Genomic DNA, 57,671 nt, shown 5'->3' with positions numbered 1-57,671 from the left:
TTGTTGGATCTATTGTAATTTCAGCTGGTTTTGTTTCAGCCTGAATTTTTGTAGCTGCAGCCTGTAAGTTTGACGTTGCATCTGCTTGAGCCGCAGTCGCGTGAGCTGCTTTGGATGAAGTATTCACTGGCGCAGTGTTTACATTGCCAGCTTGCTGTGAACTATGACTTGTCGCTGCTACCGCAGTTTCAGTATTAAGTTTTGTTGGGCTTGTGACTTGAGCTGCAATACTCGATGTCGGCTCATGGGTCACAGCAGCTAACGCTGTTTTAGGGATAGAGCTGGCTGATAATGCAGGAGGTGCTGTGTTTTGTAAGGCTAACGGTTTTTCTGCCACAAACGGGGTGGTTGGTTTGGATTGTGCATTGGTATAACGCGTACTCACCGGTAAGTTCAGGGCAATATCTTTTTCACTCACGACTACGACAGGCGCGAGGGGCTGTTCAGTCTGTTTCAGGCTGGCCTGTAACAAATCAGTTTTAGGTCTTAATGCAGTACGGATATGCTGTAGGCGTGCTGCATTGCCTTCTTTGATTTTAACAATGATATTTAATTCACGATCAGTAACCGGGCGCGAGGAGGTAATGGTAATAACCCCAGTTCCATTACTGTTGCGACGGGTGAAAAAATTCAAATGACCCGGTGGCTGATGCGATGCGCCCATAGAAATCAGGTCTTCTGGCGAGGCTAAACTTACTTCAATGGGCAAGTTAATATCTGATTGATGGAAATTCATTTCCGCATAAAGCAATTCCCCAGGTGCAGACTGGATTTGTACCGAATCTACATTAATCGCATAGATATTTTGTGAAGCAACAATGGCTAAAATGGCAAGCTTTAATTTGTTATATACAGTCATCTGTGAGCTCAGTCATTATCGCATAGCGAAAATTATAGATTAACGGGATGTTTGTTTTTTGTAAAATACTTACGCAATAGTTACACAAAAAAGCCGATCAATAAAGATCGGCTTCATGCTTTATTTCCTGACGGAAACTTAAGAGTTTTTATAGTCAATCAAGATGCGCAGCATACGACGTAAAGGTTCTGCAGCACCCCAAAGTAACTGGTCACCTACTGTGAATGCACCTAGGTATTCTTTACCCATGTTCAGTTTACGCAGACGACCAACAGGTACAGTTAATGTGCCAGTCACTGCAACAGGAGTCAGATCAGTCATTGATGCTTCACGAGTGTTTGGCACAACTTTAGACCAGTCATTTGCATTTGCAATGATATCTTCGATCTCATCCAGTGGAACGTCTTTGCGAAGTTTCAGGGTTAATGCCTGAGAGTGACAACGCATTGCGCCGATACGTACACAATGGCCATCAATCGGTACGATCTGCTGGTTACCTAGAATCTTGTTGGTTTCAGCCTGACCTTTCCATTCTTCTTTAGACTGGCCGCTTTCCAGCTGCTTGTCGATGTATGGAATCAGAGAACCTGCTAAAGGTACACCGAAGTTTGCAGATGGGAAGCCTTCACCACGTTGCAATTCAGCAATTTTAGAATCAATGTCCAGAATTGGAGAACGTGGATCATCCAGCAAGTCTTTGGTATTGTTATATAAATAACCCATACCAGTAATCAGCTCACGCATGTTTTGCGCGCCAGCACCAGAAGCTGCCTGATAAGTCATTGAAGTTGCCCATTCCACCAGATTGTTCTGGAACAGACCACCTAAGCCCATCAACATCAGGGAAACAGTACAGTTACCGCCCACGAAAGTTTTGGTGCCTTTGACCAGACCGTCTTTGATCACATGCATGTTCACCGGATCAAGTACGATGATTGCTTCATCATCCATACGCAGGGTAGATGCTGCATCAATCCAGTAGCCATCCCAGCCTTCAGCTTTGATTTTTGGGAAAACTTCAGTGGTGTAATCGCCACCTTGACAGGTAATAATGACATCCATTTGCTTCAGACTGTTAATGTCTGTTGCATCCATAAGTGCTGGGGCAGTCTTACCACCAAATGCCGGAGCTTCACCACCCGCATTACTGGTAGAAAAATAGAATGGCTCAAAATGAGCAAAATCATTCTCTTCAACCATACGTTGCATAAGGACGGAACCCACCATCCCGCGCCAACCGACCAGACCTACTTTCATGTCACTTTGCCTCGGTGCGTTAAAAAATCAAAAGGGATTCGAGTGTATCAAAAAGGGACGTGACTGCAAGAGCTACACAATCAAAACATCAATATTCTTGAGCGAAATATCTGCTTTATGATACATACAAAATTGATAAAGCAATTTTTCTTTTAGAAAAAATAATAACTTAGTAAAGAGTGTATCTTATGGTAGGGTTTATCCAGATCACGGCAATCGTGGTCATCTGGTTAAGTTTCTGGTCGCTGATTCCCCGAGATGAATGGTGGATTCGTGGTGCAGATTTTCCACGTTTGCAGATTCTGGTTTTGGGCTTCATTGCCTTTGTTCTTTTTCTCCTCGTCGATCACCCGTGGACGGCCTTCAATCAGCTGCTTTTTGTTGGTCTGATCGCAGCTTTGGCGTATCAGCTGAAAATGGTCTTGCCCTATACCTTTGTCTGGAAAAAACAGGTCAAGCAGGTCAAGCAGGATCAGCTGGATCCAGATCGTCAGATTTCCCTGATTGTCTCTAATGTCCTCACCACCAATACCAAATATCATTTACTGATTGAACAGATTCAGATCCATCAGCCAGACTTGGTCTTAACGCTGGAAACCGATCAGGCATGGCAGGATGCATTGGCTGTCATTGAGCCAGATTATCCCTATCGGGTACCTGTACCTTTGGATAATCTGTATGGCATGCATCTGTACAGCAAACTTGAGCTGAGTGAAACCGAGGTTAAATTTATTCTGAGTGATGAAATTCCCTCGATTCATACCAAGGTCTTGTTACGTTCCGGACAGCCGGTACAGCTCTATTGTCTGCATCCGAAACCACCAAGCCCAACTGAAGCCAAAGATTCAACCTTACGTGATGCGGAATTGCTGATTGTAGGGGACCAGATTAAGGATCTGGATGAAAGCTGCATTGTGATGGGAGATCTGAATGATGTGGCCTGGTCACGCACGACACGTTTATTTCAGCGTATTAGTGGTTTGCTGGATCCGCGTGTTGGCCGACGTTATGTGAATACCTTTCATGCCGATTATCCCTTATTGCGCTGGTCGCTTGACCATGTGTTTCACAGCACCGATTTCGCTCTGGTGCATATGGAGCGCTTAAAACATGTCGGATCAGATCATTTTCCGGTTTATCTGGTATTACAAACTGGGCGGGTATTTGAGCATCATCAGGAAGAGCTGGAAAAAACGGATCAGGATGATCAGGAAGCTAAAGAAGCAATTCAGGAAGGAATTGAAAAGGCAGAGAAAGAAGAGAAAAAAGTCACTGATAAGATTGCGATGGCTTATAAGAATGAGGAGAAATTCTTATAGTTTTAGCTGAAAAGTGTACGATATTGCTTACAGCAGTTTCCGCTTCTTGCGAATGGGCAGTACAGAGGAATCCACGTATTCTAAGCTTATCAGCACAGGGAGTCGAGAAAGGATATTCTCATAAGGAAGACGAAGCTGAATGAAAACATCATGGAAATGATGCTGAAAGGGAAATCACAACAACGAAGAAGCAATTATAACATATGAAAGCACAACCTCATTAACCCGGGTTTTACAGGATGTAGAACCCGGGTTAAATTATTTTTGGCTCATTTTTTTATTATAATTAATTGATTATTAAAATAAAATTTAAATTAAAAAATGGATATTACTTGAATGGAAGTTATGATTTCCGATCATGATTCAGTCAATGAATCTGAAGTGCTACAGCTCTATCTTGTCAATCAATGGTCAGCTGCAGAAAAACTTCAATTGCTTTTACAGGCTTTGCAACATTCTCATAGTCTGGTGACCGCACGTATCAACGGTCGGCTGGTTGGCTTGGGAGATGCGATTTCAGACGGTTATCTGGTGGTGTATTTCTCATATTTATTGGTTCACCCAGAGGTACAGCGACAGGGCATTGGTCGTCTGATCATGCAAGAAATGCTGCAACGTTATTCAGGATTTCATCAGAAAATTCTGGTGGCTGATCAGCATGCCACTGAATTTTATAAAGCTCTAGGCTTTGAGCGTGCAGGGCATACAGAAGCAATGTGGATTTATCAGGGAACCGATCATTGATTTTTCTTGCCAATAATAGCGTTCATATTAATTCTAGTTCTTAATAGATTTTATCGTAGCCTTCAGGACGGGTCTTAAAGCGACGGTGGAACCACATATATTGCGTCGGTGCAATGCGCAACTGGCGTTCAATAATCAGATTTACCCGGGTTGCATCATCGACTTCATCCGCACTTGGCAGGTTCTCTACCGCAGGCTCGATCAACACACAGTAGCATGGATCTTTAATATCACCAGTTCGATAAAAATAGAGTGGAATGGCAGCGGCTTTGGTCATTTTTAATAAGCGACGATGTGCAGTGACTGTGGCTGCAGGTACTCCAAAAAAGGGCGCCATTACACCCTGTTTTAAACCAAAATCCTGATCCGGACTGTACCAGATGGCATGGCCATTTTTCAGGTTACGCACCAGACCACGCATATCATCATGGTCAATCTGGTTGGCATAAATGGTGGCACGGCAACGGTAAATCAGCATATCAAGCAGGGGATTATTTTGTGGTCGATACACCACATCTGGCTCAAAATACTGTGCACATAAATAACCGCCGGCATCTAGCAAAGTCGAGTGGGTGCCGAGCAATAAAGCCCCTTTACCTTCTGCCTGAGCCTGCTGGATATGTTCCAGCCCTTCAATTTGTACCCGGCCTTTAAACCATTTTGGACAGTACCAGGCATTCAAGGTCTCAAATACACCGAGCATCTGGTCAATAAAGACCATACGAGCATTGTCCTGAACTTCTTGAGCTGACCATTCAGGGAAACAAACTTCCAGATTGCGAAGCGTGGTTTCACGGCGAGATTTCAAATATTTAAATGCCATCTGGCCGAGTAGACGTGCCAGACGATGCTGAGTCGCCCAAGGTAAGATAGCCAGAATCATCAGAAATACAATACCCACCCAGATGCCCCAGTATTGCGGCAACAGGAATGACCATTGAAATTCACCGGGTTTGTATTCTGGCGTTCGACTCATAAATTCAATATTTGAAATCAAAGATGTCAGCAGTGTAGCAGAAGAGCTTTTTGAAATAAAAAACTGTAAAATAAAAAAGCACCTGTACGAATACAGATGCTTAGTGACTAGGCGATTTAAAGATTAGCCTTTGGTCATATTTTCCAGTTCGTCCCAACGTTCCATTTTTTCTAGCAAAATCTCATCAATTTCGCCTAAACGTTCAGAAGCCTTGGTCGCTGCTGCTGCATCTGTGACAAACCACGAGCCATCCGCCAGTTTATCGGAAAGTTCAGCTTGTTCTTTTTCCAGTGCTTCAATTTCAGCCGGTAACATTTCCAGTTCACGCTGATCTTTATAGCTGAGTTTTTTCTTCGGAGCCGATGCTGCAGGTGTAACCGCTGCTTCGGCTTTGGCCTGAGCTTTTTTGACTGCCATTTTCTGGTCAACCACAGTTTGATCTGGACGTTGTTCCAGATAATCCTGATAGCCACCGACATATTCATCAATATTGCCTTTGCCATCAAAGACCCAGGTTGATGTGACGACATTGTCCATAAAAGCACGGTCATGCGAGATCAGTAGCAGGGTGCCTTTGTATTCCGCCAGCATTTCTTCCAGCAGTTCTAGCGTCACCATATCCAGATCGTTGGTCGGTTCGTCCATCACGATCAGGTTGGATGGTTTCAGTAATAGTTTGGCGAGCAGAATACGGTTGCGTTCACCACCTGAAAGGGCTTTAACTGGCGTACGGGCACGTTCTGGGGAGAACAGGAAGTCTTGTAAATAGCTATAGATATGACGACGTTGGCCATTCACATCGACATGATCTGAACCTTCCGAAACGTTATCTTTAACTGATTTTTCCAGATCCAGCACATTACGTAGCTGGTCAAAATAAGCAATTTCCAACTGGGTACCGGTTTTGACTGTACCGCCATGCTCGATTTCTCCCAGAATGGCTTTGATTAGTGTAGTTTTACCGACACCATTATCACCCACCAGACCAATACGGTCACCACGCATTACCAGCGCCGAGAAGTCATTGATGATCGGTGCATTGTCACTAAACTTCACGCTCAGATGTTCAATCTCGAACACCACTTTACCTGAACGCTGTGCTTCCTGAGTCGACATGTTGACTTTGCCTTGCTGGAAGCGGCGTGCTTTAGACTCTTCACGCAATTCTTTCAGAGCACGAACACGACCTTCGTTACGGGTACGGCGCGCTTTAATACCTTGACGAATCCAGGCTTCTTCTTCAGCCAGTTTTTTCTCGAACAGGGCATTCTGTTTTTCTTCTGCTTCCAGCTGCTGAGCTTTCAGGTCGAGGTAACGTGAATAGTTGCCTTCATAGCTACGCAAAATACCACGGTCCAGCTCGACAATACGGGTCGCAATACTGTCCACAAAGGCACGGTCATGCGAAATAAACAGTAAGGTCAGGTTGTTCTGCTCGAGCAGGAATTTTTCCAGCCATTCGATACTTTCGACATCCAGATGGTTGGTTGGTTCGTCGAGTAACAGCACATCAGGTTGGGTGAGCAGGGCACGTGCCAACAGAACACGGCGTTTACGACCACCAGATAAATCAGCAAGATCTGCTTCCGGATCTAGTCCCATCTTACTTAGGATTGAGTTGACTTTGGTTTCTAACGCCCAGCCATCCAGCTGATCCATCTGATGCTGCAAATGTCCCATGCGGTCACAGGCTTCCATATCGCCCAGCACGCAAGCTTCACTGGCTTCATGGTAGGCACGTAATACTTCTGAAGCTTCACCAGCACCGTCGGCGACAATATCTGCAACTTTGCCGGAATCCATCGGCACGTCTTGGGCTAGCATGGAAATGGTAATGCCATTTTGTAACGAAACTTCACCACTATCCGGGAGTAAACTTCCTTCAATCAGTTTAAGTAAGGTAGACTTACCCTCACCATTACGGCCAATCAAACATACTCGTTCACCGCGTTCCAAATTAAAGTTGGCGCCGTCGAGCAAGGCAGGTCCGCCAAATGCCAGTTGGACATCCCTTAAAGTAATATAGGCCATAATGTTAATGTTTCCTGAAATCCCAAATGAGGACTTAAAATGACTAAACAACAAAATCTAAATGATCAGGCGTCATTTTCCGCACCCATTGAAGATTTGCAAGTGCGAATTGCATTTTTAGATGATTTAGTTGAACAGCTGAATCAGCAGGTCACTCGCCAGAATCTGGAAATTGCCGATTTAAAAAAACAAATGCAGTTGTTATATCAACGTGTTGAGTCTGCAGATTTGTCCGAAGGGATTGATGCTTTTGATCCGGTCACCAACCGTCCACCGCATTATTAATTTACAAATAATTTTTAAAAAGAAAACAAAAAGAAAGCCCTCCAGTCGTGAGGGTTTTCTTTTAAGTAGGTGAAGCTCGATAAACCTAAACCAAGTCGCCACTTTTACTTCGTCCAAGATGATCTTTAAAATCTAAATATCGTCATGGAAGGAGGAAACTATTTGACCTTTCACACACTTCCTACTCTAATAGTATTTTTCTAGCTCAGTTTTTAATCTTGCCTTATGCGCCAAAAAGTTGTCCTTCTTGATCTCGAAAATAACTTTCCTACAGCCAAACTGTTACGTGACATTGTTGAACATTATCCGACCTTGTATTTGTTTAACTGTGCCGGAAAATTCGAGTTTGCTCTAGAAGAACTGACTGAGTTGGCGAGCTGGATCAGCAGTGGACAAATTATCATTCTGGATGTCCCGGAAGCAGAGCATAAGGAATATGAATATGCCGTGATTGTGGGCCAGTTGATGGCTTTGCTGGAAGCAGATACTCAGGTCGAGCTGATCTCTGCGATGGATAGCAGTGAAATGCTAATGCAGATGCTACAGGCTTCAGATATTGATTGCAGCCTGATTCAGGTGTTGCCAGAGGATGCATCAACAGAGACTCAAGATAAACCCAAAATCCAGTTGCCAAGTATTGAAGCCATTAAAGCTAAACCGGCTTTGCAGCTGGTGAAAAAATATTGTGATGCGCTCGGCAAGATGAGTGGTAAACCGACCACGCTCGAAACCTTAAAAAATTCTGTCACCAATATTCTGCAAGTTTTACCAGGCAAAGCCCAGCATGTAGTTGGCATGCTGATTAATCTGAAAATAGTCAAACGTTATGACGAGCAAATCAGTTTCCGTAAAAAAGTGCTGAAACAGTGGGTGCAGCTGGATCTCAATGAACATGTACCCATTGAAAAACCAGCTTTGAATCAGGTGATCTCGAAGCTTAATCCTGAAGAGCCTGTTGTTGAACCTGCTCAATCTCTAATCCAGTCTGCCCAGCAAGGCCTGTTCAAAAACTTTAATAAAATTGATCCGGTACAGCTCGAAGTTGCACGCAAGCTGCGCGAATTACAGGGAAATAAGCCTAAAGATATTTATGAATTACGTGATTTGCTCGAGCAGTTATTTCCAAAATCCGATGTCCGTCTTTTACTTAAAGAGTTGATTGAAAAAGGATATATTTATTGGAATGGTCACGAAGTGTTATATAGTCATGAGATGTTTCTAAATTAGAATAATCTCATGAGGGCATATGAAAAAAATACTGTTATTGGATATTGAAAACTTACCTAAAACTGAAACAGAGCTCCTTCAATATCTTGCCCAATATCAATATGTTTATCTGGTCTATGCCAAAACGCCCATGGAGTTTAGTCTGGATGGTGTCGTCAGGCTTGCACCTGCAATCAGTGCAGGAAAACTAAAAGTCCTGAAGATGCCTAAAATAGGTAAAGACGCTGCTGATTTTGGCCTATGTTTTATTGCTGGACAGCTTTCTACCCAATATAAAAGCTCTGAAGTTTGCTTCGAGATTATGTCGAATGACTTTTCTATGGAATATGTGGCGGACTTACTTAAAATTGCCAAATTTCAGGCTAAAGTTATTTCAGCTAAACCATTAGTCAATCCAAATACTGCTCAGCAAATAAAAGCAGAAATAGACATTCAAAAACTGATTTTTCAATACTGCTCCAATTTAGTGAGAAGTAACTTTTCTAAGCCTGCAAAAGTAGAAACTTTAATCAACTCGCTTAAAGCCAATTTAAAAGTGGAAGAAAAATATGCTCAGCTTTTAGTAGATGAATTAATTAGAATAAAAATTATTAAAAATCAGTCTGGTAAGCTTCAATATCAGACTGCAGCAATTGAAAAATTTTATAAACAGCATTTAGCTACCGTCGAAACCGTCGAAACCGTCGAAACCGTCGAAACCGTCGAAACCGTCGAAACCGTCGAAACCGTCGAAACCGTCGAAACCGTCGAAACTCAAGATGAAGTGACTGAAAGAAAATTAAGTCATTTACTTCTGCGCCTGATGCCTTATCTCAATGTTTTTGCAGAACGTCGGCCTAAATTTATTGCCAGTTTCGAGGTGTTACTAGAGCGATGCGTGCCTAAGGAAGAGGTACGAGAATCACTCGATTTACTCATCAAACATCAGCTAATACAGTTAAATAAACGGGAAATTATTTATAGTCCGCAGCTGCTGGGAAATTAAATTTATCCAGCGGTGCTTGCCTTTTATAGCGGGCTTATGCAAATCTAATATAAGAACATAAAGGTTGAACTATGGAAAATACCGGAATCTGGGTGGCAGTTGTCATCATCGTTTTCGTACTGGGGTCTATTTTTGGTCTGCGTGTGAGTCCTAGAGAAAAGGCATTAGGACTTATGCGTGATAAAGCCCGCAAGATAGGCTTACATCCACGTCTGGTGGTTGCACCGGACTGGACCAACATTCCCAAGGCGACTGAAAGTCGTGCCAGTATGGTGGCCTATTATAGTGTGCTGCTTCCAGATGCCCGTTTACCGCTGATGCGTGCCCGCGTGGTTGATAACAAACTTGAACTGGTGCATGGGGATGACAAATTTAAAGATTTTCCCATTGCATTAAAGGGCATTTATGCTATTGATATGCAGGCAAACTGTGTAGGACTCTATTGGGATGAAGAATCTGATCTTAGAGCCACACAACTTGATGACATCAAGGCACTATTACATTCTTTGGCTGAACTTTAATTTTAGAAATAAACAGGATTAAACGGTTAATATGGCGAACGCTCCTCGGTCCACATCAAAAAGCAGCACGGCGAAGTCTTCCGACGCTGGAAGTAAACGTGCCTTGGTGATTGTGGAGTCGCCTGCAAAAGCGAAAACAATCAACAAGTATCTCGGTTCAAACTACATCGTGAAATCCTCGGTGGGTCATGTGCGTGACTTGCCAACGGGCGGCTCTGCGAAAACTGCAGAGAAAAAACCGGTGACCCGAACCAAGCTGACTGAAGCAGAAAAAGCGGAAAAATCACAGCAGGCGTTGATTAACCGGATGGGTGTCGATCCAGAACATGACTGGAAAGCCAAATATGAAGTCCTTCCGGGCAAGGAAGGCGTAGTCGCTGAACTGAAAAAACTGGCATCGCAAGTCGATGAAGTGTATCTCGCAACGGATTTGGACCGTGAAGGGGAAGCGATTGCCTGGCATTTAAAAGAAGTGATCGGCGGCGATGATTCACGCTATCAACGTGTGGTCTTTAACGAAATTACCAAAAATGCCATTCAGGAAGCGTTTAAACAGCCCTCACGTCTAGATACCAATAAGGTCAATGCCCAGCAGGCACGCCGTTTCCTGGATCGTGTCGTCGGCTTCATGATTTCGCCACTGCTATGGGAAAAAATTGCCCGTGGTCTGTCTGCGGGGCGTGTACAGTCTGTCGCTGTAAAGCTGGTCGTGGAACGCGAACGTGAAATTCGTAAGTTCATTCCTGAAGAATACTGGCAGGTTTTTGCAGATACCAAATCCAAGAAAGATGATATTCGTCTGGAAGCGGTCAAGCAAAATGGCAAGACTTTAAAGCTGCATAATAAAGCTGAAACAGATGCTTTACTGAATCTGATTAAAGACGCTGAATATAAAGTTATTAGCCGTGAAGATAAGCCGACCAAGGTGAATCCAAGTGCGCCGTATATCACGTCTACCTTGCAACAGGCCGCAAGTACCCGTCTAGGTTTCTCGGTAAAGAAAACCATGATGCTGGCACAGCGCCTATATGAAGCTGGTTTCATTACCTATATGCGTACTGACTCCACCTTCCTGAGTGATGATGCAGTCAATATGGTGCGTGGTCATATCGAGTCTGAATATGGCGAGAAATATCTGCCAGCCAAGCCGAACCGTTATGGTAATAAAGCTGGTGCGCAGGAAGCCCATGAGGCCATTCGTCCATCCAATGTGGCATTGAAAGGCGATAGTCTGGCTGGAGTGGAACGTGATGCACAGCGTCTGTATGACCTGATCTGGCGTCAATTTGTAGCTTGTCAGATGACACCAGCAGAATATTTATCATCGACTATTTTAGTGGATGCGAATGGTGTTGAACTGAAAGCCAAAGGTCGTACTCTGGTATTTGATGGTTTCACCAAAGTTCGTGGCCAGAACAAATCTGATGATGATGTACTGTTGCCTGCTGTGAAAGTTGGTGAAGTGCTGAAGCTGGAAAAACTAGATCCATCTCAACATTTTACCAAACCACCGGCACGTTTTACTGAAGCATCATTGGTAAAAGAGCTTGAGAAAAAAGGTATTGGTCGTCCTTCGACTTATGCTGCCATTATCTCGACCATTCAGGATCGTGGTTACGTAAAACTGGAGAACCGTCGTCTCTTTGCTGAGAAGATGGGTGAGATCGTCACCGATCGTCTGGATGAAAGCTTCAATAACCTGATGAACTATGACTTTACTGCAGACCTTGAAGGTCAGCTGGATAAAGTGGCAGATGGTGAGCGTAACTGGAAAGATCTGTTAGATAGCTTCTATGGTGACTTCAAAAAACGTCTGACCAATGCTCAGGGTGAAAACGGCATGCGCCGCAATCAGCCTGTAGAAGTTGAAGCAGTCCATTGTAAAGAATGTGACCGTCCGATGCAGATCCGTACCGGTACAACAGGCGTATTCCTGGGCTGTTCGGGTTATAACTTGCCACCGAAAGAACGTTGTAAAGGTACATTGAACCTGACTCCGGTTGAATCTCTGGCTGCACTGTCTGATGATGATACAGCAGAAACTGCTGACCTGATGTCGAAAAAACGTTGTCCAGTCTGTGGCACTGCAATGGACAGCTATGTGATTGATGGCGGCCGTAAACTGCATATCTGTGGTAATAACCCGGACTGTACAGGTTATGAGCTGGAAGAAGGCGAATTCAAGATTAAGGGTTATGATGGCCCAACCATTCCATGTGATAAATGTGATGGTGAAATGCAGCTGAAAACTGGCCGTTTTGGTCCATATTTTGCCTGTACCAGCTGTGAGAATACCCGTAAAGTCTTGAAGAATGGTCAACCTGCGCCTCCGCGTGTTGATCCGATCAAGATGGAACACTTACGTTCAACCAAGCATGATGATTTCTTTGTTCTGCGTGATGGTGCCGCCGGTCTGTTCCTGGCCGCGAGCAAGTTCCCGAAAGTCCGTGAAACTCGCGCACCGAAGGTTGCAGAACTGCGTACTGTAGCGGATCAGCTAGATCCAAAATATCAGTTTATTTTGCAGGCACCAGATGTGGATCCTGAAGGAAATCCAACCTTGGTGAAATTCAGCCGTAAGAACCAGTCTCAATATATTGGTTCGGAAACCCCTGAAGGCAAGCAAACCAAATGGTCGCTGGTCTATCAGGATGGCAAATGGGTTGAGGCCTAAGCTATAAGACATCAAGAAAATGCTGACGAAAGTCGGCATTTTTTTATGACTAAGTATTTTTGATCAACACAGTTCTAGGATATTCTAGGCGTTAAATAATAAAAGATTAAAGTAGGAATCATGCATGACTTGGCTAGATAAATTCCTGTTCTTAAGTATTGGATTAGGATCTATCCTCTATTTCATGCTTGGAAAGATTAATGAAATGGGTATTCCTATGGATCGGGGAATGCTGATGATTCTGGTGATTATTATGTCACTGGTTAGTTTGAGCTGTGTTTTATATCTGCGCTCTGAAGATCAAAAAACGAAACAAAAATAACATTTAAATTAACTCTCTATTGGCATGTTCATATGTGGAAAAAAATCCGAATCCTGATTTTATTGATGATTTTGTTTGTGGTGGCAGTAAATGCTTATCGAGATCAGAATCAGGACTGGAACAAACCAATCTTTGTTCTGTTGCATCCGATCAATGCAGATGGATTGGCGACCACACAGCAATATATCCAGCAATTGTCTGCTCAGGATCTAAAAGGAACACAAGAATATCTGGAAAAAGCGGCCCAGCAGTACCGTGGACAGCCCACTTATTTTTATTTTAATCTGGGGCGTGAACTTAAAGAATTGCCGCCTAAAGTGCCGGAGCAGGCCTCCTTACTTGGCAATATTTTATGGAGTCTGAAATTCCGTTTCTATGCCTGGCAACAGCAGCAAGGTTCAGATCCTTCATCGAATGTTACTCTCTTTTTAAATTATTATGATCCTGCACACACCCAGCAATTAAAACATTCAACGGCTCTGCAAAAAGGCCGAATCGGTTCAGTCAATCTATTTGCTTCAAGCAGACAGTCTGACCAGAATAAGATTGTCCTAGTGCATGAATTACTGCATGCCTTTGGCGCTTCAGATAAATATGATCTCGCCACAGGCCAGCCGATATACCCAGTGGGTTATGCCAATCCCAATCAGCAGCCTTTATTTCCCCAAACCAAAGCTGAGCTGATGGCAGGGCACATTCCGGTATCGCAAAGTACCAGTAAAATGCCGGAATCTTTAAATCAGACCCTGATTAATGAAATCACGGCGATTGAACTTGGCTGGAAAAAATAATTAACAAAGTGCTGAATAAACCGGCATAACTTACTATTTTTATAGATAAACTCAGTAAATTTCTAACAAATTTCTCCATGATTTAAGAGCATAATCAAAGTCATAGCTAATAATTTGAGAAGAATATGAAGACTGTTGGAAATGATCTGGTTCGGCATCAATTGCATGAAAACCGTAAATGGTATTTAGGCCTAGGTACCTTATTAGTGTTATTTGGAATCGTACTGTTAACGTCGCTGCCTTTTGCCACCTTATCCATCGTATTCCTGTTTGGGGTCCTGATGATGATAGGTGGGGTGGTTCATCTGATCGCCGGGATTAAAATCTTCGATGGGGCATTTCGCTGGCTCTGGCTGCTATTTGGTATTATCTATGTTATTGCGGGCTATTATGCCTTTAGCACGCCAGCGAAAACTGCGATTGTACTGACCAATCTGCTTGCGATTGCTTTGCTTGCGGCGGGAATAATTCGCATCTTCAATGCTTTTATCTTTAAAGCATTCCGTGGCTGGGGCTGGACTTTATTTTCCGGGATTTTAACTTTAGCTACAGGTATCCTGATTCTATTGTCACCGAATGCACCGTTCTGGGTTCTGGGCGCTTTTCTGGCAATCGATCTTTTGTTCCAAGGGATTAACTATTTGACTTTGGCTTCCTATATCAAACATCGTGTGCCAAAAAGCTCCGCAGATCTTTAAGTAAGATCAGTATAAAAAAGAGTGCGAATCAGCGCTCTTTTTTATTGGCATGTTCAGCTTTGCCTGTAAGATGGGTATGCACTTCAAATTAGTATAAAACCTATCACGCGGCCGATCATATTCATGAAAACCTTTGTTCTAGCGCCAGATTCTTTTAAGGAAAGTATGACTGCTGAGCAGGCCTGTCAGGCGATGCAGCGTGGTATTTTGCAGGTTTTTCCTGACGCAAATTGTATTACTGTACCCATGGCAGATGGTGGTGAGGGAACTGTAGATGCATTAATCTCAAGTCTAAAGGGTGAACGAGTAACGTGCCGAGTTACAGGGCCATTAGCCAGTCAGTCGATCGGAACTTATTTTGGATTGGTTAATGCAGGTCAGACCGTAGTGATTGAAATGGCCAAGGCCAATGGCATTCATCTGCTCGAAGCTACTCGGCGTAATCCCATGTTGACCTCGACTTATGGCACAGGGGAAATGATCAAACAGGCGCTAGATCTTGGCGTAAAGAAAATCATTATTGGGCTCGGTGGTAGTGTTACCAATGACGGTGGTGCCGGTATGGCTCAGGCTTTGGGAGCCCGATTCTTAAATACTGCGGGAGAATCAATTCAGGTCTGTGGTGGTAATCTGGATCAGATTGATCAAATTGATTTTTCCCAACTCGATGCTCGTTTAAACAATACGGAAATCTTGATCGCTTCAGATGTGAATAATCCGCTCTGTGGGTCGAATGGTGCTTCAGCGATCTTTGGGCCGCAGAAAGGTGCAACATCGGAAATGGTGCAACAACTGGATCGAAATCTAAGTCATTTTGCTGATCTGGTTGAAGCAGGTTTAGGTATTTCTAAAAGAAACATTCCAGGTGCTGGTGCAGCCGGTGGGTTAGGTTTTGGGCTGATGGCGTTTGCAGGAGCAAAGCTGCAATCCGGTGTAGCGTTAATTATGGAACAGAATAAACTGGCACAAAAAATTGCGAATGTAGATTATGTTTTCACTGGCGAGGGCAAGATTGATCATCAGACTGCTTTAGGAAAAACACCATTTGGTGTGGCTCAGGTCGCCCAGCAATTAAATAAACCGGTAATTGCGTTTGCAGGTTTGGTCGGTGAGGGGATTGAGTCACTGTATCAGGTTGGTTTTAGTCAGATTGTCGGGATTAATCCACCAGATTATTTATTGGAAGAAGCATTAAAAGATGCTGAGCAAAACCTAGAGCAAGCGTGTGCTCGTGTTATGAAAGAAATTAAAATAAAGTTTGAACAATAAGATAGATAAATTTTTATGAGCTAACTTAGCTTAATGCACGACCTCATTTACGGTTTACTAAACTTATGCGTGCGGGTTACGTAGGTACATTGTTACTTTGACGGAGCAAAGTAACCAAACTCCAGTGTTATTCAGATGATGCATCCCTGCATCACTGAATAACGGCGGCATCCATGCCGCCTGGCCGGAATCAAATGCTTTCTAGAATATTGAGGATACGTTTTCTAGGAACAGCTCTGTTAAACTACATCTATCCACAAAAAGATGAGTGACCATGAGTTTAGCCTCCCTGATAGATGAATTAAATCCGCAACAAAAGCAAGCTGCGACAACAGAAGCAAAGCACAGTTTGGTTTTGGCTGGGGCAGGCTGTGGCAAGACCAAAACTATCGTGGCACGTGCAGCTTATCTGATTGATCAAGGCGTACCAGCGAATCAAATTCAGATTCTGACCTTTACACGTCGTGCGGCGAGTGAAATCGTGGCACGGGTGGAACTGGCACTCGGTGAACAGGCCAAAGGCTTACGTGCATCAACGTTTCATACCTTCTGTATGTATCTGCTGCGCCGGATTCCAAAGGCTTTTGGACTGGAACAGTTTTCAATTATTGACCGTGATGATCAGCTGATGATGTTCCGCCTGATTCGTGGGCGTGATGACAAGAAAAATCCAAATTACTTGCCGAAGCCACAGGAACTCTGTGATTTATATTCCTTTGCGCGGAATACCCGGCAGAAACTGAGTCTGGCTTTGGAAAAGCAGATGCCAGAATATCTGGCACTCAAAGACCAGATTGCCGACATTATGAAGGAATATGAAGCGCGTAAGCGTGCGCGTAGTTTTCTGGATTATGACGATATCCTCGCTGTGGTGGCGACTGCTTTGGCACAGTCTGAAGGGCTAGTGGAATATGTGTCCTCAATTTGTCGGCATATGCTGGTGGATGAAATGCAGGATACTAACCCACTGCAATGGGCATTACTCGAACCTCTCAAAGAACATATTAGCCTGTTCTGTGTTGGAGATGATGCCCAGTCAATTTATGGTTTCCGTGGTGCCGATTTTGAAAATATTCACCATTTCAAGGAACGTGTACCGGATGCCCAGATTTTTAAACTAGAAAAAAATTATCGTTCAACTCAGGAAATCCTTGATCTGTCTAACTGGCTGCTGGATCAGTCCGAAATTAAATATGACAAGCGGCTGGATGCGCATCGTGGTGAAGGCATCAAGCCAAAGATGCACATTTTCCCGAACGAGTTTGATGAAGCGAAATGGATCGCGATTGATATTAAAGAGCGCCATTATCTGCAAGGCAGCAAATGGTCCGATCATATGGTGCTGGTACGTTCCAGTTATGCAGCGCGACATATTGAAGCAGCTTGTATCGCGGCCAATGTTCCGTATCGATTCATCGGCGGGATGAAACTGTTAGAAACTGCGCATGTGAAAGATCTGCTCAGCCTGTTGCGTGTGGTGGCGAATCCTCTGGATGATATTGCCTGGATGCGCTTTTTGACCTTATGGAATGGTGTGGGTGATGTCGGGGCGAGTAAGCTGTCTCAGCAGCTTTTAGCTGAGCCAGAGATGGATATCATTGCCGACAAGCTAAAAAAATTTGGCAAGATTCCACTGGAAACCATTCTGATTATGAAGCAAATGGCGGTACTCAAAACCGAAGTACAGGCCTGTGTTGGTCTGGCAGTCCAAGCCATTGAAGCACAACTGGCCGAGAACTATAAAAAAGACTGGAATCGCCGTCAGGGAGATTTTGAATTGGTAAAACAGCTGGCTTCCAAGCATGCTCAAGTGAGTGAGTTTCTGGAAGAGTATGTGCTCGATCCGGTCTCTATTTCCGAAATTGAACGCCAGTCGGATACGGATGTGGTGACCCTCATTACCATTCACTCGGCCAAGGGTACGGAACAGAAAGTCTGTTATGTGGCTAATGTTACGCCGGGACAATATCCGCATGCACGGGCGCAAGGGGATTTTGATGATGTCGAGGAAGAGCGGCGTGTATTGTATGTGGCGCTGACTCGTGCACAGAATGAACTGATTCTGACCAAGCAAAACCTGAATCACTGGGCGCGTGAAACGGTAGATGAGCAGGGGCGTAAAATTGAAAGCTATTTTCTCAATGATTTGACCCGCAATTTATGTGTCACAGAAACTCATTACAAAACCCGTCAACAGACTGTGAAAAGTGCTTTAATTGAGCGCCAGTCGATTAATTTAGATTTTGGGATTGATCTCGATTAAACTATCCCTTCTGGGTTTGACGCAAAAAGTAGAGTAGGCACGTGCTTTTTGATTATTTTTGCCTATCTTCTTAAGGTTATCCGATGAAAATTTTAGTTCGTAACTTGGCGCGCACTGTAACAGAAGCTGAATTGCTGACCCTGTTTCAGCAATATGGTACTGTTGAGTCTTGTACGCTGGTCATGCATGCAGAAACAGGCAAGTCTAAAGGTTTTGCCTTTGTAGAAATGCCACATGGCCGTGAAGCTGTTAAAGCGATTAAAGGTTTAAATACACTGCGCCTGCATGGTCAGGGGATTCGTGTGAAGCAAGCTGAAGAAAAGCCACAGGCTTAAATAACAGCTGATAAAAAAGAGCATGTATGATGCTCTTTTTTTTGCCTTTAAAAAGGCCTAGATTTTTACTGAAGGGTTAATATCAGCAGTCTGAAGTATCAAGATCATGCAGAATAGATCGACAGCGTAGACAATCTTGCATTGCGTAATGCGAGCGGACGTTTTACTTTATAAGAGCCAAAATTTGTTTTAATGCTTAGGAAATCTCGATGACACGAGTTGCTCGCTATCATGCGGACCGTACCAATCAAAAACTTTATTTCGCCCGTATGGCCTGTCAGCAGGCTGAACAGACTGATCATGTGCAGCAGGCACAAGCTCATCGTGAAGCTGCCGTATTCCATCTGCATGGGGCGCTGCTGGCCTTTTTGCAGGAACTGGTACGCTATTACCGTCTGAATGACTTGAGCCCGACGCTGAAATCGATTGAAGAGCTTATGGCGGCTAAGGGGCAGGTATCACCTGAAGTGACCGTATTACAGCATTTATCCAAAGATGGTTTTCTTGCTGAACTGAAACGTGCTTACCGTCTCTGCCAATATGCGCCAGAGCCAAGTTCGCCACAACCCGAAGACGAAACTTCTTCAAATCTCATCATTAAAGTCACACAGACACCACAAGCCTGGTTACCTGATACTGCTATATTACGAGAATGGCATCGTGACCTGACGCAGCTTATTGATGGTTTTCGTAATGAGATGGTTGAATTTTAATCTGATCAGCTGTACTTGAAATTGCGATTATTAACCCTATATCAATTACTCTAATGATGCAAAGTGCAATCGCTCTTTGCCACCATGTTGAACATGGAGGATATATGTCTATAGAACAGTTGAAAGATTTATTTGGTAATCAAGACGCGATTTTGGAACTCGTTCAACTTGAAGGTGGCGCGTTGGCATTACGAAATGCGGGCTCAAAAAAACAGCCATTAGTCATGATTCAGTTTAATGACGAGGTCAAAGCCCTGTTGGGTGATCAAACGCCTGTGATTGCACAACACATGATTCAGGCCGCTTTATATGGTTTGCTGGAACAGCAGGTTAATGAATGGCAAGCTGAAGTTGTGGATGAAGAGCCAAAATATATGAGCTAAATTGCTACCCTAGCGAGCAGAAAAGCACACTTGAAGTGTGCTTTTTTTGTTTTTATCAAATGAAAAAATAGAGAATAAGAGAAAAATTAAGTCGGTTAGATTAGAGACGCAATTTGAAATTTTATGGTTTAGCGATCTGATAAATTCCAGTTCAATCAAAAAAAAGAAGTTGCCAATTCTGACAACTTCTTTAAGAAATCAGCCTGAATAATGCGTAGGCGGATGGTTATGCGCAATCTCGATCTGGTTCAAAATATGATTGCTCATATTTCTCGCCATTTCCTCTTTGGCATAGTACACCTCGCCAATATTGTCACGGCGAATCACTTCGGCTTCTTCCTTGCTTTCCGCACATAGCAGGATCTGAATAGCAGGGTTTAGGGTCTTGGCAATATCCACGATTTTATGGATATCAATAATATCCATCGGTGAGATCACCAATAGACGTGCATGCTGAATGTGAGCCTGAATCAACACACCGGGTTCAGTTGCGACACCAGAAACTGCCGCAATGCCTTTTTTACGCAAGTTCTCTACGATCTCACGGTTTTCTTCGGCAATGACTACCTTAATATCTTGCTCCATTAGAGATAAGGTAATTCGACGACCGACTTCACCATGCCCCACAATCACCACCTGATCACGCAGATAGTCCTGCGAGACCTCATCCGGTAGCATGGCAAGCGGATCACCACTACGCTCCAATAAGCGCGCCAGAGACGAACGTTCGCGGATCCATTTTTGTACCGGTTCTACTGCTGAGAAAATAAACGAGTTCAGGGTAATCGAAATCAGGGCACCCGCCAGAATCAGGTTTTGTCCATCGAGTGACAATAGATTTAGCGATACACCAAGTGCGGCCAGAATAAAAGAGAATTCACCGATTTGTGCCAGAGATGCACCGACGGTGAGTGCCGTATTGATTGGGTAGCGGAAGAACAGCACCAGTGCCATCGCTGCGATGGTTTTACCAATCATGATAATACCGAGCACCGCCAACACATGAAGTGGCTGATCCATCAGGATACGCGGATCAAACAGCATACCGACGGACACAAAGAACAGAATCGAGAAGATTTCACGCAGCGGTAAGGTTTCTTCTTCGGCACGGTGGCTGAAGTCAGACTCTTTCACTACCATCCCGGCAAAGAACGCACCGAGTGCCATGGATACGCCAAAGACCTTATAAGCCCCAAAGGCAATCGATACGGCTGCAGCTACGACGGTTAAGGTAAATAGCTCACGTGAGCCTAAACGTGCCACCACCTGCATGATCATTGGCACTAAACGTTTACCAATAATCAGCATGAAAGCAATAAAGCCGGCTACTTTGAGCAAGGTAATGCCTAAGGTGATCCAGACATTCTGATCGCTACTACTACCTTCCAGTGCCTGACCACCGAGAAGTACTGCAGTTGCGGGTAATAATACCAGTGCCAGCACCATGACCAGATCTTCAACCAGAAGCCAGCCGACTGCAATTTTCCCGTTAATGGATTCGAGCAGGCCACGATCCCCTAGGGCTTTGAGAAGCACGACGGTACTGGCACAGGACAGGCTTAAGCCAAAGATCAAGGCAGAGCCAAAATTCCAGCCCCAGAGCATGGAGACCCCGACCCCGAGCAGTGTCGCGACTGCAATCTGCAAGACTGCACCCGGCAAGGCAATACGCCTGACCTGCATCAGGTCATTCAGAGAAAAGTGCATCCCGACACCAAACATCAGGAACATGACGCCAAGTTCGGCCAGCTGGTTCGCCAGATGCACATCTCCAACCACGCCTGGGGTGTTCGGGCTAATCAGAATCCCGGCAACCAGATAACCAATCAGTGGGGGAAGGCGTAGACGTGCAGCGATATAGCCAAAAACCAGGGCCAAGCCAAAACCGACAGCTAACAGGATAATGAGCTCTACGTCATGTGGCACTAAACACTCCTTTAAAATAAATTTTATGAAATTTCAGTTTTTTATGGGAAATAAGCACAGAAAATGCCAGAAGAAACAGAAAGTTTATCAAGCCGCATAAAAAAAATGCAAAAAAAAACGACCGGGAAGGTCGCTTTTTTCAAAAAACTAAAATTATTTGATTTTAGCTTCTTTGAAGATTACGTGTTGACGGATTTTTGGATCAAATTTTTTGATTTCCATTTTTTCCGGCATAGTACGTTTGTTCTTAGTAGTGGTATAGAAATAACCTGTACCAGCTGAAGAAACTAAGCGAATCTTATCACGCATTGTCCTGACTCCTTACTTAGATCTTTTGACCTTGAGCACGAAGGTCAGCAACAACCTTTTCAATGCCCAATTTGTCGATAATACGCATACCTTTAGTGGTTAAACGAAGACGTACAAAACGTTTTTCGCTTTCTAACCAGAAACGGTGGTGGTGCAGGTTCGGCTCGAACCGGCGCTTAGTTTTGTTGTTGGCGTGTGAGACGTTGTTACCAACGACTGGACGCTTGCCGGTAACTTGGCAAACCTTAGACATGGTGTAACTCCATTGATTTAGCCAACAGCAAATCTGTATGGCCAGTCAAAAATAAACGGATTGAATTCATTCAAGGGGCGTTTTATATCAAAAATGCGCTTAAAAGACAAGCGATTTTGTCTAAAACGAAGCATGAGCCCGTGTGATAGCTCATGCCTTGATCATTTATCGAAGAAGTGTCTTCGAAATCAGCTTATGGATCGGCTTATTAAACGGAGGCAGAATGTATTTCAAGCTATACAGCTTAGGATTCGACATTACAGACCGTTCATGCGACAAACTGAAGAAGCCTTCTGGCCCATGATATTTACCCATACCGGAAGCACCGACACCACCAAATGGCAGGTCATCCTGTGCGACATGGGTTAATACAGTGTTTTGCCCGAAATGCCCTGAATGGGTACGCTGTGCGACATAATCAGCACGCGCCTGATCAAAGTCGAAATAGTATAATGCAAGTGGACGCGGACGGCTATTAATAAAGTCGATAACGTCGTCAATTTGATCATATTCCATGATCGGCAGGAGCGGCCCAAAGATTTCATGCTGCATGATCTGCATGCTTGGCATAACATTGGTCACGATGGTCGGTGCAATTTTACGCAGGTCTGCTGGCGATTCATTACGTGGATTGATTTCAATAATCTGCGCGCCTTGCTCACGGGCATCATCCAGATAACCTTGCAAACGATTGTACTGCTTGTCATTGATAATCGAGGTGTAATCCTGATTATGGCTGATGTCCGGATACATGCTTTCGACACAGGCTTTAAAATGATCGATAAACTCGGCAGTTTTGCCACGCGGCAGGAACATATAATCCGGTGCCACGCAGGTTTGGCCCGCATTCCAGAGCTTGCCCACGGCAATACGCTGAGCTACATCACGCAGGTCAATGGATGGATGCACTAGTACAGGGGATTTGCCACCCAGTTCCAGAATCACAGGTACCAGATTTTCCGCAGCTGCTGCCATCACGGTTTTACCCACAGCCGTTGAGCCGGTAAAAATCATCTTGTCAAAAGCCAGTCGGCAGAAGGCATCAGATACCGTACCGCCACCATTCACCACGGCAACCAGTTCTTTAGGAAAGGCTTCAGCTAAGGCTTTTTCCAGTACCTTGCCAAAAGCAGCCGATGAACTGGAAATTTTGATCATGGCATGGTTGCCCGCAGCTAACGCACAGATCAGAGGACCAATGGATAATAATAAAGGGTAGTTCCACGGTGCGATGATGCCGATCACGCCTAGAGGTTGATACTGTACCCAGGCTTTTGCCGGCTGGTGAATAATACCGACATGACGCTTGGACGGTTTCATCCAGCCGGTCAGGTTTTTGCTGTAATATTTAATATGTTCAAGACAAGTCAGTAACTCGCCAATTTTGGTTTCCCCGATAGAGCGGTTACCATAGTCTTGATTAATTGCATCGGCAAATTGATCTTGATACTTAACTAAGATACGCTTAAGCCGAGCTAAACGATCGATACGTTCCTTTGCAGTCGGCAGTGGGTAGCGTAAGTAGGCGTGTTTTTGTTGAGCCAGAATTTCATTGAGGTGCTGGCTATCAAGAAAATGTGGTGTCATTGAAGTTGTTTTTGTGTGACTGTTCATGCCGCACTACCATTATTCAAAATCGATTAATTAATTTTTAGAGCAAATACTCTAATTAGTCAAGTTACTTTGTGTGTTAGTCTACTAATGCATGAACTGAATGGTTATTTTAGGATGTCCCAAACCAAAACGTTAAAAACCAAAGAGCGTATCTTACAGCTCAGCTTGCAGTTGTTTAATGAACGTGGCGAACGATCTGTAACCACCAACCATATTGCTGCTGAACTCGGCATGAGTCCGGGTAATCTGTATTACCATTTCCGTAATAAAAATGAAATTATCAAGGAACTGATGGAGCAGTATCAGCATCAGACGCTGGAAATGCTGGCACTTCCGGAAGACCGTGCTCTGGATGCCAATGACAAGATTCATTATTTTCAGGTACTGAGCAGTCAGCTTTGGGCTTATCGTTTTCTGCACCGTGATGTATACCATCTGGTCGAAAATAACGAAGATTTCCGCAAGCTTTATCCGCGTTTTGCCGGACAGGTGATGCAGCAGGGACAAAAAATTTATAAAGCCTTCGTAAATGCCGGCCTGATGGAAATGACCGATTCAGAAATTGAAGCGCTGATCATTAACCTCTGGATCGTGCTGACCAACTGGACCAACTTCCTGTATATGTCGGGTCATATTACCGATTCCAACACTCTGGAAGAAAAATGGGTCTGGCAGGCACTGCGTCAGATGGTGTTCCTGGAAGGTGCTTATCTGCGTGGTGAAAGCCGTCAGACGTATGAAAGCTTACTTAACTCGTTCGGTTCTTCAGAGCTGTTTGCCAGTCTGTCGTCGCCTAAACCGCCTGAATCTGAACAAACTATTCAGAATATCTAAGAAACGCGTTAGAATACTCGGCTTATTTTTTTAATTTAACTAATTAGTGACCTTAACCAACATGGATATGACGACTGCTAATACCGCACGTTTATTGATTACTTGTGAAGACAAGCCAGGCATCGTGCAGGCTGTTTCAAGCTTCTTGTATCATCAGGGTGCCAACATTACGGCGCTTGATCAATACGCGACAGCAGCGCAGGGCGGACGTTACTTCATGCGTGTTGAGTTTGAACTGGATAACCTGCAAAGCCGTAAAGAAAGCCTGTTGCAGACTTTTGCTGGCAATGTTGCAGAGCGCTATGGCATGCACTGGCGTCTGGCACTGGTCAGTGATGTGAAGAAGGTCGGTATTCTGGTTTCTAAAGTCGACCATGCATTGCTTGAACTGCTATGGCGTCATGCACGCGGCGGTCTGCCATGTGAAATCACTAAAGTGGTATCTAACCACGAAACTCTACGTGAATCAGTAGAAAACTTTGGTATTCCGTTTGAAGTGGTTCCTGTGACCAAAGAGAACAAACGTGAAGCCTATGCACAGATTGATGAACTGATGCAGGGCAACGATCTGCTGGTATTAGCCCGTTATATGCAGATTCTCGATGAAGAGTTCGTAAGTAAATGGGAAATGAAAGTGATCAATATTCACCATTCATTCCTGCCAGCGTTCGTGGGTGCTAATCCTTACAAACAGGCTTATGACAAAGGTGTAAAACTGATCGGTGCAACTGCACACTATGTGACAGCTGATCTGGATCAGGGTCCAATCATCGAGCAGGATGTAGAGCGTGTGAACCATGACTTTACTGTTGAACAGCTGCGTGAATTGGGTCAGGATGTTGAACGTAATGTGCTGGCACGTGCAGTGAGATGGCATCTGGAAGACCGTGTGATTGTCGACGGCAATAAAACTGTCGTGTTCCAATAAGCGCTTGCATCTCGGTTTAAAAAAGGCATACTTTAAGTATGCCTTTTTTTGTTTGAAACAAAAATAATGGAGAAAAGTGGGATTAGTAGTTGCAAATGAAAACACTTCTCATTTATTATTGGCGTACTTTAATTGTGCTAACCGATGAGCTTGATAGTTTGTTTCGCATCATCTCTTCGAGGTAAATAGATTTAATGAGTCAAGTTGCTGCTCCCATGACACCACCACCGTCAAATCAGATGAAAAAGAAAGTCGTTTCTATTCTGGCGGCGGTTCTGGTTGGACACGTGGGTCTCTTATGGGCAGTCAGCCAGATGGAAGCACCTGAACTGAAACAGGTCGATAAAGAACCTTTAAAGGTTCGTTTCGTCAAACTTCAGGAAGCCCCAAAACCTTTACCACCGAAGCCAAAGCCGCCAGAGCCTAAACAAGAGCCACCAAAGCCGAAAGAAGTTAAAATTGTAGAAAAACCGCTGCCACCGCCACCCAAAAAAGTAGAAAAAATTGAGCAGGTGAAAAAAGCAGAAACGCCTAAACCTGTTACTGCACCGCCAGTTGAAGCCAAACCGGCACCAAGTCCAGTGGTTCCTGCGGTCGTGACTGAAACTAAAAAAGTGGCACCTGCGCCGGTTGCGCCACCAGTACCTGTCGCACCGCCGACTCCACCTGCACCGCCAGCACCGAAAAGTGTGGCAATTGGCGGCGGCGTATCTTGGCAGCGTGCACCAAAAGTGTCGCTCTCGGCAGGAGAATTAAAATCAGCCTGTTCATTAGTGGTGGATGTATCTGCAAATGAGCAGGGGAAAGTGGTCTCTGCGACCGCACGAAATTCGAGTTGTAGTCCGGCCGTTACGCGCAAAGTTGAATCAGCGGTACGTCGTGCACAACTGACCAAATATGTTGAAAATGGTGTGGCTTATCCAACCCGAGTGGAACAGCCTTTCGATTTTCAGATTACCAAATAACGGCTAACCCATTAGGAGTTCGAATATGAACTTTTCAGTTTATTGGCAACACGCTGATGCAGTCAGTAAAACACTGTATTTCGTGTTATTGGCAATGTCGATTGCGACATGGACCATTTTTGTGCTGCGTTTAATGGGCACTCGCCAACTTAAACAGATTGCCTATGCTCAATTATCTAAAGCATTAGGGCAATTGAAAAATAAAATGACTCCTTTGGCATTTGAACAACGTAAAGCTGTAGCTGAGCAGGCTTTATTGCGTCAGATCGCATTAGAAAAAGGTAATGCGGAAAAAGGTGTATCTGTCTTGGGTACCATCGCTTCAATTTCACCCTTTGTCGGTCTGTTCGGTACAGTATGGGGGATCTTCCACGCACTGGTTGCCGTGGGTAAGAGTGGTCAGGCAGGTCTGGCACAAGTAGCCACTCCCGTGGGTGAAGCGCTGATCATGACCGGTCTGGGTCTGGCTGTGGCGATTCCTGCGGTACTTGCATATAACATCTGTGTACGTGTTAACCGTACTTTAAGCAATGAACTGCAAGATCACGCACATAGCTTATTGATTGACACCATGTTGCAACAGGACTCTTCTGCAAAGAAGGCTGATGCGAAAGTAACACAAGACAGTTTAGTTGGAGGTCAAGCTTAATGGCTTTTCAATTGGGTGAAGACAACGATACAGGCATGAATGAGATGAATCTCATTCCCCTGATCGACATCATGTTGGTATTGATGATCATCTTTCTGGTGACAGCGACCGTTGCGAACCCATCAATTCCATTAACCTTGCCGCAAACCACTGCAGAAATTATTGACCTACCACCTGAAAATGTCACCATCAGCATCAATGCCAAAGGTGATGTAGCGTGGAATGGTGATGTACTGACCCTGGATCAACTTGAAACCCGTTTCAATGAGGCGAGCCAGGCACAGCGTCAACCGACCATCGTATTGAAAGCAGATAAAGAATCACGTTATGACACCGTTGCTCAAGTGATGTCACGCGCGAGTGGAGCCGGACTCAGCGATATTGCCTTTGCAACAGATAATTAATTTTTTGCTCTCAATGAAAAAAGCGACTGATCTCAGTCGCTTTTTTATTGCCTTAATTTAAGAGGGCATTCGATCCAGCAGAACCAGTTTAATGGGTTTTAAGCAGCGTCATAAACTTATGTTGTAATTTGTTCAGCTTGGGCGGAATCGCGAAATTACAGTAGCCCTGATTCGGATTCTTGGCAAAGAAATTCTGGTGATATTCTTCAGCAGGGTAGAAAGTCGGTGCAGGGCTAAGTTCAGTCACAATATTCAATCCTTCAGCTTTCAATGAGTCTATTGTGAGCTGTGCAGTTTCTTTCTGCTCATCATTAAAATAATAAATCACAGAACGATACTGCGTGCCGACATCATTGCCCTGACGGTTTAATGTCGTTGGATCATGGGTTGCGAAAAAGACTTCGAGCAACTGACTATACGTAATCTGATTTTCATCGAAATCGATCAGGATCACTTCGGCATGATTGGTATCACCGCCGCAGACTTGCTCATAGGTCGGATTAGGATTTTGTCCACCCGCATAGCCGCTGACGACCTTCTGTACGCCCTGAAGCTGTAAAAATATTGCTTCGGTACACCAAAAGCATCCACCACCAAATAGTGCTTGTTGCATGGTTAAGTCCTCATCATTGTAGAGTGCTGATTATTGAATGTTCATATGAGTATGAAAGATATAAAGCCTGCACGACACAGGTTTTTTGTAGTCAAAACTTAGCGAGGCTGTACTGCACTTTCTAACTGAATGAGTAAATTGCCATGACGGTCCATTAATTTCAGGGTTTTACCATAGACCTGATAATGAGTCACTTTGCTCAGTGCCTCCTTAAATTTCTGATCCAGACCTGCATTATCCAGACAAGCCATTTCGGTACTCGCCATCTGGCTTAAGTTAAGGGTGTCTTTGCCGGCAGTGTAGCTGCCCATTATACGGTTACAGCCATCTGCGCCAGACACGCGTTGAGTCGCTGCATCGAATTGCAGACTTGGAATATTGCGTGTTGTCGGTGTTGTAGTAATTTCGGTATTACCAATCTGGTTCACAATCCAGGTGCGATTTTGCAGGAGCTGTAAATTATTTTCAGTTTTGACTGATGAGGTACTAGGTACGGTTTCACAACCTGATATAGCAAAGACTGAACCTAAAATCATGATTGCTGTTAATTTTTTTAGCATGAGAGAGACTCTAATTCTGAGTTAGCTATTTGTATATAAACAAAAAAATGCAATATATGCCAGTTGATTTTGTATCTTTCTTTAAGTTGGATAGCTTAGAAAATTATCTGGAACTCGGCTCAGGTAGGCCTTGACGCAGGCGTTGTGAATACTCCTGACTGGAGATCTGACCGATATCTTTAACCCGTGGATTAACGTGTGCACGCTGATACCAGGTTTGTATATCCCAGCGCTGATCTAGCGCTTTTAAATCATATAGATAATCGGGTAAATATCCAGAAGCCAGCAGACGGTAATCTGAAGGAAGCTGTTGTTGAGATACTGCCTGAGCCATATCAAAGACCAGCGTCGTGCAGTTACTGCTCAAGGTGTTATACCATTTAGGTTCTTTGGCCAGTTCATCAGCCTTACGCAGATATTCTTTAAATAGGGCCTGAGCTTCTGCTTGCGGCATTTTGACCGGAAAAAAGTAAACCTGCTCACCACGAATATTGCTACGCGTATATACAATATCTTTCTCATCTGAGGCGACCAAACTCAGTTCATATTTTCGGAAGAAGCCACCAATAGCAGAAAATTTCTCATCCTTTTCTTTGCGAATTTCGATTGAGAAGGCGAGCGGTTTCTGATTGGCAAAATCAAAACTGACCAGCGTATGGGCAATTTTAGGTCCCATCCAGTAAGAGGTAATAATGTTTACCCCGGTAATGTCGTTTAGATCAAAACTCCGGCTTTCCCAGCGTTCAGTATATTGACCCTCTGCTTGCCAGTCAAAATTACGGATATTGTGCAAGGTGACTTGATTGCCTTGCTGCTCATAGGAGAGCAGTCGGGAAACTTCAGGATTCCAGTCACGATCCTGACGAGGTTCTATGCTTAAATAAGCCAGTAAGCTGACCAGAAAGGCTAGCAGATAAAGCACTGTATCCACCTGGCGGGAAATCAGATGCTTGGTGAAATAAATGCCCAAGACCACACAGGCAAATAGAAGCCAGAGACCGATCAGAATGATGCTGCCAATTTTACCCAAGGGTTGTTGCACCCAGAGCATCAGGCTCAGCCAAAGACTTGAACACAGGACAAATACACTAAACAGACTCCCTAATAACCACAGGCTCCAATGCTTTTCTGAATGGTCTTGTCCTTGCATGTTCAATCTTTTATAGAAAATAGGCTTTATTTTCTGTATGTTGCGAACTCAAATGCAATACCGGTTTTGTCATCGATATGTTGTTCTGATGCAACTTTTTTGAACTGGGCCGGAATTTCCGGATAGTAGGCGTGACCTTGCACATCCAGTTCAACATGGGTCAGTTCCAGACGATCAGCGATCTCCAGAGTCTGTTTAAAGATTTCACCACCGCCAATAATAAAAATAGCATTCGGTTTTTCTGAAGTCTGCACATCGGCCACGGCTTGAGTCAAGGCATCTTCAATCGTATGCGCGACTTTGACGCCTTCAAAAGACCAGTCAGGATCGCGGGTAATCACCCAGTTCACACGTTTAGGCAGCGCACGGCCCATCGACTCAAGCGTTTTACGGCCCATGACAATCACGCCACCCTGGGTAATTTCCTTAAAGTGCTTGAGATCTGCTGAGATATGCCAAGGCAGATCATTGTCTTTACCAATACAGCGCTGCTGATCCATTGCCACGACATGAACGACTTCTAAATCCTGAAATGCCATACCCATACTCAAAAACAGATAAAAATTATTGCTATTAAAATGCAAAATCCCACTTTAAGCAAAGTGGGATTTGAATATTTTCCGGGGCTTAACCAGAATTAAACTGCAACTGGTGCTTTAATTCCTGGATGTGATTCATAACCGACAATTTCAATATCTTCAAATTTGAAATCAAACAGGTCTTTAACTTCAGGATTCAGTTTTAACTGGCACAGGCCTAAAGGCTCACGACTGAGTTGAAGTTTGGCCTGTTCAAAATGATTGGCATATAAATGCGTATCACCGCCCGTCCAGACAAAATCACCGACATCCAGATCACACACCTGTGCAATCATATGAGTCAATAGAGCATAGCTAGCAATATTAAATGGAACGCCAAGGAAAACGTCAGCACTACGTTGATAAAGCTGGCAAGACAATTTGCCATTATGTACAAAGAACTGGAACAGGGTATGGCAAGGCGGTAAAGCCACCTGACTCGCTTCATTCGGATTCCAGCCCGATACAATCAGACGGCGTGAATTCGGATTGGTCTTGATTTCATTGATCAGCCATTTGATCTGGTCAAAACCATCCTGATTGTAGCTGCCATCTGCATTTTGAGTGGCACCAAAATTACGCCATTGATGGCCATAGACTGGACCAAGCTCACCTTCCGGACGGCCAAAACGTGCAGTCTGTTCTGCAGTTGCCCATTCATCCCAGATGGTGACTTTATTGTCCTGAAGATACTTTACATGGGTATCACCTTTCAGGAACCACAGCAGTTCAATCACGATCGAACGAAAATGAACTTTTTTGGTGGTGAGTAAAGGGAAACCCTTGGAAAGATCAAAGCGCATCTGATGACCAAATACCGAGCGTGTACCTGTGCCGGTACGGTCGCCTTTATCGCCGCCGTTGTCGAGGATATGTTGTAAAAGGTCAAGATATTGGCGCATAGGTCTCTCTTAAAATCTGTTGCAAATTGCTTTTCTTTGAATTGGGCAATTTAAAATTGCGCTCATCATAACATTTTTTGAGCACTTCCGCATAGCAGTGAAAATGATTAAACATAAGAGAAAAGGGCATAAAAAAGCATCCATGATGGATGCTTTTTTATCATCTTTTTTAAGCTGTTGGCTTACCGGTATGTACCGTATGGATCAGATCAGACAGGTCATAACCCAGAGATTTAGCATAGGCCAGATATTCCTGTTTGGTTGCTTCATCCAGTGTCGGCTTACGATGCAGGAGCCATAGATATTTCATGTTTGGCTCACCAACCAATGCAGTTTCATAATTGTCATCCAGTTTGAGAATCCAGTAATCCCCTTTGGTAAAAGGTACCCAGCGCAAACCTTCAGGCAAGAAACTGACTTCCAGTTTCCCATGCTCAGCATCCACAATGGTGGCTTCCCCAATAGATTCATCCAGTTTGCCCGCACCATCCAGACAACGGTTCTGGACGCGGACTGTGCCATTTTCATTCAGCCTGTAGGCTGCGGAAATATCAGTACTGTCTTCAGGTTGGTGTTTCATAGGCAGACGGGCAATTTCGTACCAGATCCCTAAATATTGTTCTAAATTGAAATTTGAAATAGTCTTTACATCATGACTCATATTTTTCTTCCTCATCATTTCAATTTAAATTTACTAAATCAGTCTAATACGAGAGTTGCTAGCCGGAATGATGTAATCCTGTAGTGAAATGTTGACTTTATTATCGTGAGTAAAATTACAGATTTAGTCAGAAAGGCGCTCAAATATTGATTTAGAAATAGTCTGAGCAGAACTGCTAATTAATTTGAAAAGTAGTGAATTTATAACTTTTTTGTGAAAATTGTAAATTTTATAAATCTAAAAGAAATAACAAGTTAAGTAAAATTAAACAAATGCGGAAAAATATATTTACATTTTTAACGTGAAAAGTAACATTTAACCGTCTAGTATTCACCGCGTGTTGAAGATTTGAAAGCCAAACTTACAGGCGAGGAGTACTTGGTCCAATATGATTTATGATCATCAAGTGAATATGAGCGAAGTGCATGCTCCTGTTCAAGCGAACGTCATAATTCGTTCCCAATCGGGACAAAATTCCAAACGTCAGCCTCAGCGCTATACCTCAGCGTCAGCTCGTAACAAAAACTCTGAATCTCGCAAGACTTTTAGTGCGATGAACGGCCAGCGTTTCGATATTGAAAAATTCACCAGCTACCTGCAAGGTATTACTCGCAGCACCAGTACACAGAAATGTGCACGCAGTATCCGCGTCGGATTGCAGTCTTCAGGCGCAAAAATTGTGAATCATCCTGTCGCCGCAGCTGACTGGGGCAATACTCTGCAGCAATTGGGCTATCGAAAAATCAACCTGTCTTTTGACCGTCCGAAAAAAGGTGATATCTATATTATCGACCGGACTTCACAGCATCAGTATGGTCATATTGCAGCATATTCTGGTTCAGCCTGGGTTTCTGATTTTAAACAGAATGGCTATGCGGTCTATCGTAATTCCGATGTGAAATACACGTATTACCGTCTGGATTCATATCTTTAAATCAGACGCTAAAAATTTCAGAACTTAAAAATGAAAGTCGCGAAATGGTTCAATCTTCGAAGCGTTTCGCACGTTTATTATAAATCGACACCATAAACAGTCCAATCGCCACAAAACCCAAGCATTGTAGACCTAGCGCTATAGTTTCCCAGATCTCACCCGTTTTAGGTAAATAACCGATCAGGCTAATTACTACCACAATCGGAATCGCTGTTGTTAAAGCACGAAAACCTTCTGCATAAGGATTTTCAGGAGAAAGCTTTAATCTGAATTCACGCAAGACGTGCATCAGCATTCCAATCGCCAGACTTATCCCAACAAATATCGGACCCAGTTCCGCTACAGTCGATGCTATGTAAATTACGATACATACCGCAATAATAATGATGAGCTTAAGCTGACGGTTGCAGCGTTCGGAGTACCAGAACTCAAGCATGTGGTGAACCTGAATTCGACTTGTTCTGATTAAGCAAAGACAGGGGCGAAAACAGACAGATCGCCAAAGCCATAAAAGCAATCCCTTGAGCGCCCGGCAGCAAGATTTCACCCTGTTTCATGTTCATAAAAATCAGGCTGATTAATAAGGCAATTGGAATCCAGGTCAGGACACGATAGAACAGGCCAGTCGGATTTTTTGCTGCGAAATGAATTTTACAGTAACGACAAATCAGGAAAATAATTCCGGTACCAGCAAACATCAGGATGGCATCTAAAGGCAAAGGTTCCATCCAGTACAGGCCTACGGCAATTGCAGCAATCACAACAAAGAACAGCAGTTTTTTCAGGATCGACACCTGCGGATTAAACCAGAACTCAAGCATGATGATGTAGGAGCAGAAAAGATAAAAAGCACTTTAGCATATTTTAAATATAAAAAAGCGAGGCAGATGCCTCGCAATATTTAGCAAAATTATCCGTTATTTTTCTGTGGACCCCAGTCATAAATTTTCTTCTGATAAGCGTACCACAACATCCACAGACCAATCAGGATCATTGGCAGGCTCAGGAATTGTCCTTTACTCATCCAACCAATAAATAGCTGACCATTATCCGGTTCACGGAAGAACTCGACAATAAAACGGGCCAGACCATAGCCGGTCAGGAATACCGCAGAAACTGCCATACGTGGACGTGGTTTGCTACTGAACCACCATAGTACGATAAACAGAATCAGGCCTTCACAGAGCGCCTGATACAGCTGTGAGGGATGACGTACTAGTTGCAGCGGATCGGTTGGGAAAATCATGCCGAAGGCAAAATTTGGATCAGTCACCTGACGGCCATAGAGTTCACCACCAATAAAGTTACCGATCCGGCCAAACATCAGGCCTGTCGGAACGCAGGGCGCAATAAAGTCCAGTGTCTGGAACCAGGCCATCTTATATTTCTTGCACCACCACAACATCGCTACGATTACGCCGAGGAAACCGCCGTGGAAACTCATGCCACCGGTCCAGATCTGGAACAGCCAGAGTGGATTTTCCAAAAACTGAGAAAAACCGTAGAATAAAACATAACCAACCCGGCCGCCGATGATCACACCCAAAGCCCCAAAGAAAATCAGATCCGAGACCATATCTGGTGTCCAGCCGCGTTGTTTAGCGCGATAAGTCGCCAGTCCCCAGGCAAATAAAAAAGCCAAGAGATACATCAGTCCATACCAGTGGACTTGCAAAGGCCCGAGCGAAATTGCAACGGGATCTATGTTTGGATAGGTGAGCATTCCTGTTCCTTGTGATTCTGTTTTGCACAGATTTTAGCTGAAAGCGAAGAAAAATGTTGTACATTCAATGTGTAAAGATCGAGAGCATCAATTATGTGTATTGTGGCACTGGCTTGGCGAGTTCTGGATGAAACGCCATTATGTCTGATTTCAAATCGTGATGAGTTCTATCAACGTCCAACACAGGCATTATATGAATGGGAGAACAGTCCGATTATTGCCGGGCAGGATCTGCAGTCTGGTGGTACCTGGATGGGTATAACTGCTTCAGGACGATGGGCAGTGATTACCAATTTCAGGGATGGTAATGACAAGAATAACTACCCAACTTCACGTGGACATATCATTCAGCATTTTCTGGAATCTGAATTGAAACCTATCCGGTTTGCTCAAGAGTTGGAAAAACGTCAATGTGATTATGCGGGCTTTAACCTGTTTGTCGGTGATCGTGATCAAGCCGTCTATATGAGTAATCGTGGTGAGGCGCCACAAGTACTGGCACATGGGGTATATGTAGTCTCAAATGGCCTAATGAGCGAAGACTGGCAAAAGACCAGGCATTTGCGCAAGCGCTTTACTCAGGAGCTTCTGCCGATGCTTCAACAGAACAACATTCCACAAGCGGATATATATCATGCTGCCTGGGATATTCTGGAAGATGAGCGTAAAGTGATTCCGGCACTATTGCCCAAAACCGGAATTAACGAGGAGATGGAAGAACTCCTATCATCTACATTTATTCAAAGTCCGGTCTACGGCACACGTTGTTCCAATTTTCTAAGATTGCATCAGCAGCATTGGCAATGGCTGGAAAAGTCCCAGCAGGGAGATAGTGCAGGACAGATCGTAGAAAAAGTCATTCAGATCATTGTATAAATAATAGTATTCATGATGATCTTGATAAAAAGCTTAGTTTAAACAGTGAACTCTGAATGTAGATAGGTGTGCTAGGATAAAGCCCATCTATCTACGCAATTTTCAGCTCTCCTATGGCACTGCTCCTTCCGCTTATTTCATTTCTGATTGGATTCTGGGGCGTCCATTATTTAAAGTCGATCCGTCCATTTATGGCGGCCTTGCTGGCACGTCTTTTGATTCCCTTGATTGTCATTTACAACATGGTGTTTTATAAGCCGGGCAGTCTTTGGTTGATCGGTTTTAGTATCTTTAGCTCGCTGTTTCTGTTTGGCCTGTTCTTTCTTTTCTCCAAAGATAAGTTGCGGGCATTATGTTTTAGTTATTTAAATGGGGTCTGGCTTGGCTTTCCTTTTGCCTTAGCTGTATTTGGTCCGGATGCCTTAAATACTATTGTTGCTCTTTATATTGGCGGTTCTTTATTTGGCAATGTCAGTGCAGTAGTGGCAGTCAGTGCTGAAAAACAGGCTCCTCAATTCATTATTAAAAATATGTTGAAATCCCCGCCAGTGATTGCGCTTTCTATTGCAGCGATTTTGTCCTTCTGGGATTTTACTACCTATGAAGCGCATCCGCTGATTCAATGGGGCTATGCCACGAACAAGTTTCTAGTGACTTTTGCCGGTATGTGTATTCTGGGAATGTGGTTGAGTAAAGTCAGGATTCAACTGAGTGATTTAAAACGTAGTTTGATCTTGATCAGCGGTCGTTTTGTGCTGGCTCTAGGTCTGGCAGCAGGGGCTTATTTCTTATTACCGATTCCACATCAAGCCCTGATCTATGCTGTGATGATGATGTATTTCCTGCTTCCACCCGCCGCGAATATTGTGGCACTGGAAACCCATTATCAAGGCACAGGGCATTCAGCCAAATATATTGCTTCGGGAACGATTGCGAGTGCAATATTGATTGGAGTATATGGAGTGGTGGTAAATGTGTTGGTGCCAACGTTATGAAAGTTCCCTCTCCTTGTAGGAGAGGGTTAGGGAGAGGTAATTTACTATTTAAATCCCTCCCAACCTCCCTTTGAAAAAGGGAGGGGCTTCTTCTCCCCAAGGGTGAGGGAATGCCCTCCCTCTAACTCCCTCCTAAAAGGAGGGAGGACTCCTTTTAGGAATTAGATTTATTTTTCCAAACTCGCTTTAAATAGCTGCATGGCCTGCCCACGGTGACTAATTTTATTTTTCTCTTCCTTGCTCATTTCTGCGCTGGAAATTCCTAGTTCTGGTAACCAGAACAATGGATCATAACCAAAGCCATTTTCACCGCGGGCTGCTTCCAAGATCTCACCTTTCCAGATGCCCTGGAAGATTTGTGGTAATGGGTCTTCGGCATGTTGAACCAAGGCCAGTACACACACAAACATCCCTTCAATCACTTCACCCTCTTGACGCAGTGGTTTCAGGTCAGTCAGTAATTTTTCATTGTTCGCAGCATCATCACCATGTTCACCCGCATAACGAGCCGAGTAGATCCCAGGTGCACCGCCCAGAACTGGTACACAAATTCCTGAGTCGTCGGCAATGGCTGGTTTACCCGAAATTTTAGAGGCATGACGTGCCTTGATAATGGCATTTTCAACAAAGCTCAAACCATCTTCAATCGCATCTTCGATGTTCAGCTGACCTTGAGGAATAACTTCAACTGGAAGTTTGAGTTCTGCAAACATCTTTTCAAATTCTGCAATCTTGCCTTTATTATTACTTGCCAGTACCAGTGTGCCTTGGGATAACCAGTCAGTTGAAGCCATATCAATTACTCATCTTTCAAATTACATATATGTAGTGTAGCAACTTGCTGCAGTTTTTAGGCCATAAAAAAAGCACCCGAAGGCGCTCTTTTGCAGATCCAGCTTATTGTGCCTGAATCCAACGGTCTGCACGATCACGTGCTTGACGGATCTGTTCTTGGGTTAAGTTAGCTGCCAATGCAGTTTTCTTACCTTCAGATAAAGTAATCACTTTATTGTCCAGCATGCCATCGCGGGTAGAGAGTTCATACCACTGGTAAGCACCCATGTAGTTTTTCTTCTTTTCTTCCATCATGGCCAGATTGAAGCTGGCACGGTTATCACCACGGCTGGCTGCTTTTTCGAAGTACTGGCGAGCCAGTGTTTCATCTTTTTTGGTACCAATACCATCTGCCAGCATACGGCCAACATTCAGTTGAGCCACTGCCAGACCTTGGTCGGCAGCAGCTTTGTACCATGCAAAGGCCTGACGTTCATCTTTCTGGACGTCTTTGCCATATTGATATTTGGTTGCTAAATAAAATTGTGCACCAGGCTGACCCGCTTTAGCTGCTTTAGTCAGACTATGAATGTCCATTACTGAATATTGCGCTGCTTGGCTGGCCACAGAAGGCGTTGGTGCAACGTAATCGGCATGGGCCTGCATGCCAAAAAGTCCAGCCAGTAGCGTCGTACTTAATAATAATTTTTTCATAGAGCGCTCACTCGATAAATTGCGACTTCACCAAACAGATTTGGGAGATGTTTGCTAAGCAAACTATCTTCTTGATTCCCATTCACAGCGAGTCGATTAATAATTTTTATGTTGTTTTCCGCGCATAATGCTTCAAAGTCACGGAAGGTACATAGGTGAATATTCGGGGTGTTATACCACATATAGGGTAAGGCTTCCGAAACCGGCATTTTCCCTTTTAATGCCAAGAAAGAACGAGTCTTCCAGTGCGCAAAGTTTGGAAAGGTAATAATGGCCTGTTTCCCTACACGCACCATGTCACGCAATAATACGTCTGGTGCATCTACAGCTTGCAAAGCTTGTGCCATCACCACATAGTCAAAAGACTGATCAGCAAAACGGCTTAAACCGAGGTTTAAGTCCTGCTGGATGATATTTAACCCGCGACTGATCGCAATTGCAATCTTTTCTTGATCAATTTCTAATCCATATGCACGAATATTGTGCTTTTTGCTCATATGGGCCAGCAGTTCGCCATCACCACAACCGAGGTCGAGGATACGTGAACCGGGCTTGATCCATTTCTCAGCAAGTTGTTGGTCAATACGCATTACACAGCCTCCTTCGGTGTTGATCGCAGATGTTCTTCACCGCCCAGGAAGGCGCGCAAGGATTTTACATACAGAGGAATCGGGAACAGGAAGGAATCATGGCCTTGTTCAGCATCAATATCGACATAGCTGACCGGCTTATGATTAGTAATGAGGGCATCCACGATTTCAACAGAACGTGAAGGCGAGAAACGCCAGTCAGTTGTGAAAGAAACCACCAGGAACTTACATTTGGTTTGTGCCATCGCTTTGACCAGTGACTGCTGATATTCACGTGAAGGATCAAAATAATCCAGTGCCTTGGTCATGATCAGATAAGTATTGGCATCAAAGTTACGGCTAAACTGTTCACCCTGATAACGCAAATAACTTTCGACCTGGAATTCGACATCGAAACCATACATAAACTTGCCGGATTTCAGATCACGGCCAAATTTCTGTTTCATGGCTTCTTCAGACAGGTAGGTGATATGACCGACCATACGCGCCAGAATCAGGCCACGTTTTGGATAGCTGTCATTTTCCAGATAACGGCCATGATGGAAGTCTGGATCAGACAGAATCGACTGACGCGCGACTTCGTTAAAGGCAATATTTTGTGCAGACAGTTTTGGTGCGCTGGCAATAATCACACATTTTTGCAGACGGTCCGGATAATCTACCGACCATTGCAAGGCCTGCATGCCCCCGAGTGAGCCGCCAATGATGGAATACCACACATCAATCCCCAGACGGTCAGACAGCATCGCCTGAGTTTTCACCCAGTCACGCACAGTGACCAGCGGAAAGTCTGGACCATATGGGCGGTTATCATTTTCGGGATTAGGAGAGGTAGGACCAGTAGAACCATTACAACCGCCGATATTATTCAGCGCCACCACAAAGAATTTATTGGTATCGATTGCCTTGCCCGGGCCAATACAGGCATCCCACCAGCCTGGTTTTTTATCATCTTCATGATGATAACCTGCAGCATGATGATGGCCAGACAGGGCATGGCAGATCAAAATGGCATTGGACTTATCGGCATTCAGTTCGCCATAAGTTTCTACCATCAGTTCAAAACGTGGGAGGATGCGACCGCATTCAAGCTCTAACGGCTGTTCGAATTGGAACTTTTGTGGGACAACAAGGCCCACTGAGTCAGCTGGAAAAGACACGGGAATGATTCGCCTTAAATCTTTAGTATGAATAAATAAAAGGATACCATTTGCAGGTATCCTTCTAAAGTCTTTTTAATGCTATGAATTATCGCTAATTCAAATACCGGGTTTAGACGGCAGCAGCAATCACCTGTTCAGTGCTTAACACATCCTGGTCGATCAGACGGTTGGTACATGCAATAATCGCTTCAATTGAAGAGGTCACGATGTTGTCATGCACGCCCGCACCAAAGGCAGATTTACCTGTGCCTTTTACTTGAAGTTCAACCAATGCCAAGGCTTTGGCATGTGCACCTGAACTGATGCTACGTTCTTCATAGTTCAAGACATCAATCGGCAATTGTAATGCATCCAAGATCGCAGAGATCGGCCCGTTACCTTCACCACGCAAGTGCTGGGTTTCGCCATTGACTTCAATATCCAGCTCAATCACCTGATTGCCATTTTCATCTGACAATTTGTAGTTTTTGGCAGAGTAATGCGCATCTTTCGCGGCAACATACGTCTCTTTGAACAAGCTCCAGATCGCTTGTGCTGAAATCTCAGTACCATCTTCATCAGTTTTTTGCTGCACGATTTGCGAGAATTCGATCTGTAAACGACGTGGCAAGGTCACGTTGTAGTTCGATTCTAATAAGTAAGCGATACCGCCTTTACCAGACTGTGAGTTCACGCGAATGACAGCGTCATAGTCACGGCCCAAGTCTTTCGGATCGATCGGCAAGTACGGCATATCCCAGATTTCTTCGTTTTTCTGGAATTCGAAACCTTTTTTGATGGCATCCTGGTGTGAACCAGAGAATGCTGTGAACACCAAGTCACCCGCATATGGATGACGTGGGTGGACTGGCAAGCCCGTACATTCTTCAACAGTTGCAATGATTTCGTTGATATTCGAGAAATCCAAGTTTGGTGCAACACCCTGGGTATACATGTTCAAGGCAATTGCCGCTACGTCCACGTTACCGGTACGCTCACCATTACCGAATACACAACCTTCAACACGGTCAGCACCGGCCATAATTGCTAATTCAGACGCTGCGATCCCACAGCCACGGTCATTATGGCAGTGAACTGAAATGATCACGCCGTCACGACGCTCGATGTTACGGTGCATCCATTCCACCTGATCGGCATATACGTTTGGTGTAGAGACTTCGACAGTGGCTGGCAAGTTCAAGATCACTTTGTTTTCTGGAGATGCTTCCCAGATTTCAGTCACAGCGTCGCAGACATCTTTGGCAACTTCTAATTCAGTTGCAGAGAAACATTCAGGACTGTACTGGAAGACAAATTCAGTTTCAGGCTGTTTTGCTGCGTATTCTTTCACTTTTTGCGCTGCATTGATCGCTAACTGTTTTGCACCTTCAACGTCTACGTTCAACACTTTTTGACGGAAGGTTGGAGAGTTAGAGTTGTAGATATGCACGATTGCGCGTTTCGCACCTTGTAAAGATTCAAAAGTACGTGCGATTAAATGGTCACGTGCCTGAACCAATACTTCGATGTAGACGTCATCCGGAATATGACCTTCTTCGATCAATTTACGAGTGAAGTCGAAATCAATTTGAGAGGCAGACGGGAAGCCGATTTCAATATGTTTGAAACCGATTTTTACCAACATCTGGAACATTTTGAACTTCTGCTCAATGTTCATTGGCTCGAAGATCGCCTGGTTACCATCACGCAGGTCAGTACTCATCCAGATTGGCGCTTTAGTAATTTCATTATTCGGCCATTGACGGTCTGGTAAGTCCACACGTTGATACATGCGACGGTATTTTTTACTTGGATCAGCCAACATCATGAGAGAGCTCCTTAGGTAGCCTGGCATACTTGCTTGGTGTAGCAGTTGCTCGGTCTACAGCATAGATTTTGTCTATATATTCGTTTACATGCAGGTGAGGATAAATTAGATCAATCCTGTATTTTTTAAGTTTTGATCATCAGGATCAACCAGACACCTGCATGGTGAACCTATAATTAAATTTTAGTCCAGAAAACGTGAAAAGTTTTTGCTTTTTCTATGGATTTTAGTCGTATCTTAAAAAAGATTTTCTTATAAAGTTATTAATTGGAAAAATATTTCTATAATCTATTTTAATTTTGTTGGATTTTCCTGTAATTAAGTGATAAGGCTAAAATATTTCTTTATATAATAGCTTTGTTGGAAGTTCTTAAGCAATGTATGCATGAAATCTTTCATATCAAAAAATAAAGGCTAGTTTGATGAATCCAGACTAGCCCTTAATATCATGAAGATTGCTCAGATCAGTATTTAAAATGCAGGCCTAAAACGGCACTGATGCCTTCTGCTTCTGTAGCATAGTGGGAAGAATAGGCTTTGCTAAAATAACGTGTATCGGACAGGTTATTGATATTTAGCTGTAGATCCACATTGGGGTTCACCTGATAACGTGCCATGGCATCGTAACGCACATAACCGGGAACAAATTTGGTATTGGCGGCATTGCCATAAACTTTATCCATTGCCACAGCACCGGTACCCAATGTTAGTTGAGGTATGACCTGATAGGTCATCCATAGAGTTGCACTGTTTTCTGCTACGTTCTGAACCTGATTGCCATTGTTTGTGCTTGGAACATAAACTGGTTCGGCCGTAGTTCCAATATTTTCAAAGCCACCATCAATCAGTTCACTATCCAAATAGGTATAGCCTGCGGAAATTGCCCATTTCTCAGTAATATTTCCATTGATACCCAGCTCAATCCCATCGACACGGGTCTCACCGATATTACGGGTACTGCCATCAGCATCGGTGGAGCGGGTATTGGTTTTTTCAGTACGGAAAATGGCTGCCGTCAGATTCAGTTTATCTTCCAGAAGATCCCATTTAGTTCCCAGTTCCATGGTGCGGACTTTTTCAGCTTTTAGATTTTCAATAGCTGCGCTAATACTTTCAGAGCCATCACCGCCATCGATGCCAACCGGATTTGAGGAAGTGGCATAGCTGATATAAATACTGCCATTTTCTCTTGGCTTAAAGACCAGACCCGCCTGATAATTAAAAAAGTCTTCTTCATTTTCGAGGGTCAGCTGATCACCTGGAACGGCGGTAATCGGTGTATTGTTTGCACCTGTCACCGCATTATTGAATCGTCCATAGGTCAAGGTTTGCTGAGTTTTGTAATCATCCCAACGTATACCCAGATCCAGAATCCATTGCGGATGCAATTCGATACTGTCCAGTAAGTAGATCGATTTTGATTTGGTCTCGATATCATAACGGTCCGCACCATCTGTATTAAGTGTCCCCGTCCACGCACCCCGGTCTGGATTGTCTACAGAAGTACACCAGCCTAAGGCCACATTGGCAGGAGTACCACAGGCCGCAAAAGAGCTTCCAGTAGCATTCAGACCATTAATAATATATTGGGTACGTTCGGTATCCTGATCTGAATATTCTGCACCCAGGTTAAAGCTGTGTTGAATAGCACCAGTATCAAATTTGCTTGTTAAAGCCAGTAGGTCAGTAAAGGTATCGGTATTTGCGATACGTGAATTGGCCCGTGCCCAGACATTGCCATTCAAAATGAAGTTCCCGCGTGAATCATCGGGGTTGGTCCAGAGGTAGTCATTTTTAGAGCGGTTAAAGACCGCCGTATTACTCAGGGTTAGATTGTCATTCAGGTCATGTTCTAATTTTAAAGTACCAATCTGGTTTTCCTGTTTCTGGAAATCACGATCTTTCCAGCCATAGTATTGACCAGCTTTGACATCAATTGGTTTCCCATTACCATTTAAAGCGACATTGGCATTGGTGGCTCCAAATGGATTATTATAGGGAACGCCGGAGTCTGGAATATCATCAGTTTTCAAATAGTAATAACTTAAAGTTCCACGCGTTGCGCTGTCCAGGCCAAAACTGAAGCTGGGTGCAATACCAGCACGTTTATATTCAGCACCGTCATGTTGACCCGCTTTTTCATTCTGGTGGCCCATGACCGCGATACGAGCCGCCATGCCATTGCCGAAGTCCTTGTTAGCATCCAGAGTGATACGTGCATACATATCTGTACCACCCGTAACAGAGCCTTCCAGCGCATCTCCCTTTTTCGCCACTTTGGAGATCATATTAATACTGCCACCCGTAGTGCCCGCACCGCCCATGGCAGAAGCAGAACCTTTGGTAACTTCGACCTGCTCAATGGCAAACATTTCCCGGTTTTGTGAAGTCGAATTTCGCACGCCATCGACGTACATCGAACTTTCCGAGTTATAGCCTCGAATAAAAGGCCGGTCCCCATTCGGATTGCCGCCTTCACCTGCGCCTAAAGTAATACCTGGTACGGTACGCAAAGCATCAGCTAAGGTAGTGACCTGCGTATCTTCAATCAGTTGTTGGGGAATCACGACCACAGACTTTGGCGTGTCCAGGAGTGGCGCAACAAACTTGCTATTGGCTGACTGATCGACTTTTAGACCCGGCACGGGTTCAGCTTGTACTTCCTGATGAATGGTCTCAAGCTGCACCACATTTTCCTGTGCAATCGTGTGTGCAGATGCAAAAGAAAGGGAAGAAACGATGGCTGAAGAAACTATTTTTTTACGAGATTTTATATAGCTCATAATCATTCTTTTTTATTTTTAAGTTTGGATTCGCAAATAATAATTATTATTGTTATCGTTGCTATCCTTCTTGCATTGATATTGGCAATGAACAAAATTTAATCAATTTAAAAAATAGATAGACTAGAGTGCGAACTGAGAATTAAAACCATGTTTTTAATATAGATTGATTAAATATGGATCTTATTTGGTTTTTATTGATAATAGCTATTGATAGATAAAGCTATGTTGAATTGCCTTTAAAGACGCTTCAAGGAGTTAAGGGTAAGATATTTAAATAATTTATTTTTCATTTTTATTTTCAATTAAATCCTAATTAATCAATTCCCCTAAATAGACAGCTCGGTTGAATATCTGCCACGGTCGCTGTTCCCATTAAGGCCATGGTAATCTCAAATTCTTCTTTCAGGATTTTGATCACATGCGCTACGCCCAAAGCTCCGGCAGTCGCCAGACCATAAATATAAGGACGGCCAATCAGGACAGCAGAAGCACCTAAGGCAATAGCCTTGAATACATCCGATCCACGACGGATGCCACCATCATAGAGCAGAGGAAAATCTGCTGGCACCACCTTTTTAATCAGTTGCAAGGCAATGAGAGGAGAAATGCAGGTATCCAGCACACGACCGCCATGATTGGAAATAATCAGACCTTTTACCCCATGCTGAATCGCCTGCTGGGCATCCTGAGGATGTACGATTCCTTTTAGAATCACGGGTAAATGGGTTTGCTGTACGATCCAGACTATGTCTTCCCAAGTTGGGGCAATTTTCATTAGTCCGTTAAAGACAGGATGATCACCTTCCTTTAATTCTGGTAGGGGAATATGGGTAGGTGTATGCGGATGTTGCATGCCTTCCGGTAAATGAAAGAAAGCACGACGTTCACGATCGCGGATGCCAGTATGCGGTGAATCCACGGTAATTACCAGCGCCATATAATTGTGTGCTTCAGCCATTTTTACCAAAGCTAAAGATTTTTCCCGATTCCCTTGCCAATACAGCTGAAACCATTTGCGTGGATTGTCCTGTTTCAATGCGCGCATATCGGTATTGGTAAACGTACTGAGAATCATATTACTACCCATCACTTCTGCGGCGAGGGCAGAAGCGGCTTCGGCTTCAGGATGAAACTGCTGCTGATGTCCAATCGGTGCTAGAAAAATTGGATGCGGAAATTTTTGTCCGAACATTTCAAGTTCAGTACTGCCTTGGGTCAGATCTTTCAGCATACGCGGCAGAAGCTGAATATCCTGAAATTGCTGTAAGTTATCCCGGACACTGACTTCATCCATGGAGCCACCTTGCAGATAGTTCCAGACCATACTGGAGAGATGTTTTTCTGCTTCGACCTCATAATCGGCGATGGTTTGTAGGTAGGCCGGGATCTGGGTTAATGGCGCCATTGGTTCACGTGACATTATAAATCACCCCATTGACGAATCAGGTTGTGATAATGATGGGTCAGTTGTAGGACTTCTTCAGTATCGCCAATCTGCTGGCGTAGTTTGATAATGGTCATGTCCAGATCAAACAACATACTGCGTTTAGCATCTTCACGGATCATACTTTGAATCCAGGTTACGGCAGCAATACGTTTGCCTTGAGTTACTGGTTCAACCCGATGCAGGCTGGTCGATGGATAAACAATCACATCACCCGCATCCAGCTTGACTTCATGGCAGCCATACTGGTCTTCAACGACCAGCTCACCACCTTCATATTCATCGATTTCAGATAAGAATAAAGTCAGTGACACATCGGTACGAATGGCCTGTCCGAGTAGAGGAGAGTAATGAATGGCATTATCGACATGATTGCCATAGGTGCCAGAATCCTGATAGCAGTTAAACAGGGGCGGCAGGATATGTTTCGGTAGGGCAGCAGAGGTAATTAAATGATGACTTTTAAGCGCTTGTAAAATGATAGGGCTAATCTGCTGATACAGGACAGAAGAAGAATCCAGCTGCAGGTTCTTTTTGATTTTCTGTGCCTGACTCCCGGCGCTGAGTTGCCCATTCATCCAGTGTTCTGAGCGATCCAATTGCTGTCTCAGTTCGGCAACTTGTGCTTTACTTAATACTGCCGGGATATGTAACATCATTTTAAAAGCATTCCTGCAATTGAAAATATCGTGCATTCAAGAGAATACACGATATTGATAGATAGAGATAAAAGCTGAATTAAAATTTATAGTTCAGGGTTAAAGCTGCTGAACGTGGTTGACCCAAGATCACACGGCCACCTCCATTATTCAACGTGCTGATGTACTCTTTATCTGCCAGATTATAAACATTCAGGTTTAAAGAAGTCTGGTCATTAAAGGTATAACCGGCCATGGCATCAAACACCACATAGCTTGGAATGCTTGGCATATTCGCTGCTGCAGTACTGTCGGTAATCACACGTTTTTGCTCATCCACATAACGTGCCCCCAAGCCTAGTTTTAAACCGGCAATGTTATAGGTCGTCCATAGTGAAGCGGTCCATTCAGGTGACCAGCGTACACTATTAGTCTGGGTCACTACACCCGTGTTGGAGTTGACACTGAACTGGTCTTTTTGCTTGGTTTTCATATGGGCTACACCTGCTGAAATATTCCAGGTATCAGTAATTTTACCGACAGCACCCAATTCGATTCCTTTAACTGTAGTTTTACCTTCCTGAACAGACTCGCGGGTAATCGGATCTTGGGTAAACTGGTTTTCATTTTCGGTGTAGTATGCAGCAGCATTTAAAGCCAGATCACTCTCTAGCAGATCCCATTTGGTGCCAATTTCATAATGATGAGTTTCTTGAGGGTCTGCGGCTGAGCTGTTTATTCCTGTGGATGAAAGGCTAAAGTTACTGCTACCCGGCGGTGTCAGGGATTTGGCATAAGATGCATAGACACTGCTGTAGGCAGTTGGCTTATATAAACCACCGAGCTTCCAGCTGAATAAAGTGTCATGGGCTTTTAAATCTGTTTTGGTTTCAGTCACTGCTAGTGTCGTACTGTCGGTTGAGTAACCCAGCGCATCGTAATTAGTATCGTAATAATCGACACGGACGCCACCATTAAGTTGAAAACGTTCACCAAACTTGAGCGTATCGAAAAGATAAGCAGCTGCCGTCTGGGTTTCACCATCCGAATAAGCGCCCGTATACACAGGATCAGGCAGATTCTGGTGACGGTCAGGATGATATAGATTCGCGGGTGGTGTAGTGTTAGTAGGTTGCCCTGGCATTTGTGTGGCCAGTGTTCTGGAATGTTGCTGCTCTTTTAATAGTTCTATACCAGCGACCATATCATGCTCCACTGAACCGGTTTTGACATTCCAGTTTACCGTGCTCTGATTGGCCAGAATTTTATTTTCCTGATCGACACCCTGGCGTGAACGGCTTACTGTCCAGTCTTGAGGATGGGTAGAGTCATTTCTTGAAAGGCTATTAATCCCCGTCAAAGTACGCTGCATATGGGTATTACCCAGACGGGTAATATTGGTAAATTTCAGATTTTCAGACCAGTCACTTTCGATTTTGGCTGTATACATGTCAGCATCAACATCTTCATGGTCATCGGTATGGCCATAATAATTTTCACGGTCTACTTTAGGTGCACTGGCAATCAGTGGGTCAGCATTCCAGAAACCTTTCATGCCAATCGTTGGAATACCGCCATCCGGAATGTTACGTTGGCGGATATGCTGGGAATAAAGATACAGGCGAGTATCACTATCCAGACCAAAGGCGATAGAAGGGGCAACAGCCCAGCCTTGATTCTGGATAAAGTCGCGGCCTTCTACACCGCCATCTTGACCCATTGCATTTAAACGGACAGCGACGCTGTCATTGATCGCCTGATTAATGTCAGTGGCAAGACGCGTATGTTCAGCCGTATTGTAGGTGGCAGAGACTTCACGACTGTTTTCCAAATGAGGCAATTTGCTGACCAGATTCACATAACCAGACGCCGTACCACGCCCACCTTCGGCACCCGCAGGGCCTTTTACGACTTCCACCTGTTCCAGGTTAAACACATCACGACTTACAGCGCCGAGGTCACGAATGCCATCCAGATAGGTGGAGCTTTGAGTTGAAAAGCCGCGCATCTGGAAGGCATCGCCAGCACTGGTATTCCCATTCTCACCGAGTTGTAGGGTAATTCCTGGCGTATTACGTAAGGCTTCAACCAGGGTGGTTGCACCTTGTTCTTTTAATAAGTTTTTGTTGATAATCGAAACAGTCTGAGGTGTATCTACTAAAGCTTGGCTAGATTTAGCAGAACTCAATTGATCTACTTTATATTCATTTGCAGTTTTATTCTTAACTGTAATTTCTGGAAGCTGAATAACGCCTTCATTGGTGATGTTATCTGCATGAGTGATCAGTGGCAAAGTTGCAGCAAGTGCGACCAATGAAGTCTTGTAATGATGTTTCCGGCTTTTGATATGCGCCATGTGACAGAATTCCTGAATTGAATAATATTTCCCTTACCACCTTGATATGCTCGAGTTCATCAAATAGCAGCAATTATGGAGTTATTGTTATGGCCTTTAACAATTTTGCGAATTGTAGTGATAATAATTATCATTAACAATATTTAATTAAATCATTCTTATGAATTTATGCTCTGTACACGACAAAAATAGATAACTCATTGAAATAATGTCACAATAATTGTTTTCTAACGACGAATACTATGACACATCTCAATGAGTTATATCTTATCTTAAACAAATCTCTAAAATGGAACAAGTCACATTTAAAGTGCTTTGCGCTCATCATGCTTGTGATTATTTTAAAGCAAACATGTAATCTTTCTTCTGCATCTAAAGCCTTGCCCATCAAGTGTTTACCACAATCATTTTATCGACGTATGCAGCGCTTCTTTGCAGGTCAGTATTTTGATTATCGTCAAATTTCTCAGTTGATTTTCAATATGTTTTCATTCGACCAAGTGCAACTGACTTTAGATAGAACCAATTGGAAATGGGGAAAACGAAATATTAATATCCTGATGCTCGCAATCGTTTATCGTGGAATAGCGATACCTATCCTTTGGACATTGCTTAATAAACGTGGAAATTCAGATACGAAAGAGCGTATTGCTTTGATTCAACGCTTTATAGCCATTTTTGGTAAAGACCGTATTGTGAATGTGTTCGCAGACAGAGAGTTTATCGGTGAGCAGTGGTTTACATGGTTAATTGAACAAGACATCAACTTCTGCATTCGTGTTAAAAAAACTTCATTGTCACCAATCATTTAGGAAAGAATCATAAAATTAGTGATTTATTTCGCCATCTTAAAGTTGGTCAAATTGAATGTCGTAAACGACGGATTTTGGTTGGTCGGGTGAAACTATATATAAGTGCACTACAGTTAGAAAATGGAGAGCTTTTACTCGTCGTTTCTCCTCAGTTTAATGCCAATGCTATTCAGGATTATGCATTACGCTGGGAAATTGAAACCTTATTCAGTTGTCTCAAAGGACGCGGGTTTAATCTTGAAAATACGCGCTTGACAGACCCTAGACGAGTGAAAAAATTGATTGCGGTGTTAGCTATAAGCTTCTGTTGGTGTTACTTAACGGGTGAATGGCAACATAATCAAAAAAAAGCGATAAAAATAAAGAAGCATGGACGACTCTCAATGAGTTTATTTCGCTATGGTTTAGACTATGTTCAAATGGCGATTCAGCGTTTAATTGGTTTTGGGAAAAAAGAAGAGTTTAAGGAAATTTTGGCAATTTTAAGAAAGCAGAATCCTGATAGGATAAGGGTTCTGTGAAATTTGTCGTGTACAGAGGAATTTATGGATGAAATTACTGTTTAATATTCAAACTTTAATCTGGGATTTCTATTAAGAAAAATTTCAAAATAAACTTATTTTTCAGTTTTTTACCTAAGATTAAAAAATGTAATTATTTTCTATTTAAAGCTTTTTATCAAAAGGTGCGTAAATAGAACTAAATCTAGATTTAAAGTTTTATATCTTTCAGAAAATAAAAATAGCCTCACGAATGAGGCTATTTTTTGATGAGGGAAGAAACTAAAACTTAGTATTTAAAGTTCAGAGAAAGAACTGCGTTACGGCCTTCTGCTTCAGTAGCATAGTGAGAAGCATAGGCTTTAGTGAAGTAACGTTTGTCAGAAAGGTTATTTACATTCAACTGTAAATCCACATTTTTGTTAACGTTATAACGCGCCATAGCATCGTAGCGTACATAAGATGGAGCCCATTTGATGTTTGCAACATCACCATAAACTTTGTCTGAATATACTGCACCACCACCCAAAGTTAATTGCGGCAATATCTTATAGGTAGTCCATAATGTTGCTGCTTGTTTAGGTACATTAGGCATTTGGTTGCCATTATAAATGGCATTATCTGTACAAGTTGCTGTTGAACCTGAACCACGGCATGATTTACCATTTTTTGTTAATTCACTATTAAGATAAGTATAACCTGCCGAAATATCCCATTTATCGGTAATTTGACCATTTAATCCTAATTCAACACCATCAACTTTACTTTCACCTACATTCGCATAAGTTGTTGGGTCAAGTTGTACACGAGTATTTTGTTTTTCAGTACGGAAGATCGCTGCTGTTAAATTCAAACGATCATTTAATAAGTCCCACTTAGTACCTAACTCGTAAGTTTGTGCTTCTTCAGGATCGATCATTTGGTTATTAGCATTTATGGTTTCGCTGTTATCTCCCCAACCAGCATTTAAGCCAACAGGACTGGCAGAGGTAGCATAACTTGCATAAATTGAACCATTTTCAACAGGTTTAAAGGTTATACCTGATTGATATGTAAAGAAGTCTGAATCATTGTTAGCTGTATATGCAGCAGCTGAAGATGTAGCACGAAAGTTTTGTGCAGCTTCAAACTTGTCCCAGCGCACACCAAGATCAAGTAACCATTGTGGTGTGATTTCAATACTATCTAATAAATATACAGAAGTGCTTTCAACCGTGGCATCAAAGTCTTGGCGGGCTTCTAGACGATCTAAAAATGGTTTTTGAGTTGGATTGTTTAGAGAAGTACACCAATTGCTTGAAAGGTCTTTACAGTCGCTGTAAAACCCAGTTGAGGAAACTTTGCCATCTTTACTGTTAATGATGTTATAACCACCTTTGTCAGTTTCTTGCTTGCTGTATTCAGCACCAACATTAAAGCTATGATTAATGGCACCTGTAGCAAATTTACCTATCAATGCTAATTGATTTGTAAAGGTATCGCTATCTGTGATGGCAGAGTTTTGACGATGCCATACTTGGCCATTAGCTACATTGCCTTTAGAATCATCAGGGTTTGTCCAGACATAATCATTTTTAGATTTGCTGTACATTGCAGTGTTTGTAACGGTTAGATTGTCAGTTAAATCATGTTCTAACTTGATTGTCCCTGCTTGGTTCTCTTGTTTTTGGAAGTCACGATCTTTCCAACCATAATAAACGCCTTGTTTTACTTCCGCAGGTTTACCTTGTGGTTTACCTAAACCAGCATCCCAATATGGTATACCTGAATCGGGAGTATCATCCGATTTTAAATAGTAATAACTTAAAGTTGCACGAGTAGGGGTGTCTAAGCCGAAAGTAATACTAGGGGCAATACCAGCACGTTTATATTCAGCACCATCAGATTGACCTGCTTTCTCATTCATGTGGCCCATAACGGCAACACGTGTAGCAATCCCATTGCCAAAATCTTTGTTGCCATCAAGCGTCACACGTGCGTAAGCATCTGTACCGCCAGCAACAGTACCTTCTAAAAAGTCACCTTTTTTGGCCACTTTAGAAATCATGTTGATGCTACCGCCAACAGTACCTGCACCACCCATAGCAGAAGCAGAACCTTTGGTGACTTCAACTTGTTCTATGGCAAACATTTCACGGTTTTGTGAGGTTGAATTACGAATACCATCTAAATACATTGAGCTTTCAGAGCTATAGCCACGGATAAATGGACGGTCGCCATTCGGGTTGCCGCCTTCACCCGCACCCAAGGTAATACCCGGTACAGTACGTAAAGCATCAGAAAGTGTAGTGACTTGAGTGTCTTCAATCAGTTGCTTAGAAATGACTGATACAGATTTAGGTGTATCCAGTAAAGGTGCAACAAATTTCTTATTTGCGGAATTATCTACTTTTAAACTTGGTGTCTGTTCAGCTTTAACTTCTTGATGAATAGTTTCGAGCTTGACCACATTTTCATCAGCCACAGCATTTACGGTTACAATCGAGAGGGAAGAGGCAATCGCCGATGAAACGAGTTTTTTACGTGATTTGATAAACGACATGTGGGAACCCGAAAAAAGCATAAAATTTATGTATGCGAATAATAATAATTCTTATTTAAATTAAGAATTACTTTTCGATAGAAAATGACAATTTTAAAAATTATATTAATCGCCTTTAGCGATGTTATAGTGTATCAAAATGTTTCTAAGTTAATGTATTTAAACTAAATCTGATTAATAGATTATTATCTTTACTTTTATTGAGATTATTAGAGTTTAAAAATTTTGAAGAAAAGATAAAGAAAAGTTTACTAAAAGGCCTATAAAAATCCATAAATGCCGATGAATGAGATGATCTGTCCAGTTTGAGTAATCAATATATCTACTCTTATTTGAGGGAAGGGATATTTAATCAAAGAAAAATGAATTTGACTGAATAAATTTGATTATTACAGCATCAATAAAGACGATTCAAGTATTGTGTTTTGTATATCTGCAAATGTTGTCATATAATGTGGCACATTTTTATAAACCTGTTATTACCAAATATATAGAGGAAGCCATGCAAGTAACTTCTGAAGCGGTTTCGGGCGTTGCCCGTCGTTTAAATGTTTCTGTACCGACGAGCCGTATTAATGAGCAATTTGAAGCTCGTTTAAAACGCACTGCTAAAACTGCGAAGATCAACGGCTTCCGTCCAGGTAAAGTACCTGTAAACGTAGTTCGTCGTGAATACGGCGCTGGTATCTACCAAGAAGTTGTCAACGACATCATTCGCGACACAGTTTTCGAAGCAATCCAACAAGAAAAAATCAACGCTGTTGGTATGCCAAACATCGAAAAAACTGAAATGAAAGATGATGCTTTAGTTTATGAAGCGACTGTTGAAGTTTATCCAGAAGTTGAAGTGAAATTCGAAGGTCTGGAAGTTGAACGTAAAGCGTCTGAAGTAAATGATAAAGACGTTGAGAAGATGATTGAAAATCTTCAAAAACAACGCGCTTCTTGGGCTGAAACTAAAGGCATGGCTAAAAAAGACATGCAAGTAACTTTCGACTTTGAAGGTACTGTTGATGGCGAAAAATTTGAAGGCGGCGCTGCGCAAGACTTTAAACTTGTTTTAGGTTCTGGTCGTATGATCCCTGGCTTCGAAGATGGCATCATCGGTATGAAGAAAGGCGAAGAGAAAGTGATCGATGTTACTTTCCCTGAAGATTACCAAGCTGAAAACCTTGCTGGTAAACAAGCTCAATTCAAAATCAATGTGAAACTTGTTGAAAAACAAAAACTTCCAGAAATTGATGCTGAATTCCTGAAAATCTTCGGTATTTCTGAAGAAGATGGCGTTGAAAAACTGAAAGCTGACGTTCGTAAAAACATGGAACGTGAAGTGAAAAACGGCCTTCGTAACCAGGTTAAAGGCGCAACTTTCGATGCACTTGTAGCTGCAAACGAAGTTGAACTTCCATCTGCAATGGTTGCTCAGGAAATTGACCGTCAACGTCAACAAATGATCCAGCAGTTCACTCAACAGTTCGGTGCTCAAGGCGCGAAAGCATTTGATTCAAGCATGCTTCCAGATGACCTGTTTAAAGAACAAGCTGAGAAATCAGTTAAACTTGGCGTATTGGTAAGCCGTATTCTTGCTGATGCGAAAATCGAAGTAGATCAAGCGCGCGTTGAAGCTTATATCGAAGACATGGCTTCTTCTTACGAAGATCCAAACGAAGTGATTGAATACTTCAAAAATGACAAGCAACAACGTGCTCAAATCGAAGCAGTTGTACTTGAAGATCAAGTTGTTGATCACATTCTGTCATCTGCTAAAGTGACTGATGCGACTGTAAGCTATGAAGACTTATTGAAAGAGCAACAAGCTCGTCAACAAGGCTAATTCAAGCTTTCCATAAAAAGGCGCTTCGTGCGCCTTTTTTCATATTAGTAATTTCTTGACATATCTGATTTTCACAAAACTAATGCAAAAAATATGATGGAATTATTCGCGATTATTTTGCAATTTCATTGATTATCCCTCATATTGTGATTATGGATTAAGTCACAAAAATTTAGGAATAAATAAACCTATGTATGTTCCAACGATTGAAAACGCTTTAGTGCCAATGGTGGTAGAACAATCCTCTCGTGGTGAGCGTTCTTTTGATATTTATTCACGCCTTTTACGTGAGCGGGTAATTTTTCTGACAGGTGAAGTTGAAGACAATATGGCCAACCTGATCGTTGCGCAAATGTTGTTTTTAGAAGCTGAGAACCCAGATAAAGATATTCATTTATATATCAACTCACCGGGTGGTTCAGTGACTGCTGGCATGGCGATCTACGATACCATGCAGTTTATTAAACCGGATGTTGTGACTTACTGTATGGGTCAGGCAGCATCAATGGGTGCATTCCTGCTCAATGCAGGAACTAAAGGCAAACGTTACTGCCTTGAAAATGCACGTGTCATGATTCACCAGCCTTTGGGTGGTTTCAAAGGCCAGGCATCAGATATTGAAATTCACGCACGTGAAATTCTGTTCATTAAAGAACGTTTAAACCGTTTAATGGCTGAACATAGCGGTCAGGACTATGAAAAAGTGGCACGCGATACAGACCGTGACAACTTCATGACTGCTCAGCAAGCGAAAGAATACGGTCTTGTGGATGAAGTTCTAACGAAACGTCCATAAGTTTTAGAGATTGAGATATTGGAGTAAATATGTCCGAACATCCTCAAGGACAAAAGCATTGTTCATTTTGCGGTAAAACGCAGTCTGAAGTCGGAAAGCTGATTGCAGGCGAGGACGCATACATTTGTAATGAATGTGTGGACGTATGCTTAGATTTGGTTCAAACCAGTCAACAGGTCGAAACCAATGACTGGGCGAACCGTCCTTTACCGAAACCGCATGAAATCCGTGCGGCGCTCGATCAATATGTGATTGGTCAGGACGTAGCGAAAAAGACATTATCTGTGGCCGTATACAACCATTACAAACGTCTGAAAGTACAGACCAATGGTAAGAAAGCAGATGATTCCGTTGAAATTGCCAAAAGTAATATCCTGCTGGTCGGTCCGACCGGTTCAGGTAAAACCTTGCTGGCACAAACCCTTGCCCGTCTTCTGGACGTTCCATTTGCCATGGCAGATGCAACAACCCTAACTGAAGCGGGTTATGTGGGTGAAGATGTTGAAAACATTGTACAAAAGCTTTTGCAAAAAGCTGATTACGATGTCGAAAAAGCGCAAAAGGGCATTATCTATATCGATGAAATCGACAAGATTACCCGTAAATCTGAAAACCCATCCATTACTCGTGATGTATCAGGTGAAGGCGTACAGCAAGCCTTGCTGAAAATGATCGAAGGTACGGTTGCTTCAATTCCACCACAAGGTGGTCGTAAGCATCCGCAGCAGGAATTCATTCAGATTGATACCTCGAATATCCTGTTCATCTGTGGCGGTGCATTCTCAGGTCTTGAGAAAATCGTACAGCAGCGTCAGGAGAAAGGTGGTATTGGCTTTACTGCAGAAGTCCGTAATAAAGACGAAAGCAAAAAGCTGTCTGAATTGTTCCGTCAGGTTGAAGCGACTGACTTAGTGAAATTTGGTCTGATTCCAGAATTCATTGGTCGTTTACCCGTGATTGCGACTTTGGATGAGCTGGATGAAGAAGCTTTAATGCAGATTCTGACTGAGCCGAAGAATGCATTAACCCGTCAATATAAACATTTGTTTGAGATGGAAAATGTGGACTTGGTCTTTGAAGATTCAGCACTACGTGCGGTTGCGAAAAAAGCACTGGAACGTAATACTGGTGCGCGTGGCCTGCGTTCAATTCTGGAAAATTCATTGCTAGAAACCATGTATGACTTGCCAAGTCGTAGCGATGTAGGCACCGTAGTGGTGAATGAAGCTGTCATTAATGGTGAAGCTGCACCAGAATTTCGTGCTGAACGTCAACCATATGATGAGCCAGAAACAGCGGCAAAAGTTGATTTAAAGGTGGTGAATAGCAAATCTGCTTGATTGCTATTCGTCAGAAACGTGCGAAAACCCCGTGTTTTCGCACGTTTTTTATTTCCAAAAGATAAAAGCAGATGCTAATCTCAACATCTAGGCGTGGACGCCGAAAGCTATAAAAATATATCGCAAAGCACTTGCATACAAGAATAAAGACGCAGTGAGGGATAAGCATGCGTGGAGTCGCAATGGTGCTCATCGGCAGTTTGGCGCTGATGGGTTGTCACGGTAAAAAAGCCGTAGTTGAGCCTACACAGCCACTCAGCACTTTAAAAAATATTGATCTTGAAAAAAAACCAGGCTTCGTCGAACAGCATCGGGTGGGGATGTTTACAATTGGCGGCTGGGTCAACCAGAAACAGGGCAATCATTTTCAGGCAGTTAAACCTCAGCATGAGGATGCAGCAATTGTTTATTTATACCGCCCGGATTCCAAATGGAACCGTCAGGAAATTGTCGCTGCCAGTCTGTTTATCAATCAGCATCGTATTCCGAGTTTATTGCATAATCATCATTACTGGATTGAGTTACCTGCAGGCACTTATCGCTTGAGTACCAGCCGTCCTTTAGGTGCTTTGCACTTCCAGAAACCTAAATATCTGGACTTTACCGTAGAAGCGGGTCAATCCTATTTTATTAAGTATGATGAAGAAAATCTAAGCACCCGTCGTAGTGTTCCGGGGCCTCTGATGCTGATGCCGAGCAGTGTGGGCCTCAATGAAATTGCTTTTACCCAGTTAAAATCGGACAGTTTTAACTTTTTTGCACAGGATCAGGAAACTGGGAAAATCCGCAAGAAAGCTCAGAAAATTAAGGCAACTGAATATGATCCATCTACAGATGTACAGTTAACCACACCGTTTAAACTCTGGGATCCAAGAACCTGGTAATTAATTTTAAAATTCCAATAAAAAAGCACCCATTAAGGGTAATGCCAGTCAGTTAAGAGATTGACTGGCATTTTTTTGGGTATTTCTGTGGTTTCCCTTTCACAACTCGTGGGTAGTTTCTACTTCTTTTTTTCGGTAAAACATACCTTTTAGATTTTTCCATTA

Annotated in this window: 55 protein-coding genes (1 of these 55 running past the window's edge); 28 read left to right on the top strand and 27 right to left on the bottom strand. The window is 43.3% G+C overall.

Annotated elements, in window-relative coordinates:
* Nucleotides 1-859: the 5' portion of a FimV family protein gene (locus tag FTV18_RS09940; protein ID WP_180017815.1), read on the bottom strand. It extends 746 nt beyond the left edge of the window; only the first 859 of its 1,605 coding nucleotides appear in the window; the start codon lies at nucleotides 857-859; the stop codon falls past the left edge of the window.
* 138 nt (nucleotides 860-997) lie between these two features.
* On the bottom strand, nucleotides 998-2,116 hold the full coding sequence (gene asd / locus FTV18_RS09935) for an aspartate-semialdehyde dehydrogenase (RefSeq protein ID WP_004781864.1): 1,119 nt from the start codon (nucleotides 2,114-2,116) through the stop codon (nucleotides 998-1,000).
* A gap of 188 nt (nucleotides 2,117-2,304) precedes the next feature.
* Here asd and FTV18_RS09930 point away from each other — a divergent pair, with 188 nt between their 5' ends.
* Both FTV18_RS09930 and FTV18_RS09925 read left to right on the top strand, forming a co-directional pair.
* Entirely contained in the window at nucleotides 2,305-3,435 is a 1,131-nt protein-coding gene (locus tag FTV18_RS09930; RefSeq protein ID WP_180017817.1) for an endonuclease/exonuclease/phosphatase family protein, read from the top strand.
* A 336-nt stretch (nucleotides 3,436-3,771) separates the two neighbouring features.
* Nucleotides 3,772-4,179, top strand: coding sequence for a GNAT family N-acetyltransferase (locus FTV18_RS09925; RefSeq protein WP_180017818.1), 408 nt, complete (start codon nucleotides 3,772-3,774; stop codon nucleotides 4,177-4,179).
* Nucleotides 4,180-4,219: 40 nt separating this feature from the next.
* Here the strand turns inward: FTV18_RS09925 and FTV18_RS09920 are convergent, their stop codons facing one another.
* Together FTV18_RS09920 and FTV18_RS09915 are read right to left on the bottom strand one after the other, a co-directional pair.
* Nucleotides 4,220-5,155, bottom strand: coding sequence for a lauroyl acyltransferase (locus tag FTV18_RS09920; protein WP_180012687.1), 936 nt, complete (start codon nucleotides 5,153-5,155; stop codon nucleotides 4,220-4,222).
* A 123-nt stretch (nucleotides 5,156-5,278) separates the two neighbouring features.
* Entirely contained in the window at nucleotides 5,279-7,186 is a 1,908-nt protein-coding gene (locus tag FTV18_RS09915; RefSeq protein WP_180010928.1) for an ATP-binding cassette domain-containing protein, read from the bottom strand.
* A 39-nt stretch (nucleotides 7,187-7,225) separates the two neighbouring features.
* Here FTV18_RS09915 and FTV18_RS09910 point away from each other — a divergent pair, with 39 nt between their 5' ends.
* The 13 genes from FTV18_RS09910 to FTV18_RS09850 all read left to right on the top strand — a co-directional run bounded on the left by FTV18_RS09910 (nucleotide 7,226) and on the right by FTV18_RS09850 (nucleotide 19,652).
* Entirely contained in the window at nucleotides 7,226-7,471 is a 246-nt protein-coding gene (locus FTV18_RS09910) for a SlyX family protein (RefSeq protein WP_004781873.1), read from the top strand.
* 225 nt (nucleotides 7,472-7,696) lie between these two features.
* Complete coding sequence (locus FTV18_RS09905) at nucleotides 7,697-8,698, top strand: hypothetical protein (protein ID WP_004781874.1); 1,002 nt, start codon at nucleotides 7,697-7,699, stop codon at nucleotides 8,696-8,698.
* Between the two features lie 37 nt (nucleotides 8,699-8,735).
* Nucleotides 8,736-9,683 (top strand): PIN domain-containing protein, encoded by a 948-nt coding sequence (locus tag FTV18_RS09900; RefSeq protein WP_257218584.1) that lies wholly within the window; start codon nucleotides 8,736-8,738, stop codon nucleotides 9,681-9,683.
* A gap of 71 nt (nucleotides 9,684-9,754) precedes the next feature.
* A complete protein-coding gene (locus FTV18_RS09895) occupies nucleotides 9,755-10,204 on the top strand; it encodes an ammonium transporter (protein WP_159123627.1) in 450 nt (149 codons plus the stop codon).
* Nucleotides 10,205-10,235: 31 nt separating this feature from the next.
* Complete coding sequence (topA, locus tag FTV18_RS09890) at nucleotides 10,236-12,878, top strand: type I DNA topoisomerase (protein WP_159123626.1); 2,643 nt, start codon at nucleotides 10,236-10,238, stop codon at nucleotides 12,876-12,878.
* Nucleotides 12,879-13,002: 124 nt separating this feature from the next.
* Complete coding sequence (locus tag FTV18_RS09885) at nucleotides 13,003-13,200, top strand: hypothetical protein (RefSeq protein ID WP_159123625.1); 198 nt, start codon at nucleotides 13,003-13,005, stop codon at nucleotides 13,198-13,200.
* 32 nt (nucleotides 13,201-13,232) lie between these two features.
* Complete coding sequence (locus FTV18_RS09880; RefSeq protein ID WP_159123624.1) at nucleotides 13,233-13,991, top strand: hypothetical protein; 759 nt, start codon at nucleotides 13,233-13,235, stop codon at nucleotides 13,989-13,991.
* A 125-nt stretch (nucleotides 13,992-14,116) separates the two neighbouring features.
* A complete protein-coding gene (locus tag FTV18_RS09875; RefSeq protein ID WP_159123623.1) occupies nucleotides 14,117-14,689 on the top strand; it encodes an HdeD family acid-resistance protein in 573 nt (190 codons plus the stop codon).
* Between the two features lie 123 nt (nucleotides 14,690-14,812).
* Nucleotides 14,813-15,958 carry a glycerate kinase gene (locus tag FTV18_RS09870; protein WP_180017823.1) on the top strand — a complete coding sequence of 382 codons (1,146 nt, stop codon included), beginning with the start codon at nucleotides 14,813-14,815 and terminating at the stop codon, nucleotides 15,956-15,958.
* Nucleotides 15,959-16,232: 274 nt separating this feature from the next.
* On the top strand, nucleotides 16,233-18,221 hold the full coding sequence (locus FTV18_RS09865) for an ATP-dependent helicase (RefSeq protein ID WP_180017825.1): 1,989 nt from the start codon (nucleotides 16,233-16,235) through the stop codon (nucleotides 18,219-18,221).
* Nucleotides 18,222-18,304: 83 nt separating this feature from the next.
* Nucleotides 18,305-18,556: an RNA-binding protein gene (locus FTV18_RS09860; RefSeq protein ID WP_180017827.1), complete on the top strand. Its 252-nt coding sequence runs from the start codon at nucleotides 18,305-18,307 to the stop codon at nucleotides 18,554-18,556.
* Nucleotides 18,557-18,765: 209 nt separating this feature from the next.
* Nucleotides 18,766-19,269: a DUF6586 family protein gene (locus tag FTV18_RS09855; RefSeq protein ID WP_159123620.1), complete on the top strand. Its 504-nt coding sequence runs from the start codon at nucleotides 18,766-18,768 to the stop codon at nucleotides 19,267-19,269.
* A 104-nt stretch (nucleotides 19,270-19,373) separates the two neighbouring features.
* Nucleotides 19,374-19,652: a hypothetical protein gene (locus tag FTV18_RS09850; protein WP_004781893.1), complete on the top strand. Its 279-nt coding sequence runs from the start codon at nucleotides 19,374-19,376 to the stop codon at nucleotides 19,650-19,652.
* A 198-nt stretch (nucleotides 19,653-19,850) separates the two neighbouring features.
* On the opposite strand, the gene FTV18_RS09845 is transcribed toward FTV18_RS09850, so the two are convergent.
* The 4 genes from FTV18_RS09845 to FTV18_RS09830 all read right to left on the bottom strand — a co-directional run bounded on the left by FTV18_RS09845 (nucleotide 19,851) and on the right by FTV18_RS09830 (nucleotide 23,754).
* On the bottom strand, nucleotides 19,851-21,578 hold the full coding sequence (locus tag FTV18_RS09845; RefSeq protein WP_159123619.1) for a cation:proton antiporter: 1,728 nt from the start codon (nucleotides 21,576-21,578) through the stop codon (nucleotides 19,851-19,853).
* 153 nt (nucleotides 21,579-21,731) lie between these two features.
* Nucleotides 21,732-21,887: a 50S ribosomal protein L33 gene (gene rpmG, locus FTV18_RS09840; protein WP_001205031.1), complete on the bottom strand. Its 156-nt coding sequence runs from the start codon at nucleotides 21,885-21,887 to the stop codon at nucleotides 21,732-21,734.
* Between the two features lie 16 nt (nucleotides 21,888-21,903).
* Complete coding sequence (gene rpmB / locus FTV18_RS09835) at nucleotides 21,904-22,140, bottom strand: 50S ribosomal protein L28 (protein WP_000048256.1); 237 nt, start codon at nucleotides 22,138-22,140, stop codon at nucleotides 21,904-21,906.
* A 165-nt stretch (nucleotides 22,141-22,305) separates the two neighbouring features.
* Nucleotides 22,306-23,754 (bottom strand): coniferyl aldehyde dehydrogenase, encoded by a 1,449-nt coding sequence (locus FTV18_RS09830; RefSeq protein WP_159123618.1) that lies wholly within the window; start codon nucleotides 23,752-23,754, stop codon nucleotides 22,306-22,308.
* A 114-nt stretch (nucleotides 23,755-23,868) separates the two neighbouring features.
* Here FTV18_RS09830 and FTV18_RS09825 point away from each other — a divergent pair, with 114 nt between their 5' ends.
* The 5 genes from FTV18_RS09825 to FTV18_RS09805 all read left to right on the top strand — a co-directional run bounded on the left by FTV18_RS09825 (nucleotide 23,869) and on the right by FTV18_RS09805 (nucleotide 27,534).
* On the top strand, nucleotides 23,869-24,588 hold the full coding sequence (locus FTV18_RS09825) for a TetR/AcrR family transcriptional regulator (RefSeq protein WP_034580311.1): 720 nt from the start codon (nucleotides 23,869-23,871) through the stop codon (nucleotides 24,586-24,588).
* 61 nt (nucleotides 24,589-24,649) lie between these two features.
* The gene (purU, locus tag FTV18_RS09820) at nucleotides 24,650-25,516 is read left to right on the top strand and encodes a formyltetrahydrofolate deformylase (protein WP_180017829.1); all 867 of its coding nucleotides are present in this window, start codon (nucleotides 24,650-24,652) and stop codon (nucleotides 25,514-25,516) included.
* Between the two features lie 194 nt (nucleotides 25,517-25,710).
* Entirely contained in the window at nucleotides 25,711-26,481 is a 771-nt protein-coding gene (locus FTV18_RS09815; protein ID WP_159123617.1) for a TonB-dependent receptor, read from the top strand.
* A 25-nt stretch (nucleotides 26,482-26,506) separates the two neighbouring features.
* Nucleotides 26,507-27,130: a MotA/TolQ/ExbB proton channel family protein gene (locus tag FTV18_RS09810; RefSeq protein ID WP_034702346.1), complete on the top strand. Its 624-nt coding sequence runs from the start codon at nucleotides 26,507-26,509 to the stop codon at nucleotides 27,128-27,130.
* A complete protein-coding gene (locus tag FTV18_RS09805; protein WP_004781905.1) occupies nucleotides 27,130-27,534 on the top strand; it encodes a biopolymer transporter ExbD in 405 nt (134 codons plus the stop codon). Before FTV18_RS09810 ends, FTV18_RS09805 begins: the two co-directional genes overlap by 1 nt.
* 88 nt (nucleotides 27,535-27,622) lie before the next feature.
* Here FTV18_RS09805 and msrA read toward each other — a convergent pair whose 3' ends face one another.
* The 6 genes from msrA to FTV18_RS09775 form a co-directional block, all read right to left on the bottom strand.
* The gene (msrA, locus tag FTV18_RS09800; RefSeq protein WP_180017831.1) at nucleotides 27,623-28,147 is read right to left on the bottom strand and encodes a peptide-methionine (S)-S-oxide reductase MsrA; all 525 of its coding nucleotides are present in this window, start codon (nucleotides 28,145-28,147) and stop codon (nucleotides 27,623-27,625) included.
* Nucleotides 28,148-28,245: 98 nt separating this feature from the next.
* Entirely contained in the window at nucleotides 28,246-28,707 is a 462-nt protein-coding gene (locus FTV18_RS09795; RefSeq protein WP_004781908.1) for an META domain-containing protein, read from the bottom strand.
* A 103-nt stretch (nucleotides 28,708-28,810) separates the two neighbouring features.
* A complete protein-coding gene (locus FTV18_RS09790; protein ID WP_166136267.1) occupies nucleotides 28,811-29,857 on the bottom strand; it encodes a DUF4105 domain-containing protein in 1,047 nt (348 codons plus the stop codon).
* A gap of 26 nt (nucleotides 29,858-29,883) precedes the next feature.
* Entirely contained in the window at nucleotides 29,884-30,396 is a 513-nt protein-coding gene (gene dfrA40 / locus FTV18_RS09785) for a trimethoprim-resistant dihydrofolate reductase DfrA40 (protein WP_179993111.1), read from the bottom strand.
* A gap of 98 nt (nucleotides 30,397-30,494) precedes the next feature.
* On the bottom strand, nucleotides 30,495-31,337 hold the full coding sequence (gene thyA / locus FTV18_RS09780) for a thymidylate synthase (protein WP_034169878.1): 843 nt from the start codon (nucleotides 31,335-31,337) through the stop codon (nucleotides 30,495-30,497).
* A 169-nt stretch (nucleotides 31,338-31,506) separates the two neighbouring features.
* Entirely contained in the window at nucleotides 31,507-31,998 is a 492-nt protein-coding gene (locus FTV18_RS09775; protein ID WP_180017833.1) for a lipocalin family protein, read from the bottom strand.
* Nucleotides 31,999-32,386: 388 nt separating this feature from the next.
* On the opposite strand from FTV18_RS09775, the gene FTV18_RS09770 reads away from it, so the two are divergent.
* On the top strand, nucleotides 32,387-32,932 hold the full coding sequence (locus FTV18_RS09770) for a CHAP domain-containing protein (RefSeq protein WP_180017835.1): 546 nt from the start codon (nucleotides 32,387-32,389) through the stop codon (nucleotides 32,930-32,932).
* Nucleotides 32,933-32,981: 49 nt separating this feature from the next.
* Here the strand turns inward: FTV18_RS09770 and FTV18_RS09765 are convergent, their stop codons facing one another.
* The 3 genes from FTV18_RS09765 to lgt all read right to left on the bottom strand — a co-directional run bounded on the left by FTV18_RS09765 (nucleotide 32,982) and on the right by lgt (nucleotide 34,655).
* Nucleotides 32,982-33,368 (bottom strand): hypothetical protein, encoded by a 387-nt coding sequence (locus FTV18_RS09765; protein WP_180017837.1) that lies wholly within the window; start codon nucleotides 33,366-33,368, stop codon nucleotides 32,982-32,984.
* The gene (locus FTV18_RS09760; protein WP_180017838.1) at nucleotides 33,361-33,753 is read right to left on the bottom strand and encodes a hypothetical protein; all 393 of its coding nucleotides are present in this window, start codon (nucleotides 33,751-33,753) and stop codon (nucleotides 33,361-33,363) included. Before FTV18_RS09760 ends, FTV18_RS09765 begins: the two co-directional genes overlap by 8 nt.
* An 89-nt stretch (nucleotides 33,754-33,842) precedes the next feature.
* Complete coding sequence (gene lgt, locus FTV18_RS09755) at nucleotides 33,843-34,655, bottom strand: prolipoprotein diacylglyceryl transferase (RefSeq protein ID WP_180017840.1); 813 nt, start codon at nucleotides 34,653-34,655, stop codon at nucleotides 33,843-33,845.
* A gap of 93 nt (nucleotides 34,656-34,748) precedes the next feature.
* On the opposite strand from lgt, the gene FTV18_RS09750 reads away from it, so the two are divergent.
* Nucleotides 34,749-35,531, top strand: a complete 783-nt coding sequence (locus FTV18_RS09750) for an NRDE family protein (protein ID WP_180017842.1) — start codon at nucleotides 34,749-34,751, stop codon at nucleotides 35,529-35,531.
* Between the two features lie 113 nt (nucleotides 35,532-35,644).
* Entirely contained in the window at nucleotides 35,645-36,526 is an 882-nt protein-coding gene (locus FTV18_RS09745; RefSeq protein ID WP_180017845.1) for a permease, read from the top strand.
* Nucleotides 36,527-36,693: 167 nt separating this feature from the next.
* Here the strand turns inward: FTV18_RS09745 and rdgB are convergent, their stop codons facing one another.
* From rdgB to FTV18_RS09700, 9 genes are all read right to left on the bottom strand, one after another.
* Nucleotides 36,694-37,320: an RdgB/HAM1 family non-canonical purine NTP pyrophosphatase gene (gene rdgB / locus FTV18_RS09740; RefSeq protein WP_180017847.1), complete on the bottom strand. Its 627-nt coding sequence runs from the start codon at nucleotides 37,318-37,320 to the stop codon at nucleotides 36,694-36,696.
* A gap of 103 nt (nucleotides 37,321-37,423) precedes the next feature.
* Nucleotides 37,424-38,014 (bottom strand): tetratricopeptide repeat protein, encoded by a 591-nt coding sequence (locus tag FTV18_RS09735; RefSeq protein WP_218945549.1) that lies wholly within the window; start codon nucleotides 38,012-38,014, stop codon nucleotides 37,424-37,426.
* Entirely contained in the window at nucleotides 38,011-38,604 is a 594-nt protein-coding gene (gene metW, locus FTV18_RS09730; RefSeq protein WP_004781976.1) for a methionine biosynthesis protein MetW, read from the bottom strand. The genes FTV18_RS09735 and metW overlap by 4 nt, the downstream gene beginning before the upstream one ends.
* Nucleotides 38,604-39,764 carry a homoserine O-acetyltransferase gene (locus FTV18_RS09725; RefSeq protein WP_034704397.1) on the bottom strand — a complete coding sequence of 387 codons (1,161 nt, stop codon included), beginning with the start codon at nucleotides 39,762-39,764 and terminating at the stop codon, nucleotides 38,604-38,606. The genes metW and FTV18_RS09725 overlap by 1 nt, the downstream gene beginning before the upstream one ends.
* Nucleotides 39,765-39,876: 112 nt before the next feature.
* Nucleotides 39,877-41,574, bottom strand: coding sequence for a 2-isopropylmalate synthase (gene leuA / locus FTV18_RS09720; protein WP_034704399.1), 1,698 nt, complete (start codon nucleotides 41,572-41,574; stop codon nucleotides 39,877-39,879).
* 464 nt (nucleotides 41,575-42,038) lie between these two features.
* Nucleotides 42,039-44,357, bottom strand: a complete 2,319-nt coding sequence (locus FTV18_RS09715; protein ID WP_180017850.1) for a TonB-dependent siderophore receptor — start codon at nucleotides 44,355-44,357, stop codon at nucleotides 42,039-42,041.
* A 316-nt stretch (nucleotides 44,358-44,673) separates the two neighbouring features.
* A complete protein-coding gene (locus tag FTV18_RS09710) occupies nucleotides 44,674-45,780 on the bottom strand; it encodes an alpha-hydroxy acid oxidase (RefSeq protein WP_180017852.1) in 1,107 nt (368 codons plus the stop codon).
* Nucleotides 45,780-46,463 (bottom strand): Fe2+-dependent dioxygenase, encoded by a 684-nt coding sequence (locus FTV18_RS09705; RefSeq protein ID WP_034704407.1) that lies wholly within the window; start codon nucleotides 46,461-46,463, stop codon nucleotides 45,780-45,782. The genes FTV18_RS09710 and FTV18_RS09705 overlap by 1 nt, the downstream gene beginning before the upstream one ends.
* Nucleotides 46,464-46,542: 79 nt before the next feature.
* On the bottom strand, nucleotides 46,543-48,798 hold the full coding sequence (locus FTV18_RS09700) for a catecholate siderophore receptor Fiu (RefSeq protein WP_180017854.1): 2,256 nt from the start codon (nucleotides 48,796-48,798) through the stop codon (nucleotides 46,543-46,545).
* Between the two features lie 242 nt (nucleotides 48,799-49,040).
* On the opposite strand from FTV18_RS09700, the gene FTV18_RS09695 reads away from it, so the two are divergent.
* A protein-coding gene (locus tag FTV18_RS09695) for an IS4-like element ISAba1 family transposase (protein WP_085940648.1) occupies nucleotides 49,041-50,131 on the top strand; the annotation gives its coding sequence in 2 pieces (ribosomal slippage) (nucleotides 49,041-49,581 and nucleotides 49,581-50,131; 1,092 coding nt in all).
* 268 nt (nucleotides 50,132-50,399) lie between these two features.
* Here the strand turns inward: FTV18_RS09695 and FTV18_RS09690 are convergent.
* Nucleotides 50,400-52,652, bottom strand: coding sequence for a TonB-dependent siderophore receptor (locus FTV18_RS09690; RefSeq protein WP_159124465.1), 2,253 nt, complete (start codon nucleotides 52,650-52,652; stop codon nucleotides 50,400-50,402).
* 502 nt (nucleotides 52,653-53,154) lie between these two features.
* On the opposite strand from FTV18_RS09690, the gene tig reads away from it, so the two are divergent.
* The 4 genes from tig (at nucleotide 53,155) to FTV18_RS09670 (ending at nucleotide 57,506) form a co-directional block, all read left to right on the top strand.
* A complete protein-coding gene (tig, locus tag FTV18_RS09685) occupies nucleotides 53,155-54,486 on the top strand; it encodes a trigger factor (protein ID WP_004781984.1) in 1,332 nt (443 codons plus the stop codon).
* A gap of 190 nt (nucleotides 54,487-54,676) precedes the next feature.
* Nucleotides 54,677-55,282: an ATP-dependent Clp endopeptidase proteolytic subunit ClpP gene (gene clpP / locus FTV18_RS09680; RefSeq protein ID WP_004781985.1), complete on the top strand. Its 606-nt coding sequence runs from the start codon at nucleotides 54,677-54,679 to the stop codon at nucleotides 55,280-55,282.
* 29 nt (nucleotides 55,283-55,311) lie between these two features.
* Entirely contained in the window at nucleotides 55,312-56,622 is a 1,311-nt protein-coding gene (gene clpX, locus FTV18_RS09675) for an ATP-dependent protease ATP-binding subunit ClpX (RefSeq protein WP_159124467.1), read from the top strand.
* A 167-nt stretch (nucleotides 56,623-56,789) separates the two neighbouring features.
* Nucleotides 56,790-57,506, top strand: coding sequence for a DUF2846 domain-containing protein (locus tag FTV18_RS09670; RefSeq protein ID WP_004781989.1), 717 nt, complete (start codon nucleotides 56,790-56,792; stop codon nucleotides 57,504-57,506).
* The last annotated feature ends 165 nt before the right edge of the window (nucleotides 57,507-57,671 follow it).

The sequence above is a fragment of the Acinetobacter sp. YH12241 genome (assembly GCF_013417535.1).
Taxonomy (GTDB): domain Bacteria; phylum Pseudomonadota; class Gammaproteobacteria; order Pseudomonadales; family Moraxellaceae; genus Acinetobacter.
This window is presented reverse-complemented; position numbering and strand designations above follow the sequence as displayed.

Bases quoted from the DNA above. Each gene is read 5' to 3' on its own strand.
- rpmG (WP_001205031.1), bottom strand. From the start codon at position 21,887: ATGCGTGATAAGATTCGCTTAGTTTCTTCAGCTGGTACAGGTTATTTC.
- FTV18_RS09750 (WP_180017842.1), top strand. From the start codon at position 34,749: ATGTGTATTGTGGCACTGGCTTGGCGAGTTCTGGATGAAACGCCATTA.
- FTV18_RS09925 (WP_180017818.1), top strand. From the start codon at position 3,772: ATGGAAGTTATGATTTCCGATCATGATTCAGTCAATGAATCTGAAGTG.
- FTV18_RS09930 (WP_180017817.1), top strand. From the start codon at position 2,305: ATGGTAGGGTTTATCCAGATCACGGCAATCGTGGTCATCTGGTTAAGT.
- FTV18_RS09770 (WP_180017835.1), top strand. From the start codon at position 32,387: ATGATTTATGATCATCAAGTGAATATGAGCGAAGTGCATGCTCCTGTT.
- rdgB (WP_180017847.1), bottom strand. From the start codon at position 37,320: ATGGCTTCAACTGACTGGTTATCCCAAGGCACACTGGTACTGGCAAGT.
- clpP (WP_004781985.1), top strand. From the start codon at position 54,677: ATGTATGTTCCAACGATTGAAAACGCTTTAGTGCCAATGGTGGTAGAA.
- FTV18_RS09810 (WP_034702346.1), top strand. From the start codon at position 26,507: ATGAACTTTTCAGTTTATTGGCAACACGCTGATGCAGTCAGTAAAACA.
- FTV18_RS09670 (WP_004781989.1), top strand. From the start codon at position 56,790: ATGCGTGGAGTCGCAATGGTGCTCATCGGCAGTTTGGCGCTGATGGGT.
- FTV18_RS09895 (WP_159123627.1), top strand. From the start codon at position 9,755: ATGGAAAATACCGGAATCTGGGTGGCAGTTGTCATCATCGTTTTCGTA.
- FTV18_RS09880 (WP_159123624.1), top strand. From the start codon at position 13,233: ATGTGGAAAAAAATCCGAATCCTGATTTTATTGATGATTTTGTTTGTG.
- FTV18_RS09690 (WP_159124465.1), bottom strand. From the start codon at position 52,652: ATGTCGTTTATCAAATCACGTAAAAAACTCGTTTCATCGGCGATTGCC.
- purU (WP_180017829.1), top strand. From the start codon at position 24,650: ATGGATATGACGACTGCTAATACCGCACGTTTATTGATTACTTGTGAA.
- FTV18_RS09710 (WP_180017852.1), bottom strand. From the start codon at position 45,780: ATGTCACGTGAACCAATGGCGCCATTAACCCAGATCCCGGCCTACCTA.
- FTV18_RS09830 (WP_159123618.1), bottom strand. From the start codon at position 23,754: ATGAACAGTCACACAAAAACAACTTCAATGACACCACATTTTCTTGAT.
- FTV18_RS09860 (WP_180017827.1), top strand. From the start codon at position 18,305: ATGAAAATTTTAGTTCGTAACTTGGCGCGCACTGTAACAGAAGCTGAA.
- FTV18_RS09870 (WP_180017823.1), top strand. From the start codon at position 14,813: ATGAAAACCTTTGTTCTAGCGCCAGATTCTTTTAAGGAAAGTATGACT.
- FTV18_RS09825 (WP_034580311.1), top strand. From the start codon at position 23,869: ATGTCCCAAACCAAAACGTTAAAAACCAAAGAGCGTATCTTACAGCTC.
- asd (WP_004781864.1), bottom strand. From the start codon at position 2,116: ATGAAAGTAGGTCTGGTCGGTTGGCGCGGGATGGTGGGTTCCGTCCTT.
- msrA (WP_180017831.1), bottom strand. From the start codon at position 28,147: ATGCAACAAGCACTATTTGGTGGTGGATGCTTTTGGTGTACCGAAGCA.
- FTV18_RS09745 (WP_180017845.1), top strand. From the start codon at position 35,645: ATGGCACTGCTCCTTCCGCTTATTTCATTTCTGATTGGATTCTGGGGC.
- FTV18_RS09760 (WP_180017838.1), bottom strand. From the start codon at position 33,753: ATGCTTGAGTTCTGGTTTAATCCGCAGGTGTCGATCCTGAAAAAACTG.
- FTV18_RS09850 (WP_004781893.1), top strand. From the start codon at position 19,374: ATGTCTATAGAACAGTTGAAAGATTTATTTGGTAATCAAGACGCGATT.
- FTV18_RS09805 (WP_004781905.1), top strand. From the start codon at position 27,130: ATGGCTTTTCAATTGGGTGAAGACAACGATACAGGCATGAATGAGATG.
- FTV18_RS09765 (WP_180017837.1), bottom strand. From the start codon at position 33,368: ATGCTTGAGTTCTGGTACTCCGAACGCTGCAACCGTCAGCTTAAGCTC.
- FTV18_RS09910 (WP_004781873.1), top strand. From the start codon at position 7,226: ATGACTAAACAACAAAATCTAAATGATCAGGCGTCATTTTCCGCACCC.
- FTV18_RS09920 (WP_180012687.1), bottom strand. From the start codon at position 5,155: ATGAGTCGAACGCCAGAATACAAACCCGGTGAATTTCAATGGTCATTC.
- FTV18_RS09905 (WP_004781874.1), top strand. From the start codon at position 7,697: ATGCGCCAAAAAGTTGTCCTTCTTGATCTCGAAAATAACTTTCCTACA.
- rpmB (WP_000048256.1), bottom strand. From the start codon at position 22,140: ATGTCTAAGGTTTGCCAAGTTACCGGCAAGCGTCCAGTCGTTGGTAAC.
- FTV18_RS09735 (WP_218945549.1), bottom strand. From the start codon at position 38,014: ATGAAAAAATTATTATTAAGTACGACGCTACTGGCTGGACTTTTTGGC.
- clpX (WP_159124467.1), top strand. From the start codon at position 55,312: ATGTCCGAACATCCTCAAGGACAAAAGCATTGTTCATTTTGCGGTAAA.
- lgt (WP_180017840.1), bottom strand. From the start codon at position 34,655: ATGCTCACCTATCCAAACATAGATCCCGTTGCAATTTCGCTCGGGCCT.
- metW (WP_004781976.1), bottom strand. From the start codon at position 38,604: ATGCGTATTGACCAACAACTTGCTGAGAAATGGATCAAGCCCGGTTCA.
- FTV18_RS09700 (WP_180017854.1), bottom strand. From the start codon at position 48,798: ATGGCGCATATCAAAAGCCGGAAACATCATTACAAGACTTCATTGGTC.
- FTV18_RS09795 (WP_004781908.1), bottom strand. From the start codon at position 28,707: ATGCTAAAAAAATTAACAGCAATCATGATTTTAGGTTCAGTCTTTGCT.
- FTV18_RS09715 (WP_180017850.1), bottom strand. From the start codon at position 44,357: ATGAGCTATATAAAATCTCGTAAAAAAATAGTTTCTTCAGCCATCGTT.
- dfrA40 (WP_179993111.1), bottom strand. From the start codon at position 30,396: ATGGCATTTCAGGATTTAGAAGTCGTTCATGTCGTGGCAATGGATCAG.
- FTV18_RS09875 (WP_159123623.1), top strand. From the start codon at position 14,117: ATGAAGACTGTTGGAAATGATCTGGTTCGGCATCAATTGCATGAAAAC.
- FTV18_RS09915 (WP_180010928.1), bottom strand. From the start codon at position 7,186: ATGGCCTATATTACTTTAAGGGATGTCCAACTGGCATTTGGCGGACCT.
- thyA (WP_034169878.1), bottom strand. From the start codon at position 31,337: ATGCGCCAATATCTTGACCTTTTACAACATATCCTCGACAACGGCGGC.
- leuA (WP_034704399.1), bottom strand. From the start codon at position 41,574: ATGATGTTGGCTGATCCAAGTAAAAAATACCGTCGCATGTATCAACGT.
- FTV18_RS09855 (WP_159123620.1), top strand. From the start codon at position 18,766: ATGACACGAGTTGCTCGCTATCATGCGGACCGTACCAATCAAAAACTT.
- FTV18_RS09815 (WP_159123617.1), top strand. From the start codon at position 25,711: ATGAGTCAAGTTGCTGCTCCCATGACACCACCACCGTCAAATCAGATG.
- FTV18_RS09705 (WP_034704407.1), bottom strand. From the start codon at position 46,463: ATGATGTTACATATCCCGGCAGTATTAAGTAAAGCACAAGTTGCCGAA.
- tig (WP_004781984.1), top strand. From the start codon at position 53,155: ATGCAAGTAACTTCTGAAGCGGTTTCGGGCGTTGCCCGTCGTTTAAAT.
- FTV18_RS09790 (WP_166136267.1), bottom strand. From the start codon at position 29,857: ATGCAAGGACAAGACCATTCAGAAAAGCATTGGAGCCTGTGGTTATTA.
- topA (WP_159123626.1), top strand. From the start codon at position 10,236: ATGGCGAACGCTCCTCGGTCCACATCAAAAAGCAGCACGGCGAAGTCT.
- FTV18_RS09775 (WP_180017833.1), bottom strand. From the start codon at position 31,998: ATGAGTCATGATGTAAAGACTATTTCAAATTTCAATTTAGAACAATAT.
- FTV18_RS09865 (WP_180017825.1), top strand. From the start codon at position 16,233: ATGAGTTTAGCCTCCCTGATAGATGAATTAAATCCGCAACAAAAGCAA.
- FTV18_RS09885 (WP_159123625.1), top strand. From the start codon at position 13,003: ATGACTTGGCTAGATAAATTCCTGTTCTTAAGTATTGGATTAGGATCT.